Origin of the sequence: Sphingomonas sp. (assembly GCF_025353885.1) — a bacterium.
GTDB lineage: Bacteria > Pseudomonadota > Alphaproteobacteria > Sphingomonadales > Sphingomonadaceae > Sphingomonas_O.
On sequence record NZ_JANXNX010000050.1, the window covers coordinates 1 to 41,955 of the forward strand.

Below are 41,955 nucleotides of genomic sequence, written 5' to 3' on the forward strand. Positions count from 1 at the left end.
CCGGCAATTGATGGGCGAGATTGCGGTGCGCCCGCCGCAGGGCGGGCATCCGCGCATCGCCATCTGGGGATTGCTGGAGGCGCGGCTGCAACAGGCCGACCTGCTGATCCTCGGCGGGCTGAACGAGGGTAATTGGCCCGCCAGCCCCGCGCCCGATCCGTGGCTGGCCCCGCGCGTTCGCATCGAACTGGGGCTGGGCGGGACGGAGCGGCGGGTCGGGCTCGCGGCGCACGACCTGGCGACGGCACTGGGCGGGCGTGAGGTCCTGATTACGCGAGCCAGACGCGACGCCCGGTCGCCGACAATCGCCTCGCGCTTCTGGCTGCGGCTCGACGCGATGACCGGCAGGATTGTCCATGACGACAGAATCGTGGCGCTGGCCGCGGCGATCGATACGCCCGACCGGCGGACGCCGATGCCCCGACGACCCGCGCCAACGCCGCCCGCCGCCCTCCGTCCGCGCCGAATATCTGTGACCGACGTCGATCGGCTGCAGGCCGACCCCTATGCCTTTTACGCCAAGGCCATGCTGAAGCTGCCGAAGCTGGAGGCCATCGACGCTGATCCCGGGCCGGCGTGGCGGGGGACGGCGGTCCATGCGGTGCTCGACAAATGGGCGAGGGACGACGGCTTCGACCCCGCAAAACTGCGTGGACGGGTGACCGAATTGTTGAACGACGCGGGCACGCACCCGTTGCTGCGCGCGCTGTGGCAACCGCGCCTGACCGAGGCCATCGACTGGATCGCGGTGCGGATAGCCGAGGATCGGTCGCAGGGCCGGACAGTGGTCGGCAGCGAGATCGACGGCAAAATCGAATTTGCAGGCGTGACGTTGCAGGGCCGCGCCGACCGCCTGGACCGGATCGACGGGGCGTTGGCAGTGGTCGATTACAAGACCGGCAAGGCCCCGTCGCCAAAGGCCGTTGCCGCCGGGTTTTCGATGCAGCTGGGCCTGTTGGGCCTGATTGCCGAGCGCGGCGGGTTCGACGGGGTTTCGGGCAGGGCGAGCGTGTTCGAATACTGGTCGCTGGCAAGCGACGGCAAGGGCGGTTTCGGCAAGGTGACATCGCCGGTCGGGGGCCGATCGACGATCGCGCCTGCGGATTTCGTCGCCGTTTCGGCGGGGCAGTTCGCCGACGCTGCGGGCAAATGGTTGACGGGGACCGAGGCGTTTACCGCCAAGCTGGTGCCCGAATATGCGGTTTATGACGATTACGACCAGTTGATGCGGCGGGATGAATGGTATGGTCGTGAGGATTGATCCGACTTCGTCACCCTGGCGCAGGCCGGAGCCTATACGGCCGTCTCTAGGAAACGCCGTATGTGCGGACAGCCGTATAGGCCCTGGCCTGCGCCGGGGTGACGGGGAGGGGGTAACGACGTCATGAAAGCCCCGCTGGTCAAACCGCACGCCCCGTTAAAGGGCGAGCAGCGCACCGCGTCCGATCCGCTGGAGCATGTCTGGCTGTCGGCGAGCGCGGGCACGGGCAAGACCTATGTCCTGTCGGCGCGGGTGTTGCGGCTGTTGTTGCGCGGGGTCAGCCCCGAATCGATCCTGTGCCTGACGTTCACCAAGGCGGGCGCGGCGGAGATGGCTAACCGGGTGCACCAGCGGCTGGCGTGGTGGGTGCGGCTGGACGACAAATTGTTGTTTCGCGAACTGGAGGCGCTGGGCGAAGCATCCGGCCCCGCCGAGCGCGAGCATGCCCGCACGCTGTTCGCCAGAGTCCTTGAATCGCGCGGCGGTGGCCTGCGCATCATGACGATCCATGCGTTCTGCCAGACGCTGCTCGCCGGGTTTCCGCTGGAAGCGGGCCTCATCCCCGGCTTTCGCCCGATCGAGGGGCGCGAGGAGTCGGCGCTGGGGCAAAGCGTGCTGGCCGACATGGTCGTCACAGCGGAGCGCGAAGGCGAGCGGAGGTTGCTGGGCGACCTGAGTGCGCTCAGTCGGCGGCTGGGCGAGGACGAGGCGCGGCGGTTTCTGTCACGCGCGGCGCGGGCGGGGGAGGCTTTGGATGCGCTGCCCGAAGGGGCCGAGGGGCTGGAGTCACTGGTGCGGCGGGCGATGGACGTGCCGTCGGACTTTCAGGCTGGCGACATTGCGCTCGCCTGCACCGATGGCGCGTTCGACCAGCCTGCGTTGATCGAGATGGCGCGCATGTATGCCGGTTGGGCGACCAAGACCGGCGAAGAGGCAGCCGACCGGATTGCCGAATGGTTGCTGGGAACGCCCGAACAGCGCGCCGCCGAATTGCCCGGATTGACGCTGATCTGGGCGACCGCAAGCGGCGATTTCCGCAAGAACGGTCCCAAGGACGATGAATTCGCCGCGCTGCGCGAACGGCTGAACGACTGGTGCGGCGCGTTGTGTGCGCGGGCCGCGCGCGCCGAACTGGCGATGGCGATTGCGTCGGCGCTTCATGCCGGGCGACGCTATGCCCGCGATTATGCCGCGGCCAAGCGCGCGCGCGGTCTGGTCGATTTCGACGATCTGATCCGGCTGACCGGGCGGTTGCTGGGCGAACCGGGCATCGGCGACTGGATCCGCTACAAGCTCGACCAGGCGACCGACCATATTCTGGTGGACGAGGCGCAGGACACCAATTTGCGCCAGTGGAAGATCGTTGCCGGGCTGGCGAGCGAGTTTTTCGCAGGCGATGGCGCGCGGGCGGGGGTCGAGCGGACGATCTTTACCGTTGGCGATTTCAAACAGGCGATCTTTGGCTTTCAGGGCACCGACCCCGATCACTACGACGCGGCCCGGATCGGGTTCAATCGCCAGGCGGAAGATGCCGGGCGGGAGATCGTCCAATTGTCGCTGAACGCATCGTTTCGGTCGTCGCAGCCGGTGCTGGATGTGGTCGACAAGCTGTTGGACGAACTGGGTCATGTCGCCCTTGGATTGCCCGAGGCGTCGCAGCCCCACGTCAGTTTCGGCGGTGGCTTTGGCCAGGTGACGCTGTTGCACCCCCTGTCCGGCGACAGCGCTGTTGACGATGACGGCGAGGAAGGCTGGGTCGAGGACCATGTCCGCAAGCTGGCGGGCGCGCTGGCGAAACAGGTGCGGGGCTGGTTGCAGGAAGCCGGTCCCGAACGCCTTTGGCTGGAACGGGACAAGCGCTGGCTTCGGCCCGAGGACGTGATGATCCTGGTCCGCAAGCGCGGCGAACTGGCGGCGTTGCTGGTGGCGCGGTTGCAGGCCGAGGGGGTGCCGGTGGCGGGGGTCGACCGGTTGCGGTTGCAGGCACCGCTGGCGGTGAAGGATCTGCTGGCGGCAATCCGTTTTGCCGTGCAGCGCGGCGACGATCTGACGCTGGCCGCGCTGCTGGTTTCGCCACTGATGGGCTGGGATCAGGAAGCGCTGTTCACCGTCGCGCACGGGCGCAAAGGGACGTTGTGGGCGGCGATGCCCGAGGGCGAAACGCACGACGCGCTGCTGGCGATACTGAACGCCGCCGACCGGGTGACGCCGTTCCAATTCCTGGAAAACCTGTTGTCGGGGCCGTTGCAGGGTCGGCGCAAACTGATCGCACGACTCGGTGAGGAGGCGCGCGATCCGATCGATGAACTGCTGAACACCGCGCTGCAATTCGGGCGCGAGGGGACGCCGTCGTTGCAGGGATTCCTGGACTGGTTCGACCGGGGCGAGGGCGAGATCGTGCGTGACGCCATGGGGGCAGGCGATGCCGTCCGCGTGATGACGGTACATGGCGCAAAAGGACTGGAGGCGCCGCTGGTCGTGTTGGCCGATGCAGCGGGCGATCCCGATGCCAGCGGGGCGCGCGGCTTTGAATGGGTGCTGGACAGCCTCTATCCCGACGAAGTGCCGTTGTTCCGGCCGCGCGCGGCGGAGCGGGCACTGGTCGAATCGCTGGAGGCGGCGGCACACAAGGCCGAGGAAAAGGACCGGCGCGAACACTGGCGGCTGCTGTATGTCGCGATGACGCGGGCCGGGGAACGGCTGGTCGTCGCCGGGTCGCTGGGCACGCGGGCGAAAGGCGTGGTGCCGGTCGAAAGCTGGCACGCGGCGATCGGGCGGGCGCTGGCGCGGCTGGAGGTGGTGGGCGTCGCCGATCCGGTGTGGGGGTCGCGGGCGGATTACGCCGTGGGTGCCGTGGGCGCGCGGGTCGAGGGGATTGCCGCGCGCGCCCTCCCGGACGGCGCGGCGGTTCCGGAATGGCTGCGGTCGGCGGCACCGGTCGAGGCTCGACCGCCCCGGCCACTGGCACCGTCATCGTTGGGCGTCGATCTGGTGACCAGTCCGCCAGGCGGGGCTGGCAAAGCCGATGCGGCCGAGCGCGGGCGGCGGCTGCATGGGCTGTTCGAACGATTGCCGGCGGTCGCCAGCGACCGGCGGCGCGCGGCGGGGATCGCGTGGCTGGGCGACGCCGCGCTGGTCGATACGGCGCTGGCGGTGATCGACGACCCCGCCTTTGCCGACGTGTTTGCTCCAGAGGCGCTTGCCGAAGCGCCGGTTGCGGGGGTGGTCGATGGCGTCGTGGTGTCGGGGGTGGTCGACCGGCTGGTCGTGACCGATACGACCGTGACGATCGTCGATTTCAAGACCGGTCGCGTGGCCCGCGACGCGGGATCGGTGCCGGTCCACCACCTGCGGCAAATGGCGGCCTATGCCGCCGTCGTGGCGCAGATCTTCCCCGATCGCGCGGTCGGGGCGGCGTTGCTGTATAGCGCGGGGCCGGTGTTGCACCGCGTGTCGGCGGCCGACCTGGCGCGCTGGAAGCCGGGCTATCAGGACGCAATCGAGAATTTGGCCGCCGACAGTTGAGAAGCGGCCACGCGGTGCCTAGATACTGTCCAACATTTCAGGAGATTAACGATGGCCACCGTTCAAGTTACCGACGCCAGCTTTGCCACGGACGTCATCGGTGCCAGCGGTCCGGTGCTGGTTGATTTCTGGGCCGAGTGGTGCGGGCCGTGCAAGATGATCGGGCCGAGCCTGGAGGAAATCTCCGAAGAGCTGGGTGAAAAGGTCACCATCGTGAAGCTGAACATCGACGACAATCCAGATGCTCCGGCCAAATATGGCGTGCGCGGCATTCCGACGATGATCCTGTTCAAGGATGGCGCGCCCGCCGCGACCAAAGTCGGCGCGGCACCGAAATCGCAGCTGAAGGGCTGGCTGGAAAGCGAGCTTTAGGACCTGTAGTCGGCGTTGATGCTGATGTAGCCGTGGGTCAGGTCGCACGTCCAGACGGTCGCGCGGCCTTCGCCCAGCCCGATATCGACGCCGATCTCGATCTCGCTGCCCGTCAGGTGCGCGGCGACCGGGGTTTCGTCATACCCCTCGACCGCAACGCCGTTGCGGGCGACCTGCGTGGTGCCGAACCGGATCGACAGCGTGTCGCGGTCGGCGGGTTCACCAGCCTTGCCGACCGCCATGACGACGCGGCCCCAGTTGGCGTCCTGTCCGGCGATGGCGGTTTTGACGAGCGGTGAATTGGCGATGCTGAGCGCGATGCGGTGCGCGCTGGCGTCGGACTTCGCGCCCTCGACGCGGATCTCGATGAACTTGGTCGCGCCCTCACCGTCGCGGACGACAAGGTGCGCCAGCTGGCGGCACAGGTCGTTAAGCGCGGCAGCAAAGGCGTCGGCCCCGGCGTCGTCGGCGGTGGTCAGCGGTTCGTTGCCCGCTGCTCCGGTGGCAAACGCCAGCACGGTGTCGCTGGTCGACGTGTCGCTGTCGACGGTGATACAGCTGAAGGTGGCGCGATTGGCGGCGGTCAGCATCCCCTGAAGCAGATCAGGAGCGATGGCCGCGTCAGTGAAGATGAAGCCCAGCATCGTCGCCATGTCGGGCGCGATCATGCCGCTGCCCTTGATAATGCCGACCAGGGTCACGGTGCGGTCGCCGATCACCGCCTGCGTCTGCGCGCCCTTCGGGAACGTATCGGTGGTGCCGATCGTGTTGGTCGCATCCTCCCACGAACAGGGGCGGGCGGCAAAGGCTGCGGTCAGCCCGGATTCGGCCTTGTCGATGGGCAGCGGCACCCCGATCACGCCGGTCGACGCGACGAAGACATCCGACGGCAGGCAGGAGAGGTGCCCCGCGACACGCGCGGCGATCGCTTCGACCGCGGCGCGGCCACGGCCTCCGGTAAAGGCATTGGCGTTACCGGCGTTGACGACCAGCGCGCGGGCATGGCCAAGCGTCAGCGCGGCGCGGCACCATTCGACTTCGGGGGACGGGCATTTGCTGAGTGTCGTGACCCCAGCAACACTGGTGCCCTCCGCCAGTTCCACAAACGTCAGGTCGCAGCGGCCCCAGTCCTTATACCCGGCGCGGGCGATGCGCGGGGTGGCTCCGGCAATGTCGAAAAGCATTGGGAACGGGCGGGCAAGGGGGGATATGGGGGAGGGCATTCCGGTGCTTTAGCTTTAAAATCGCCGCAAGGAAGGGCGTTGTTCTGGACGCGTTAACACTGTTTGCGTATGGGTGCCGCCGATGCGTTTTCTGTTGCTCCTTTCTGCCATGTTGTCGGCGATGGTCGGATCGGGTGCCTATGCGCGCCCGGCGCTCGCGCAGACGCATCAGGTCGACGGGCGGTGCGGAGTTCAGGCGCCCAAGGTCGCAGACGCAGCACAGGCTCGGCGGCCGGTGACGGGGCTACCCCGGGCGGTCGATATGACACGCCCGGTTGCGCTGATGATCATCGCGGTCCCGGCGGCGCTCGCGCCGATTTATGCGAACCGCCTGCGCGTCTAGCACGCGCTCACGCTTTCTCCGACCAATTCAGGCCAGTCGCGCGACGACCGCCCCCCTTAATCCACAGGAATTCCCTATGCTCGGCGGTATTGCCAAGGCCATTTTCGGGTCGTCGAACGATCGTTACGTCAAGTCGCTGGGTGCGATCGTCACCAAGATCAACGACTTCGAACCCGCCATCTCCGCGATGAGCGACGCCGAACTCGCCAACCAGACGGTGCTGTTCCGCGCGCGGCTCGCCGAGGGGGAGAAACTGGACGCCCTGCTGCCCGAGGCGTTCGCCACGGTGCGCGAGGCCGCCTCGCGGACGCTGGGACAGCGGCATTACGACATGCAGTTGGTCGGCGGCATCGTCCTGCATCGCGGCGAGATCGCCGAGATGCGGACGGGAGAGGGCAAGACGCTGGTCGCAACGCTCGCCTGCTATCTGAACGCGCTGCCCGGGGACGGCGTCCATGTCGTCACGGTCAACGATTATCTGGCGCAGCGCGATGCCGGCTGGATGGGGCAGGTCTATACTTTCCTGGGCCTGACGGTCGGCGTCGTCATTCCCGACATCGGTGAGGACAACCGCCGCGCGGCCTATGCCTGCGACATTACTTACGGCACGAACAACGAACTCGGTTTCGATTATCTGCGCGACAACATGAAATACGACCGCGGCCAGATGGTCCAGCGGCCGTTCAGTTTCGGCATCGTCGATGAAGTCGATTCAATCCTGATCGACGAAGCGCGGACGCCGCTGATCATCTCGGGGCCCACCGACGACAAGTCCGAACTGTACATGCTGGTCGATGCGGTGGTGAAGCAGTTCGTCGCCGAAGACTATGAGATGGACGAAAAGCAGAAGTCGATCATCCTGACCGAGGACGGCACCGAAAAGGCCGAACGGATGCTGGAGGATGCGGGGTTGCTGGAAGGTGACAACCTGTACGACATCGAAAACACCCAAGTCGTCCACCATTTGAACCAGTCGCTGCGGGCCAATGTGATGTTCCGGCGCGACACCGACTATATCGAGAAGGACGGCAAGATCGTCATCATCGACGAATTTACCGGCCGCATGATGGACGGGCGGCGCTGGTCCGACGGCCTGCACCAGGCGGTCGAGGCCAAGGAAGGCGTGGCGATCGAGCCCGAGAACCAGACGATGGCGTCGATCACCTTTCAGAACTTCTTTCGTATGTATCCCAAACTTAGCGGCATGACGGGCACGGCCGCGACCGAAGCGTCAGAATTCTTCGACATTTACAAGATGAACGTGGTGACGATCCCGACGCATGTTCCGGTCCAGCGGATCGACGAGGAAGACGAATTCTACAAGAACACTAACGACAAGTTCGCCGCAATCGCCAAGTCGATCGCCGAAAAGGCGCAGATCGGGCAGCCGGTTCTGGTCGGCACCGTGTCGATTGAAAAGTCCGAATTGCTGAGCGAGTTCCTGACCAAGGAAGGCGTGAAGCACGAAGTTCTGAACGCGCGTTTCCATGAGCGGGAGGCGCATATCGTCGCGCAGGCGGGCAGCCTGGGTGCGGTGACGATCGCCACCAACATGGCCGGGCGCGGGACCGACATCCAGCTGGGCGGCAACGTCGAGTTTCGCGTCGGTGACGAGCTGTCCGAACTGCCCGAAGGTCCAGAACGCGAGGCCGCAATCGCGCAGATCAAGGCCGTGGTTGCCGCTGATAAGGCCAAGGTTCTGGCGGCGGGCGGACTGTTCGTGCTGGGCACCGAACGCCATGAAAGCCGGCGCATCGACAACCAGTTGCGCGGGCGTTCGGGACGCCAGGGTGATCCAGGCCTGTCGCGATTCTATCTGAGCCTCGACGATGATCTACTGCGGATTTTCGGGCCGGATACGATGTTCTCCAAGATGATGAACAACAACATCCCCGATGGCGAGGCGATCGGCTCGAAGTGGCTGTCGAAAGCCATCGAGACCGCGCAGCGCAAGGTCGAGGCACGCAACTATGACGTGCGCAAACAGGTCGTCGAATATGACGACGTCATGAACGACCAGCGCAAGGTCATCTATGAACAGCGTTCGGACATCATGGACGCCGATACGGTCGACGATGTCGTGGTCGACATGCGCGCCGAGACCGTCAACAGCATCGTTGCCGATTCCTGCCCGCCCGACAGCTATCCCGAGCAATGGGATGTCGCGAGCATGCAGACGCGCGTCACCGAAATCCTGGGTCTGGACCTGCCGATTGCCGACTGGGTCGCCGAGGAAGGGGTCGACGCCGAAAAGATGGAAAGCCGGATCCAGGAAGCCGCCGACGCAAACATCGCGACCAAGGCGGCCGAACTGGATGCCGAAACCTGGGTATCGGTCGAAAAGAGCATCATGCTCCAGAATCTGGATCATCACTGGAAGGAGCATCTGGCGACGCTGGACGCGCTGCGGCAAGTCATCCACTTGCGCGCCTATGCCCAGAAGACGCCGATCAACGAGTATAAGCGCGAGGCGTTCGTCCTGTTCGAACGGATGCTGGAATCGATCCGCGAGGACGTGACGAAGGTGTTGGCCCATGCCCAGTTCGCGCTGCCGCCGATGGACATGCCGCAAATGCCCGACATTTTCACAACGCATATCGACGCGCTGACCGGCGACGACGACAGCGCCGATGCGGGTGGCGGCTATGGCTTTGTCACGACGCGGCTGCCGCCGTTGCAGATCGTGCAGCCCGACCCCGAGGAAATGCTGGGCATGGACCCCGCCGACTGGGAAGGCCGCGTCAGCCGCAACGCGCCCTGTCCGTGCGGGTCGGGGCAGAAGTACAAGCATTGCCACGGGGCGCTGTGATTTAGGGGGGTATTTTCTCAGTCAAGTCAGTCAGAAACTGCGTCCTTCTTCTTTTTGTCGGCTATGCTAGACGTTACACCACCGGCGCGATCCGGCTGAAACATTGGAAAGTCGCAACCGATGCTGGCACTGGTAACCGCCTTTTTCGCGACGGCGTTGTTATACGCTTCGGTCGGGTTCGCGGGCGGTTCGACCTATAACGCGCTGCTGGTGCTGGCGGGCGTCGACCAAAAGATTTTCCCGATCATCGCGCTGGCCTGCAACCTGATCGTGGCGACGGGGGGCAGTATCCGGTTCGCCCGGGCGGGGCTGGTGCCATGGCGGCGATTGTGGCCGTTGCTGGCAGTGTCGGTGCCCGCGGCGTGGGTCGGCGGTGCGCTGCCCGTCTCCAAGACCCTGTTTATCCTGCTGCTGGGCATTTCGCTGTTTTGTGCAGGTGTGCTGCTGCTGTTCCAGCGGCCCCTGCGCGAGGATGGGGCGGGGGAAGTCCCGCGCTTTCGCATCATCGGCCCGCTGATCGCGGCACCACTGGGATTGCTGTCGGGGATCGTGGGGATTGGTGGGGGCATTTTCCTGGCGCCGGTGCTGCACCTGATCGGATGGGACAGGACCAAACGCATCTCGGCGAGTGCGTCGGTCTTCATCCTCGCCAACTCGATCGCCGGGCTGGGTGGCCAGTTAAGCAAGATCACGGATGGCGGGATGGCAGTGTTGCAGCCGGTCGTTGCCTATTGGCCGCTCGCGATGGCGGTGCTGATCGGCGGTCAGATCGGTAGCCGGGCGGGGGTCACGATACTGCCGCCGATCGGTGTACGCAGGCTGACTGCGGTGCTGATCCTGTACGTCTCGATCCGGCTGTTGTGGCAGAGTTTTTCGAGTTGAACCCGGGCGTGCATCATGACGTCATAATTGTCGGCGCGGGGCTGTCGGGCATCGGGGCGGCCTGGCATTTGCAAAAGAATTGCCCCAGCAAAAGCTATGCGATCCTCGAGGCGCGGGCGGCCAGTGGTGGGACGTGGGATCTGTTCCGGTACCCCGGCATCCGGTCGGATTCAGACATGTACACGCTCGGTTACCGCTTCAAACCGTGGGTCGACGATAAGTCCATCGCCGACGGTGCGACGATCCTGGACTATATCCGCGAGACCGCGCGGGAAAACGGGATCGACCGGCATATCCAATACGGCTGCCGGGTCGTGCGCGCCGACTGGTCTTCGCAGGACGCGGTGTGGACGGTGCAGGTCACGCGCGATGGCGCGCCAACGACCCTGACCGCCGGGTTCGTGATGATGTGCAGCGGGTATTACAGCTATGCCGACGGACATCGGCCCGATTTTCCCGATGCCGACCGTTTTGCGGGTCGGATCGTTCACCCGCAATTCTGGCCCGACGATCTGGACTGCCGGGACAAGAAGATCGTCGTGATCGGCAGCGGGGCAACGGCGGTGACGCTGGTCCCCGCGCTGTGCGATCTGGGCGCGCAGGTGACGATGCTGCAGCGGTCGCCGTCATACGTCGCGGCGCGCCCGGGGCAGGACAACACCGCGATGCGCCTGCGACGGTGGTTATCCCCGGGATTCGCCTATGCCCTGACCCGCTGGAAGAACGTCCTGCTCGGGTCGTTCTTCTACAGGTTGGCGCGCCGGCGACCGGTGGCTGTAAAGCAGCGCCTGATTGCGATGGTCGGCGATGCGCTGGGCCCCGATTATGACGTCAAGACGCACTTCACGCCGCGCTATGATCCGTGGGACCAGCGCCTGTGCGCGGTTCCCGATGGCGACCTGTTTACCGCGATCCGATCGGGTCGGGCGGAGGTCGTTACCGACACGATCCTCGCTTTCACACCAACCGGCATCGCGCTGAGTTCAGGGGGTCAACTGGCGGCCGACGTAATCGTGACGGCAACCGGCCTGACGATGACTGTGCTGGGCGATCTCTCGCTGGCGGTCGACGGGGTCGCGGTCGATGTCGGCAGGACAATGAGCTACAAGGGCATGATGTTCAGCGACGTGCCGAACCTGGCCTATGTGTTCGGCTATACCAATGCGTCGTGGACGCTGAAGGCCGATCTGACGTCGGACTATGTGTGCCGGGTCATGAACTATATGGACCGGCGCGGGCTGGCGGTGGCGACGCCAAGGCGGAATGATCCGGCGGTCACCGAAATGCCCTTCCTCGACTTTTCGAGCAGCTATATCACCCGCGCTCTGGAAAAATTGCCCAAACAGGGGTCGCGCAAGCCGTGGAAACTGAACCAGAATTACCTGCTTGACCTGATCGCGCTGAAGTTTGGCAGAATCGATGACGGAACGCTGCAGTTTTCCCGTGCCGACCCGTCAAAGGCGGCTTGACAGAGTGTGTTAGCGGATTAGCACACAGGGCAATTCTATCGGAGAAAATCCCATGCGTTTGCGTTTCCTGATCCTTGCCACTGCCTCGGCGGTCCTGTTGAACCCGGCGGTCGTCGGCGCGCAAAAGGCAGCCACCGCTGCTGCTGTTCCGGCTCAGAGCCAGGCGCTACGCAAAATATTCGAGGACAGCGACGAGGGGCAGTTGAAGCGCAGCCCGCTGTTTGCGCTGTTTCGCGGGGACGCACGGTTTGGCGGGCAGTTCGGCGACTTCATCACGAACGACTTCATGGCGCGCGAGAAGGCGGCGGCCGAGCAGAGCCTGACCGCACTGAAGGCGATCGCCCGGGCCAGGCTCAATGCCGACGACCAGATTTCCTACGATGTCTTCAAATACCAGACCGAGATGAGCCTGCGCGGGTTCGAACCCGGATTGCTACGGACTGCGACCGACCGGCCCATCGACCATTTCTCCGGGTTCCAGACGATGATGCCCGATGTGTCGTCGGGGGATGGTGCCGCGCCGTTCAAGACCGTGGCCGATTACGACAATAACCTGGTTCGGCTCGAAGGCTATATCACGTTCCTCGACCGCTCGGTCGGACGGATGCGCGAGGGGCTGGCCGATGGCGTGACCAATCCTAAGCTGGTGATGGTCAATGTCGTCGGACAACTCGACGCGCTGATCGGGCAGGGGGTTGAGGGGTCGACCTTCTACAAACCCGTGACCAAATTTCCCGAGGGCATTCCGGCGGCGGATCAGGCGCGCCTGAAGACCGCCTATGCGGCGTTCATCCGCGACCGGCTGAACCCGGCGCACGCACGGCTGCGCGATTTCATCAAGAACGATTACCTGCCGAAAGCGCGTGAGAGCGTCGGGTTGGGGCAGATGCCGGGCGGGGCGGCCTATTACCGCTATCTGGTTGCTCAGACGACGACGACCGACATGACCCCAGAGGCGATCCACGCGCTCGGCCTGTCGGAGGTGGCGCGTATCCATGGCGAGATGGAGAAGGTCAAGACGCAGGTGGCGTTCAAGGGGACGCTGGCGCAGTTCTTTGAATATATGCGGACCGACAAGAAGTTCGCGCCCGTGTCCGCCGCCGCGATGCGCGATTCGTACCTGTCCATCGACAAGCGCCTGTCGGTGACGATCCCCCGCGAGTTCGACACCATCCCCAAGTCGCCGCTCGAGATCCGCGCGGTGCCGTCCTATAAAGAGAAAACCGACGCGGCAGGATCATATCAGGGGGGCACGCCCGACGGTTCGCGACCGGGGATTTTCTTTTACAATAGTTACGATCTGCCATCGCGATTCACCTGGGGTGACGAGACGCTGTTCCTACACGAGGGACGGCCCGGGCATCATTTCCAGATCAGCCTGGCGCAGGAAAATACGTCACTGCCCGCGTTCCAGCGGTTCGGCGGTAATACTGCCTATGTCGAGGGCTGGGCGCTCTATTCCGAAAGCCTCGGGCGCGAGCTGGGCCTGTTTACCGACCCGTACCAATATTACGGCCATTTGAACGACGAAATCCTGCGCGCCATGCGGCTGGTGGTCGATACCGGCATTCATGCACAGGGATGGAGTCGGGACAAGGCGATTGCCTATATGCTCGACAATTCAGCAATGGGCCGGACCGACGCGACGGCCGAGGTCGAGCGTTATATCGCCATTCCAAGCCAGGCGCTGGCTTACAAGATCGGGGCGCTGACCATCCAGCGCTTGCGGGCCAAGGCGCAAACGGCGCTCGGCCCGAAATTCGATGTGCGGGAGTTCCATGCGCAGGTCCTGATGTCGGGCGCGCTGCCGATGGGTGTGCTGGAAGCAAAGATCGACCGCTGGATCGCCGCGAAAAAGGCGGGGTAACGGCTAGGGCGGCCGAGCGGCGGTGAGGTGATCGTATTCAGGCGATCAGGCGCACCGGCTCGGCCCGATGGTTCACCAATTGGGTCAGCGCATCGAATGGCATAGGCTTGCCGATGAAATATCCCTGCGCATAATCGCACCCGAACGTGCGCAACAGGTCGATTGTCGCCTGGTCCTCAATCCCTTCGGCGACCACCTGAAGCCCGAGGTCGTGAGCGAGATTGATGGTCGAACGCACCATGATCGTGTCGCTATCGCTGTTTTTTTGACAAAGCGACGTCACAAAGGACTTGTCGATCTTCAGTTCATGGACCGGAAGTTGCTTCAAATAGGACAACGTGGACAGGCCCGTCCCGTAATCGTCGATCGAGAGGCGCACGCCAAATTCGCGCAAGGACTTCAGCACGAAGATGGCAACGTCGGGCGAACGGATCAGCGCGCTTTCGGTGATCTCGATGGCGATGGCCGAGGGCGGCAGGCCAAAATCATGCAGCAGCGATTTGATCTTGTCGGCGAAATGGGCGTTGGCGATATCGCCGGCCGACGCATTTATCGCGACCCGCATCGGCGTGCCCATCCCCTGCCACCGCGCACAGTCGTTCAGCGCAGTCCGCAGCACATAGTCAGTAACCTCCGAAATCACGCCCGTCGTTTCGGCGAGCGGAATAAATTCGTCGGGAGAAATATTGCCCTGGGTCGGATGATACCAGCGTACCAGCGCTTCTGCATCGGCAATCAGGTTGCGGCGCAGATCCAGTTTTGGCTGGTAAAACACGGTGACATCACCGGCAGCCAGTCCGTTGCGCAGTTCACCCATCAGCGAAACCTTGCGACGGACCGTGGGGTCGGCACCCTGATACCAGTGGCAAAGGTCGCCCGCCGCCCGCGCTGTGCCGATCGCGGCCAGGGCATGTTCGATCCGCAGCACCACCAGACCCGCCCCGCCATCCCGGTCCAGCCCTACCGTCAGTCCAACGTCGACCAGCCCGGCGCTGGTCGACACCGGCTGGCGAAAACCCTGGGTGATGGCGACGACGCGCGCGGCAATGGCGGCATCCTCTTCGGCGGGCTGGCACCATGCCACCACGTCGGGGGCAATGCGATAGACCGGGCCATCGATGGCGGCTTCGATACGGGCGGCAATCTCCTTCACCATGTCGGTGACCGCCGCCATGCCGAGGGCGTCGCGGATCAATTCGAAGCGCTCGAGCCCCGCCGCTGCCAGCACGCAGGGGTCCTTGACCGACGCCGCGAGGGCGATCTCCAGGCTTTGGCGGTTGGGCAGCTTGGTTTCGCTATCCAGAAGCGCCCGCAAAACGAGCTGGCGGCGTAGTTCAAACGCAACGCGCGCGGCAGTCACGACCAGCGCCACGAACAAGACCGGCGCGGAATCGATCGAGACCGGCCACCGCGATTGCAGGGCAATGGGGAGCGCCAGCGTTACGCTGACGACCGCGAGCGCAGCGGCGCTGAAAGAATATCGAAAGCGCCGATACACGCCCAGCCCCAGGACCAGCGCGACCAATGCAGCGGCGACCAACGTGGGCAGCCAGCCGGTGCGCATGAGCGCGCGACCCTGGATCAACGAATCTGCTGCAAGCGCCTGGATGACGACGCCGGGGATGCTGCCAAAGCGTGGCACGACGTAATGGTCGCCCAGTTCGATCGCCGTTGCCCCGATGATGATCCGCTTTCCAGCAAGGTCCCTCGCCGGGATGCGCCCCGCCAGGACGTCGACGAATGAAAAGCGGGGGATTTTGCGGACGTCTATGGCCCAGTCAGGCTGGAACACGCGGTCTCCCAGCGTATCGTTTTCGGCCAGCAATGCCGAGATCGACGGCCTGATATGGCCGGCGATCATTGTCGCTGCGGGATAGTCGCGGACGACGCCATCGATCCCGGGAAAAATATTGACGCCCCCGACCCAGGCCGTTTCAAACACGGTGGCGGGCTTGCTTTCGATGGCCGAGCTTGCTGTCGCCTGATCTGAGGCGCGTTGCTGGAAAATCGGCAGGATAACGGGTTGCGCCTGACGGATGGCGTTGGCGAACGCGGCGTCGCCGGAAGCTTCCGAAGGGGCGCTGAAATCGACATCGAAGGCGATCAGATTGGCACCCGCGGCGTGCAACCGTTCCACGACACCCGCATGATAGTGACGGGACCAGGGCCAGTGATGAAGACGGGCGAGGCTGCGGGCGTCGATTTCCACGACCGCGACCTGCCCTGTCGGAGCGCTGTCGAGCAGACTGGCGCGGGCCGCGGTCAGCCGATCCTCGATGGGTTCGAACCAGCCGAAAGAGAACATTGCAACCGTTGTCACAAGCGCGCCAGCCACCAGCGCGACGCGTGCGCGCAATGATAGCGATCGCACTGTGGTCATCGGGCGATTGCTTTCGATAACGTCAGAGACCCGTCAATCCGGCGCACTGGCGGTCAGTCGTCCTTGCCCTTGGGCGGCTTGGGCAGCTTCGGCAGCTTGATCTTGTCGTTGTCGAAATGTTTGCCGTTGTCACCACCCTCACCACCGCCGGGCGGTATCATGACCACGGGTGGGGTCGTCACCGGGGGCAATGTCACTGGCACGGTCACCGGCGGCGTCGTGATTGGGGGTAACGTTACCGGCGGCACGGTGACCGGTGGCAATGTCACGGGCGGCGTGACGACTGGAACTGTGGTTGGTGGCAGCGTCACTGGTGGCAAAATGACCGGCGCTGTGACGACCGGAGGCGTGACAACCGGCACTGTTGCGACGGGGACCGTCACGACTGGCGCGGTCACGACTGGCACCGTGACCGGGGTAACGGCGACTGGAGGTGTCGTTACCGGTACGATCACCGGGTCACTGGGCGTACTAGAAGCGGGCGCCTGCGCCGACGGTTTTTCGAGCAGAGCGATCTGAGCGGGCCGTGTAACCGCCGCCTGCATCGTCTTTACCGGCACCGGATCGACACTCATCAGGCCACCCGACAGCTGCGCGACCGTCGACAGCGATACATCCTCCGACGCAGCAACAACAACGGTACGTTCAGATCCCTTTTCAGCCTCGCCGATGCTCGCGACGTTGGCGAGCACAAGCGACTTCGGATTCGAATGCTTGACGAACACAGTGTCGCCGTTGGTGACCAGGCGATGCATCCCGCCTGTAATCGCCGAAACCTCGACTGCGCCGTCGATCACCTGGATGGCGCTACGATCCTTGTCGACGATGATCGTGAAAGTAGTACCCTTCACGACGGCGGCCAGCATCGGCGTTTCCACCTGGAAATGCGGGATCGCCATGTGCCTGATCTTGTACAGCAATGTTCCAGCCTGCTGGACGATATGGGTAAAGCCACTCACCTGTTCGGCCTGTGGGACCTGCAACCGGCTGCCGGGGGAGACAACGATATAGTCGGCCCCGCGCGTCAGGGTCGCGCGACCGCCGGGTCCGGTGACAACGACGTCGCCGGGCGCCAGCGCCGCATTTGTCTGAAGCACGACTGACTGGAAGCCAGTGCGCAGAACATGGGCATCGCCGCTCCGCTGGCTGACTTTCCAGGGTCCCTCGGGCGCACCCGCAGCGATGGCCGAAGTCGACGCTCCAAGCAGCATCGCCGCGATGATTTTTGTCGTTCTGCCCACGATAATCCCTATCATTATTGCTGCGCGTAGGCGGAAGCACGGCGTCATGCGTTGCCCGCGCGGCAGGCTTTCATAGGATGGGTCTAAGCCCCTGAGCGATAAGGCTTTGTAAGCTAAAATGGTTATTGAAAGGTTTAATGGCGGGCGTCGCGGCCTTTGTGATAAATTAACGGCCTCGACATAAGATGCGAACCAGCCAAGTGCTTCGTTTCGCAACAGAAATAATCAGGTGTCGTATCGCTACTTACTTTTTAACACCGGCCCTGATGGCTTTGGCGATCGCTGCTGCCAGCCTCGGATTTGCACCTGATGCTGCGGCGCAGGTGGCGAACGATCCGGGTGCCATCGAACGAACGATACCCCAGCCTGCCCCCTCGCCGGTGGCAGCCCCGCGGGTGAGTCTACCACGCACGCCCGCCGGCGTTGGCGCTGGCGTCAACACTCAGTTTGTCCTGGGCTCGGTTCATATCGAAGGCGCAACGGTCTTCACGCCAACCCAGCTGTCCAACGAATTCGAGCCCTATCTTGCAACCACAGTGGACACCGACACGCTGAAGGAAATCGTCGCGAGGATCACGCGGCGCTATCGCAGCGCCGGGTATATTCTGTCCTATGCGGTTTTACCCGCCCAGAATGTGGCGGGCGGCATCGTCCGGATCGCCGTCGTTGAGGGTTGCGTCGACAAGGTTGTGGTTCAGGGTGGAGGTCCCCGCACGCGTGCGGTCGAAGCGATGGTGGCGCGGCTGGTGAAGGAACAACCGCTTAATTCGCAAACCCTGGAACGGGTAATCGGCCTGATCCGCGACATGCCGGGAATGGCCGTGTCCGACGTCCGTCTCAGCCGCTCTCCGGGTAACGCCGCAAACCACCAGCTTACAATCATCGTGACGCACGACGGCGCTGAAGCGCTGGTCTATGCCGACAATCGCGGCACCGACCAGGCCGGTCGCGAGCGGCTCTACACGGCGGCGACCGTCAATTCAGTGGTCATCGCTGGCGACGAAGCAAACATCGCCGTCTTCGCGATACCCGGCCGTCGCTATCATTATCTGTATGGGCAGGCCGCCGCCAGCGTGCCGGTCGGTCCCGACGGCTGGCGGATCGGTGTGTCGGCGTCACGCGGCGACCAGTATCAGCTCTACTCATTCGGCAGACTCGATGGGGCGTCGTACAGCTTTGCCGCCCAACTGTCCTATCCACTGGTGCGAAGCCGGGCCCTGACCGCCGTCGCCCGGCTGTCGGTATCCGACTGGCGCAGCGTTAACGACCTCGACCGCGTGCGCATCCAGCGCGACCGTCTGCGCGTGGCACGGGTCGCTCTCGACGTTACCAGCGGTGGCAAGACGCGCTTCGAAGGACAATTTGCCTTCGCGCGCGGGCTGGGGTTCGACGGCGTCACCCGGCGCGACGACCCACTGGCCTCACGGATTGATGGCAGCGGCATTTTTTCCAAGGCGAGCGCAAACGTCCAGCTTGCCCACCCGCTGAGCAAGACTATGACCTTGCGGGCAAACTTTGCGGGCCAGTATGTGAGCCGCCCGGTGTTGTCGCCAGAAGAGTTCTCGCTGGGTGGCAGCGCAATCGGCCGGGCCTATGACTTCAACGCCCTGACGGGCGACCATGGTATCGCGGGCGGAATCGAAATCGGCTACCGGATCCGGGATCGCAGGAGCGGACCACGGCAGGCGGAGCTATTCTCGTTCGCCGATGGCGGTGCGGTGTTCCAGTCGGGGCGGCAGAGCAGCCAGCCCCGCAGCGAAAGCCTGTCGTCGGTGGGCGTCGGGACGCGTTTCGTAATGGCGGGACTGTCGTTTTCGGCTGAGCTAGGCGTACCGTTGCAACGCGTATCGGGGTTGCGATCGGCACGCGCCTTCTTCTCGATCGCCAAAGGCTTTTAAGCCGACCGAAGCGGACGGTCAGTGGCTCCCCGGGCCTGATTCGAACAGGCGGCCATTCGATTAACAGTCGAATGCTCTACCGCTGAGCTACCGGGGAACACTAACGAAGGCGCGCTCCTAGCACCGGTTTTCCGAAGGATGCAAGGGTCAGACGACGAATTGTTCCATCGCGATGCGATCATCAAGTGCGTGTTCTGGATCGAAGAGTAATTTCAGCGTCGAAGTGCGATCGATCGACACGGTGATCGTCGCTACGTCACGAACCTCGCGCTGATCGGCAACCGCAGATACGGGCCGTTTTACCGGATCGAGCACGCGAAACTTGATGACTGCGGTTTCTGGCAGGATCGCCCCGCGCCAGCGTCGCGGGCGAAACGGGCTGATGGGCGTCAGGGCCAGCAGCGCCGACCCGAGCGGCAGGATTGGGCCATGGGCCGACAGATTATAGGCGGTCGAACCCGCTGGTGTTGCGACCAGGACACCGTCGCAAACCAGCTCGGGCAGGACGACGCGACCGTTGACTTCGACCTCCAGCTTGGCGGTCTGACGGGTTTCGCGCAACAGCGATACTTCATTGATGGCGGGCAGCGAAATCTTTTGCCCGTCGATCGTCTCGGCCTCCATGCGCAACGGCGTCACGTTGAACAGCTTGGCGTTGTCGATCCGCTCATCGAGCCGCTTTTCACGCCATTCATTCATCAGGAAACCGACGGTGCCAAGATTCATGCCGAACACCGGCAGAATGCGGCGTTCCTCCAGCATCGCGTGCAATGTCTGGAGCAGGAATCCGTCGCCACCCAGCGCCACGATCATATCTGCGTCGCGGACGCTGACCCAATCGCGCCGCGCGCGCAGCGACACAGCGGCTTCTTCGGCGGCATCGGTGGGGGAAACGAGCAGTGCGCGTTTGGGTTCGGCGATCATCCGCCGGTCACGCTCATGTGACGCGACGTCGCGGGTGTTCCGATCAGGAAATCATGCGCCTTCGGCTTGGCGCCGAGCGCGCGATCGATCGCATCATCGAGCAATGCGGGATCGTCAGACCGCAGCGCCTCCCGCAAATCGACGCGGTCTTCGTGGCCGAGGCACATGAAGAGCTGGCCCGAAGCCGAAACGCGAATACGATTGCAGCCCTCGCAAAAATTGCGGGTCAGCGGCGAAATGAGGCCGAGCGTCGCGCCAAGCGCAGGAACCGACCAGTAGCGCGCAGGCCCGCCGGTTCGTTTTGCACTGGGCACGAGCGTGTAGCGTGCCTCAAGCTGTTCCTTGACCACGGCTAACGACAGGAAACGATCGGTCCTATCATCCTCGATCACGCCGAGCGGCATGGTCTCGATCAACGAGAGGCCAAACCCCTGTTCGCCGCACCATGCCAGCATCGGCTCGATTTCATCCTGATTGACGCCCTTCAACGCGACCATGTTGATTTTGACACCCATGCCCGCCTCCTTGGCGGCCTGGATACCGTCGAGCACTTGGGCGACATCACCGTGGCGCGTGATATGGCGAAACTTGTCAGGATCGCGGGTGTCGAGGCTGACATTGATGCGGGCGAGCCCCGCCGCGCGCAACGCAGGCGCATGTTCGCGCAGCCGCGTCGCATTGGTGGTCATGGTCACTTCGTCGAGGCCGCGGCCGATCAGTTGACCGATCGCTTGCGTAACCTGGACCGCGCCGCGCCGGGCCAGCGGTTCGCCCCCGGTCAGCCGGATGCGCTTAACCCCGCGGGCGACGAACCGCCGCGCCAGCACGGCAATCTCCTCTAGCGTCAGGATTTCGGAGCGGGGCAGGAAGATCATATCCTCGGCCATGCAATAACGGCAGCGCAGATCACACCGATCGGTTAGTGACAGGCGGACATAGTCGATATTCCGGCCAAAGCCGTCGCGCAGAGTTTTCGCTGGATTAACGCTTTGCACCATTATCGACAGGTAAGGGTCCTATCGAGTTATGGCAATTGGCGGCGGGGGAAACACCCGTTAGCAACGCCCGGCAAGGGGATGATTTTGCGCGAGAAGGAAAAATCGGGTGAAGTCGAGCGCGCGGCGAACCCTGTGGGGTTTGCGCTTGCGCCGCTGCCCGACGACCCGCGTGTTGCCGCGCTCAGGCAATTGGGCTGGCGGGTCGCGACGGAACCGGAAGAGCCCGGAGCGGACACATCAAGGGTCGTGCTGGTCGATTTGCGCCGAGGGCCGCCTGTCGGACTGGCGGCAATGGGTCCGGCGATCGCGACCATGCGGGGTGCCCTGGTAGCGCTGCTTCCCGACCAGACCGCTTTCGAAGCCGCGTTCGAGGCGGGCGCTACGCACGTTGTCGCCGAACCGTTTACCGTCGAGTTGCTGGACGCCGCGCTGCTGCTGGCGGCGCGGCACGTCGAGCGGCTGGCACTGGCGGGGGGCAGGCGACGCGCCGAACGCACCGTGATTGCGCCAAACGACCCCGGGTCCGAAATCCGATCGGTCGCGGGCAGTGTGCAGGAACAGTTACTGGCAGGGCCGACGGCGCTGATGCTGGTCGGATTGAAACGGTTCGACGCTATCAATGCCGCGTTCGGACGGGTCACCGGCGATGCCTTGCTGGTGGCGGTGGAACGGCGGATCGCGGCGGCGGCCAGGGAGGTTTCCGCAGGAACCGCAATCGTCGCGCGATCAGACGGCACGGACTTCATCGTGGTGCCGGGGCAGATGGGTATTACCGGTCGATTGGCGTTGGCGGATCGCATCGTTACCCAGATCGAACGCCCGTTCATGGCGGGGGATCATTTTGTGGCGCTGGGCGCCTGTGTCGGCATCGTCGATACCCGCACTGGTGACCGGGAATCCGACGTGCTGCGCCGGGCCCAGGTCGCGCTAGCGGCGGCGCGCGACGACGATGTTCCCGTGCGGGTGTTGAGCGAAAAGGATGAGGGCACCGCATTGTTCGATGCCGGTCTGGAAACCGATCTTCGCCGTGCGCTGCACAACGATGAGATCGACATTCTGTTTCAGCCTCAGGTTTCAGTGACGACAGGGCGCATTATCGGGGTCGAGGCACTGGCCCGCTGGCGGCACCCCCAACATGGCGAGCTGGGTGCGGAGACCCTGTTTTCGGTCGCGAAACGGTCCGACTATCTGACGGCACTTTCGACCCATGTGCAGCGCCGGGCCGCAACCAGGGCGGCAGCGTGGCCGATCGTGCTGGAGAAATTGCGCCTGTCGGTGAACGTCACGGCGGAAGACATCGGCCGCCCCGGCTTCGTCGAGACGTTCTTGGCGATGATCGATGAAACCGGCTTTCCCCGCGCGCGGCTGACCGTGGAAATTACCGAAAACGGCCTGATCGAAGACCTGAACGCGGCGGCGACGCTGCTCGCGACCTTGCGTGCCGAGGGGTGCCGGGTCGCCATCGATGACTTCGGAACCGGATATTCCAGCCTGGCTTATTTGAAGGCGCTGCCCCTCGATTATCTGAAGATCGACAAACATCTGGCGCAGGATATCGCCGGCACCCCGCGCGATCGGATCGTCGTGCGTGGCGTGATCAACATGGCGCGATCGCTGGGGCTGGCGGTGATCGCCGAGGGTGTCGAAACCGAAGAGCAACTGACCCTGCTGGCGCAGGAAGGTTGCAATTACTACCAGGGGTTCCTGTGCGCGGCCCCGCTGACGGTGGAGGCGCTGGCGGAATTGGTTACGCAGCGATCTTTGCCAGCCCCTTCGATATCTGGAGCGCGCCGTTGAGGCGCGACTTCGGGTCGCCCCATTCACGAGCGATGACCAGCTTGCTGTCGGGACGCAGTTTGGCGACACCCTTTAAACGCTCGACATAGTTAAGCAGGCCGGGGACGTTCGAGAATCCTTCCTGCCAGAAACTGACCAAGGCACCGCGTGGTCCGACATCGATCTTGGCAATCCCCGCACTACGGGCGTTGAGCTTGATCGCCATCAGGGTGAGAAGGTTTTCGGTGGCATCGGGCAGGGGGCCGAAGCGGTCGATGATCTCTGCTCCGAAGGCCTCGATCGCAAGTTGGTTGTCTATCTCGTTGACACGTCTGTAGAGGCTCATGCGGAGGTCGAGGTCGGGGACGTAGTCGTCGGGAATCAGGATCGGGGCGTCGACGGTGATTTGCGGTGACAAATCGGCCTTGCGGGCGGCTACGATTCCGCCCGCTTTTGCATCAATTATCGCGTCTTCGAGCATGGATTGATACAATTCGAAGCCAACTTCGCGAATATGGCCCGACTGTTCGTCACCCAAAAGATTGCCCGCGCCGCGAATATCCAGATCGTGACTGGCAAGCTGGAAACCGGCACCCAGGGTATCGAGATCGCTCAATACCTTCAGGCGTTTTTCCGCGCCCTCGGTCATCGAACGGTCCTTGCCCGTCGTCATATAGGCATAGGCGCGGGTCTTTGACCGTCCGACGCGGCCACGAAGCTGATAAAGCTGGGCCAGGCCGAAGCGGTCGGCGTGGTGGATGATCATCGTGTTGGCGCTCGGGATATCGAGGCCCGATTCGACGATCGTGGTCGACAGCAGCACATCGTATTTGCGGTCATAGAAAGCCGACATTCGCTCCTCGACTTGGGTGGGCGACATCTGACCGTGCGCGGTGACGGCGCGGATTTCGGGGATTTCCTTCAGCAAAAATGCCTCGATGTCGGGCAGGTCGGAAATGCGCGGGGTGACAAAGAAACTCTGGCCCCCGCGATAATGTTCGCGAAGCAGGGCTTCACGCAACACCACCGGATCCCATGGCATGACATAAGTGCGGACGGCGAGGCGATCGACCGGCGGGGTCTGAATGACCGACAGTTCGCGCAGGCCCGACATGGCCATTTGCAAGGTCCGGGGGATCGGCGTCGCGGTCAGGGTCAGCATATGGACGTCAGTCTTTAGGGCCTTCAGTCGCTCTTTGTGGGTGACGCCGAAACGCTGCTCCTCGTCGACGATCACCAACCCGAGGCGCTTGAACTCCACGGTCTTGGCAAGGATGGCATGGGTGCCGATGACGATGTCGAGCGTGCCGTCCGCCATACCCGCCTTGGTGGCGGTGGCCTCGGTGCCGGGGACCAGCCGCGACAGGCGACCAACTTTCAGTGGAAAGCCTTGAAAGCGTTCGAGGAAAGTCTTGTGATGCTGGCGGGCGAGCAGCGTCGTTGGGCAGACCAGCGCGACCTGCTGGCCGCTCATCGCCGCGATAAATGCCGCGCGCAAGGCGACTTCGGTCTTGCCGAAACCGACATCGCCGCAGACGAGGCGATCCATCGGCTTGCCCGCGCCAAGGTCTTCGATGACATCGGCGATCGCACGGTCCTGGTCGTCGGTTTCCTGATAGGGAAAACGGTCGACGAACTCATTATAGGCCGCATCGGGCACCATGACGTCAGCCGCCTTTAGCGCGCGTTCGGCGGCGACGAGGATGAGGTCGCCCGCGATTGCGCGGATACGCTCCTTCATGGTCGCCTTGCGGCGCTGCCATGCCTCGCCGCCGAGGCGGTCGAGCTGGGCCACGTCGCTCGCCGAGCCGTAACGTGACAGGATGTCGATGTTCTCGACCGGCACGAACAGCTTGTCGCCGCCCGCATAGGTCAGCGCGACGCAATCATGGGGACTTTTGCCCACGGGAATCGAGGTCAGCCCCTCGTAACGCCCGATACCGTGGTCGCGGTGGACCATGAGGTCGCCGGGGGACATGGCGGCGAGTTCGGACAGAAAGGCATCGGTGCTCTTCTTGCGTTTGGCGCGACGGACGAGCCGGTCGCCAAGCAAATCCTGTTCTGTAACAACCGCAACCGAGGGTGCGACAAAGCCGTGGTCGAGGGGGACGACGGCAAGCGCGACCTGACCCTTTGCGGCGATGCCCTGCGCATTTTGCCACGAGTCGGCCAGCGCCTGATTGCCGAGGCCGTGTTCGGCGAGAAGTCCCGAAAGACGGTCGCGGGAACCGTTCGAGTAGCTGGCGATGATGAGGCCGGTTTTGCCGATTGCTTTCCGGTAATCGGCAAGCGCCTCGTAGACGTTTTCGGATCGGCTGCGCTCGGGTCCGAAATCGCGCGCGCCCTCTATGCCGAAGTCGATGACCGTGGCCGAGGGCGGTTCGCGGAACTGGGTGGCGAGATGGACCCGGCGACTGTCGAGCGCGGCGGTCCATTCGGCGGCGGTAAGATACAAAGATTCGGGCTTCAGCGGGCGATAGCTGCCAGGGTCGGACGACGCCGCACGGACGCGATTGGAATGATAGTCGGTGATGGCCTCGAAACGCGCCTCGGCGGCGCCTCCACTACCGGCGTCGCGGACGATGATGTCGTCGGTCCCCAGGTGATCGAACAGCGTGCCCAGCTTTTCCTCGATCAGCGGCAGCCAGTGGTCCATGCCCGCGAGCCGGCGGCCATCGCTGATCGCCTGATAAAGCGGGTCGCCGGTCGCCGTCGCGCCAAAGGTTTCACGGTAGCGGCTGCGAAACCGCTTGATCGAGTCCTCGTCGAGCAGCGATTCGGAAGCGGGCAGGAGCGTGAAGCCGTCGATGCGTTCGATGGTGCGCTGGTCGGCCGGGTCGAACGTACGGACGCTTTCGATTTCATCGCCGAAGAAGTCGAGGCGCAGGGCATGGGCCAGGCCGCTGGGGAACAGGTCGACGAGCGAACCGCGCACCGCAAAGTCGCCGGAGTCGGCCACGGTTTCGCTGCGGATATAGCCATTGGCTTGCAGCAGTTGAGCAAGCGAGTCGCGGTCGATGCGTTCGCCGGGCGCCAGCGTTGCGACCAGCGATCGGAGGCGAAAGGGCGTGAGCGTGCGCTGGGTGGCGGCGTTGACCGTGGTCAGCAGCAATTGGGGGCCGGTGGGTTTGGCCTGAAGCGCAGACAGTGCGGCCAGGCGTTCGGCGGTGACCCGCAGCGACGGGGATGCGCGGTCGTAGGGCAGGCAGTCCCATGCGGGATAGTTGAGGACCTGAATCTCGGGCGCGAACCACTGTGCGGCATCGGCCAGCCCGCGCATTTCGGCTTCATCGGCGGCGATGAATACGGCGCGTTTCGGGGCGGCGCGAGCAAGGTCGGTGAGCAACCAAGGCAGGAACCCGTTGGGGGCTCCCGCCAGCGTCAGCGGGGATTTTGCGGCCGTTATGCGGGAGATTTCGGTCAATTTATGAGCGTCCATCGGCGACAAATCGCGCCGCTTGTATCGAGCGAAGTTGAGACACGGTCTGTAAGGGTTGCGCCGGTGGCCCGTCTTTCGACTGCGCTTTCGATCGAGAGGGCGGGTCTTTCTGACATCCGTATAGGCCCCGGCCTGCGCCGGGGTGACGGAGGAAGAATATGATCCTCGATCTCATGCGAACGCGTCACTTTTCCACCGCGATATAATCCAGTTTCTGCATGGCAATCATCATCGGCCCCGAAGCTCGTTCGGGCACTGGCATGGTGCCGATCGCCCAGGCCATGATTTCGACGTCTTCCTCGTGCATTAGCGCTTCGAACCAAGTGATCTCTTCATCGTTCCAGCCCGCCGAATATCGGTCGTAGAAGCCGCCAACCAGCAGGTCCGCCTCTTTGGTCCCGCGATGCCAGCTACGAAAGCGAAGGCGTTTCAGGCGGATCTCACGGTCTGGAATCTCAAGCTCCAATAGCAAAAGGCCGACGGGCATTCATTTGCCCCCCGACTGTGTGTAGGCACTCCTGTAGCCATGCGACCCGAACTCCTCAATCCGCTATTCGCCGAAGTCGAGGCACTGAAGGGCGTTGGCGCGGGCATTGCCAAGCCGCTGGCGCGCCTGGGCCTGGAGCGGGTGGTCGATGTGCTGTTCCACTTGTCAACAGGGACGGTGACGCGGACGCGGTTGGACAGGCTCGACGATGGGGTGCCGGGCGACCATGTCGCTATCGTCGTAACGCCAATCGAATATCGGCAAAACGGGTCGCGCGGGCCGTTGCGGGTTCAGGCCGTCGATCTGGCGGGCGACTACCTTAGTCTGACGTATTTCGGCGCGCGCACCGGCTATGCTCGCAAGCTGCTGCCGCTGGGTGAGCCGAAGCTGATTTCGGGGAAGCTGGAGCTGTATGGGCAGGAGCGGCAAATCGTTCATCCCGACCAGATCCTGGCCCCCGACGACCAGATTGCGCTGAGAGAGGCGATCTACCCCCTGTCGGAAGGACTGACCGCGCGGCGGTTGGGACAGTTGGCCGAACAGGCAATCGGACGCGCGCCCGAACTGCCCGAATGGATCGAGCCAGGACTGCTGGCCGCCAAAGGATGGCCGGGCTGGCGCGTGGGGATTGCAACGGCGCACCATACGCCCGACGACGCTCTGGCGCGCGAGCGGATCGCCTATGACGAGGTTTTCGCCAATCAACTGGCATTGATGCTGGTGCGGGCCTCCTCGCGGAAACGGCGGGGCACACCGCTGACCGGTGATGGGCGGCACCGTGACGCCTTGCGCCTGCCCTATGCACCAACGGGCGCCCAGCGGCGGGTCATGGCCGAGATCGAGGGCGACATGGCGCAGCCGACGCCGATGGTCCGGCTGCTCCAGGGCGATGTCGGCTCGGGCAAGACACTGGTCGCGCTGGAGGCGATGCTGATTGCGGTCGAAGCGGGCGCGCAGGCCGCCTTGCTAGCGCCGACCGAAATCCTGGCGCGGCAACATTTCGCCAATTTGCAGGCAATGATGTCGGGCCTGCCAGTACGAATCGCAATCCTGACGGGGCGCGACAAGGGGCGCGTTCGGGAGGCGACGCTGATGGGGCTGGCCGATGGGTCGATCGACATGCTGATCGGCACGCACGCGATATTTCAGGAGGCTGTCGCCTATAAAAAGCTGGGTCTGGCGGTCGTCGATGAGCAACATCGCTTCGGTGTGGCGCAGCGGATGCTGCTGACCGCCAAGGCCGAACGCCCACCGCACCTGCTGGTGATGACCGCGACACCGATCCCGCGAACTTTGACCCTCACCAATTACGGCGAGATGGACGTCAGCCGAATCGACGAAATGCCCCCGGGGCGAACGCCGGTTGAAACGAGCGTTGTGGCAGGCGACCGGCTGGACGAGGTGATCGCCGGGCTAGGACGCCATATCGAGGGGGGCGGGCAGGCGTTCTGGGTTTGCCCCTTGGTCGAGGAGTCCGAGATCGCAGACCGCAGCGCAGCAGAGGCGCGCGCGGCGGCCCTGAGGTCGCGGTTTGGGGACCGGATCGGGCTGGTGCATGGCCGAATGAAGGGACCGGACAAGGACGCGGTCATGTTGGCGTTCCAGCAAGGCGCGTTGAGCGTGCTGGTTGCGACGACGGTTATCGAGGTTGGCGTCGACGTGCCGAATGCCTCGCTGATCGTGATCGAGGATGCCGAACGCTTTGGGCTCGCGCAGCTGCATCAACTGCGCGGGCGGGTCGGGCGAGGGGCGGAGCGGTCGGTTTGCCTGCTGCTCCGGGGGAATTCATTGAGCGAGACCGCGCGCGCCCGGCTGGCGACGATGAAGAACTCGACCGATGGGTTTTTCATCGCCGAAGAGGATTTGCGGTTGCGCGGGGCCGGCGAATTGCTGGGGACGCGGCAGTCGGGGGAGGCGCGGTTTCGGCTGGCGACGGCCGAACAGATTGTGGCGCTGACGCCGACGGCCCATGACGATGCGCGATTACTGGTGGATCGTGACGGCGGGCTGGACGGCGACCGTGGCCGGGCGGCGCGGCTGGCGCTGTATCTGTTCGAGCGGGATGCCGGGGTGGCATTGTTGCGGTCGGGGTGACGACTAACCGCACCCCCTAGCCCCGGGGATGCTCGCCGAAAACCTTGACGAATGTCGCGAATGCTTCGGCTTCGACGGTTTCGCGGAAGCTGCCGCCGAGACGGTCCCCCAGCACCCAGACGATGTCGGCACGCAGCCATCCGATCGTGGGAATATCGACCCGGACGGGTGCGCGTTCGCACAGCAGCCAGTCGGATTGCCCCATAAAACCGACTTCGGAAAGGTTCAGGATACGCACCGCAAAAGTGCGGCTTTCGCGGTCGGCCATCAGCGTATCGAGCGCGACCGTGCGCCGTTCAGCGCGCCGACGTTCAGCGGCGGCGACCTGTTCGATGAGATTGTACGAGGCACTTGCCATGCCGTTCCCGTAGGCCAGTCTGGCTAGCGTGTCATGAACCGACAGGGTTAACCGCTTGCTTACCGGATAATCAGGCCATGAAGTTTCTTGCCCGCCGATACGCGCACAGGTTCTGGCCCCGGTGCAATCAGCGCGGCTTCGTCGGTGACCTTCTCGCCATCGATGCGCGCGCCGCCGCCCGCGATCAGGCGGCGGGCCTCCCCCTTCGACGCGACGAGGTTCAGCGCCAGCAGGGCATCGACAATCGAAATAACATGGGTCGTGACGGCATGTTGGGGCAGTCCGGCATCGCTCGCGCCCTCGTCGAAAGTCTTGCGCGCGGTCTGCGCGGCGGCGGCGGCGGCCTCGGCCCCATGGGCCAGCGTGGTGGCGGAATCGGCAAGGATACTCTTGGCGGCATTGATCTCTGCGCCCTCCAATGCCTCCAGCCGAGCAATTTCGTCGAGCGGCACATCGGTAAACAGGCGCAGGAAGCGTCCGACGTCGCCGTCCTGCGTATTGCGCCAGAACTGCCAATAATCATACGGGCTGAGGGCGTCGGCATTCAGCCAGACGGCCCCGTTGGCGGTCTTGCCCATCTTCGACCCGTCGGCCATCGTGATCAGCGGCGTCGTCAGTCCGAACAGCGGCGTCCCGTCGACCCGGCGCGTCAGGTCCACGCCGTTGACGATGTTGCCCCATTGATCCGAACCACCCATCTGCAATCGCAAGCCCGCCCGGCGCGAAAGTTCCAGGAAGTCATAGGCTTGCAGGATCATGTAGTTAAATTCGAGGAAAGTCAGTGGCTGTTCGCGCTCAAGCCGCAGCTTTACCGAGTCAAACGTCAGCATGCGGTTGATCGTGAAATGTTTGCCGATGTCGCGTAGAAACGGGACATATTCGAGCGCGTCGAGCCAATCGGCGTTGTTGACCATCACGGCATCGGTCGGGCCTTCGCCAAAGGTCAGGAAGCGTTCGAACACGCGCCGGATGCTGGCAATATTCTGGTTGATTGTGTCATCGGTCAGGATCCGTCGCGATTCATCCTTGCCCGACGGGTCACCTACCTTGGTCGTGCCGCCACCCATCAGGACGATGGGTTTGTGCCCCGCCTGCTGCATCCGGCGCAGCATCATGATCTGGACCAGGCTGCCGACGTGCAGCGAAGGCGCGGTCGCGTCGAAGCCGATATAACCGGGAACGACCTGTCGCGTGGCGAGGTCGTCGAGACCCACGGGATCGGTGATCTGGTGGACATAGCCGCGGCTATCGAGCAGGCGGAGAAGATCGGATTTATAGTCTGTCATGGCGCGCGGGCGCTTAGCATGGGGGTCGGCACATGGGTAGCATGCTGAGTATCGGATTGATGTCGGGCACGTCGCTGGACGGGATCGACGCGGCGCTCATCGAAACCGATGGCATTGGCCTGGTCTGGCCGATGGCGTTCCGGTGCGAGCAATGGAGTGACGAGGCGCGGGCGCAGCTTGCCGAAGCATCGCGACAGGCCCTGACATTCGCACGACCGCGCGCCAGTCCCGACCTGGTCAAGGCAGGCGCATTGGTCGATCGAATGCATGTCATGGCGGTGCGCAAACTGCTGGTTGAAACAGGGGTGACTGCCGACCGCATCGGTGTGGTCGGGTATCACGGCCAGACCGTCGCGCATCGGCCCGACCGCGGATGGACGTGGCAGGTAGGCGACGGCGCGGTGCTGGCGCAATCGCTAAAGATCACGACCGTCTCCGATTTCCGCAGTAACGACGTTGCGCACGGCGGGCAGGGCGCCCCGCTCTTGCCGGTTTACCACCGCGCGCTGATAGCGGATTTGGAGAAACCGGTTGCGGTCCTGAACCTTGGCGGCGTCGGCAACATTACCTGGATCGGGGAGGGCGACGCCATTGTCGCATTCGATACCGGCCCCGCCAACAGCCTGATCGACGATTGGGTGGCGCAGGAAACCGGGGGGCGGTTCGACGAGGGCGGAACGCTGGCAGGTTCGGGACGCGTCGATGAGGGCACGCTGACCGCCATGCTGGACAATCCGTTCTTCGATGAAGCGCCGCCAAAGTCGCTCGATCGCAGCGATTTCTCAATACAGCCGGCACGCGGGTTGTCCGCTGCCGATGGTGCCGCGACCCTGACCGCGTTTACTGCCGAAACCGTGGCGCTGGCGTTACGCCTGTTGCCGTCGCGACCGAAGCGCATCATCGTTGCCGGCGGCGGACGGCACAATCCCGCATTGATGGCGATGCTGAGCGCCCGCTGTAATCTGGGCGTCGAACCGGTGGAGGCGCTGGGCGCGAACGGCGATGCCACAGAGGCAGAAGGCTTTGCTTATATGGCGGTAAGGGTGCTTAACGGGCAGCCTGTCAGTTTTCCGGGAACGACCGGCGTTGCGGAACCAATGACGGGCGGGGTCGTTCATCGTCCGTTGTAAGCATTGATCCGTCGCATTTTGCGCGCAGGTGGCCGACAGTAACTGTTCATTAACCATCGTCGGTGTAACAAAACTCTACCGAGTCGTTTGGGGATGGTTTGTGACATCTGACCTGCTTTTTTATTCGCGTCGCGCTGCTGAGGAAACCGCAGCAGCCGCCCGCGCGGTTACGGAGGCGGCCCGCGAGCGTCGACTGCACCTGGCCGCGACATATTTCCAGAAAGCCCAGGAATTGCGCGCCTAGCGCAATCACTCGCGATCTAGCTTTTACGGGTGAGGCCGCGCATTGCGTCGTCCAGCCCACCAAGCGTGAGGGGATACATCCGCTGCCCCATGAGTTCGCGGATCATCTTCACCGATTGAGAATAACCCCAGTGCGCCTCTGGAACCGGGTTCAGCCAAGCCGCCGCCGGGTAGGTATTAGTGAGCCGCTGCATCCAGCTTATACCCGATTCCTCGTTGAAGTGTTCCACCGAGCCGCCGGGGTGGCTGATTTCATAGGGTGACATTGACGCGTCGCCGATGAAGATCAGCTTATAATCATGCCCGTATTTATGCAGCACGTCCCAGGTCGGAGTGCGTTCGGTAAAGCGGCGGTGATTGTCTTTCCACAATCCTTCATACGGGCAGTTGTGGAAATAAAAGAATTCGAGGTTCTTGAACTCGCTGGTCGCCGCGCTGAACAACTCCTCGCATAGCTTGATATGCGGATCCATCGAACCACCCACGTCCAGAAACAGCAGCAGCTTCACAGCATTGTGGCGTTCGGGGCGCATCCGTATGTCGAGCCAGCCCTGCCGCGCGGTGCCGTCGATCGTGCCGTTGATGTCGAGTTCCTCGGCAGCGCCCTCACGCGCAAACCGGCGCAGGCGACGCAGCGCGATCTTGATGTTGCGCGTGCCCAGTTCCCGGGTCGAATCGAGATTCCTGAACTCACGCTTGTCCCAGACTTTCAACGCCCGGCCATGCTTGCTTTCGCCGCCGATCCGCACGCCTTCGGGATTATAGCCGCCGTTGCCATAAGGGGAGGTGCCGCCGGTGCCGATCCATTTGCTGCCGCCCTGATGACGTTCATGCTGCTCGTCGAGGCGCTTTTGCAGCGTCTCCATGATTTCTTCCCATGACCCAAGGCTCTTGATTGTCTCCATCTCCTCGGGCGTCAGAAACTTTTCGGCGATGGCTTTCAGCCAGTCCTCGGGAACTTCGCCATTCTGGTCTCCAAAGCTTGATTCGATGCCCTTGAAGACTTTGGCGAAGACCTGATCGAAACGGTCGATCAGTCCTTCGTCCTTCACATAGCAAGCGCGCGCCAGGTAATAGAATTCCTCAGGTGTGCGGCCGATGACTTCGCTGTCGAGCGCCTCAAGCAACATCAGATGTTCCCTGATACTGGCCGGGATACCTGCGGCGCGCAGTTCGTCGAGGAAGTTGAAAAACATTATCCCACTATGCCGCCACCTTACGTTTGCGGCAAGCATCGGCTGGTTAACGGCCTGTCAAAACATTTGCGTTATTTCAGCCGGAAATCGCAATCTCCTGGAATTGACAATGATCGAATCGCGCATCGAAGTGGCCGACCCGCAGATGGTCGACAAGGCTGCGCGAGAGATGGGTGGGCTGGCCATCGGGTGCACTGACGCCGCTGGCCATGTAAAGGCAGTCACCGACAGCATCACGCGCCAGATCAGCGTGCTCGACGAGTTGCAGAACGTCATGGCGTCGCTCGAGATCGACCAGCGACAGGCGACAGATGCCACCGACGAAGCACGCACTTTGTCGGAAAGCGTCCGCAGTCGGCTTGCTGAAGGTGGTGTGACCATTACCCAATCGGTTGCCGAGTTCGGCGAACTGACGGCGCTGGTGAAGCGACTGGGCTTGCAACTAACCGGCTTTGCGACCGCGATGCAGCAAGTGAAACGGACGACGGACACCATCGACCGCATCGCGCGGACCACGAACATGCTGGCGCTCAACGCCGCCATCGAGGCCGAAAAGGCCGGCGTAGCAGGCCGCACATTTGCGGTTGTCGCCGCCGAAGTGAAGAAGCTGGCGCTTGATACGCGAATCGCGACCGTCGAGATCGGCCTGACGATGGAATCGCTGGGTCGCGAAGGCGAAGGGTTCATGCGCGATGTCATGGACGGGGTCGCCAGGGCCAGCGAAGCCGAAAAAGGGTTCACGCGCGTCAACGAAACCGTTTCGGAAGTTATCGCGCTGGTAGAGCAGGTGGACGCGCAGGCCGAGGGCATTGCGCGCGCCACCAGCATGATTCATCAGCGGGTCTGCCGCGTGGGCGACGAACTCAACGGTTTTTCGACCGACGCGCGGGCCAACGACCTCCGCCTTGGCGTCGCGCATGCCCGAATGGGCGCGCTCGAGACTCGCGCCAACGAGATGCTCGACCTGATCGTTCATTCCGGCTTCGCGCTGGACGACCGACGCTTCGTCGATCTTGCGATCGATGGCAGCGAGGAGGTCCGCAAAAGCGTCGAGGCAGCGATCGCGGCGCAAGAAATCAGTGTCAGCGACGTTTTCGATACCGCCTATCGCCCGGTGCCGGGATCGAATCCGCAGCAGTATGACAATAACTTCAACCTCACGGCGGATCGGTTGCTCCAGCCGATCATCGACCGCGTGTCGCAGTCAGATCCTCGTATCATCGGTGCTGCCGTCACCGACATCAACGGCTATCTTCCCACTCATTTGTCGTCCAAGTCGCACCAGCAACGACCCGACGATCCGGCATGGAATGCCCTGAATTGCCGGAACAAGTGCAACTTCATGGACGATGCCACCGCGCGCGGGATCGCGTCGACCGCGGATTTCATGATGACGACCTACCGCCAGGACCTTGGCGTCAACGGGTATCGTGCGGTCAAGAATTGCTTCGTGCCCCTAATCTTCAACGGTCGACGGTGGGGCAATTTCGAGATCGCCTATATCGACTGATCAACCTTTGGCGCCCTGCCTGCGCGACAGGAAGGCGAGGCGTTCGAACAGCATGATGTCCTGCTCGTTCTTCAACAGCGCTCCGTGCAGGGGCGGGATCGCCTCGGTCGGGTCGCGGTTCTTAAGCACCTCGAGCGGCATGTCTTCGTTCAGCAACAGCTTTAGCCAGTCGAGCAACTCGCTGGTGCTGGGCTTTTTCTTCAGGCCCGGGACCTCCCTGATCTCGTAGAAGATGTCCATCGCGCGGCTGACCAGGATTTTCTGGATGCCGGGAAAATGGACATCGACGATCGACTGCATCGTCTCGCGATCAGGAAACTTGATATAGTGAAAGAAACAGCGGCGCAGGAACGCGTCGGGTAGTTCCTTTTCATTGTTCGACGTGATGACGACGATCGGGCGCTCCTTCGCCGCAATCGTCTCGTGCGTTTCGTAGACATCGAAGCTCATCCGGTCGAGTTCCTGCAACAGGTCGTTGGGAAATTCGATGTCGGCCTTGTCGATTTCATCGATGAGCAGGACGGGCAGCACAGGTGACGTAAAGGCTTCCCACAGCTTGCCCTTGCGAATGTAGTTCTTGATGTCGTGGACCCGCTCGTCCCCCAACTGGCCGTCGCGAAGGCGGGCGACCGCGTCATATTCGTAAAGCCCCTGATGCGCCTTGGTCGTAGACTTTACATGCCATTCGATCAGCGGGGCGTTGGCCGCCTTGGCGATCTCGTGCGCGAGGACGGTCTTCCCGGTGCCGGGCTCACCCTTGATGAGCAGCGGGCGGCGGAGCATCACCGCGGCATTGACCGCAACCTTCAGGTCGTCGGTTGCGATATAGTCGCCAGTACCTTCGAAACGCATCACCACAATCCTTGACGTTAACGTCAATCGTTAGGCGAGGGTGTGTGGCAAGGGCAAGCGCTTTGTCGCGCTGTTTTCAGAATGCATGTTCGCGAGCAATGCTGCGCGCTTCGAGCAAATCCCACAAACCGCGGTGCTGCGCGACGATCTGCTGGCCGCCGAACACCAGCGCCCGTTCCATGCCCGGCGTCATCGTCAGATCCGCTATCAGCGCCCGCATGGCACCGGTACTCGGGATTCTCGGCGCTGGCGGGTCCACCGACAGCCGTTCGGCCGCATGATCCAGCACAACCCGAATCGCCAGCCAGTCAATAAGGACAGCAACGGCGGCACCCAGTGCACATCCGGCGCGTTCCGACTGGGCAAGCATGCCGATGGCATGATGCTGGGCAAGGACGGCGGTTTCGGTGTTGGCTTGCCCCGGCGTGCTTGGCAAGGGCCCGACAGCCACCACCAGCCTGGTCAGGAATTGCCGTTCTTCGGCAAATTCTGCTGCGAGCATGGTGAGCAACTCACCGTGAGCAATGTCATGCGCACGAACCAGGGCATGATCGACAACGCCCGGATGGCGGCCGTGCAGCAGCGAGAAATGGTGCACGGCATCGGCAACATTGCGCGCCGCCTCAGGCCCGCGAACCATGACCTCCGATACCGGATATCTATGCGCAAGCGTTCCTTCAGCCTGGACGAGCGACAGCAATGTCTCGACCGGGGACGCGCGGGAAATATCCGGGCGGCCTTGCGATAAAGCAGGCGATGAAAATTCGGCCAATTGCAGTTCCCCGTTGCACTGAAAAAACGCTGTGCAACACGCTTCTATACCGAAGGGCGTAAAGACAGGGTTTAGGCGGTGTTAGGGATAGGGGAAGGTTTGCGGTTTAAGGTCTTGGCTATTGGTCGAGGAAGCTGCGCATCTTGCGGCTGCGGCTCGGGTGCTTCAGCTTGCGAAGTGCCTTTGCCTCGATCTGGCGAATGCGCTCACGCGTTACGCTGAACTGCTGCCCAACTTCCTCGAGCGTGTGGTCGGTATTCATGCCGATGCCGAAGCGCATCCGCAGAACACGCTCCTCACGGGGAGTAAGCGAGGCCAGGACTCGGGTGACCGTTTCCTTCAGGTTCGCCTGGATCGCTGCATCGACGGGGATGACGGCATTCTTGTCTTCGATAAAGTCGCCCAGATGCGAATCTTCCTCGTCACCGATTGGCGTTTCGAGTGATATCGGTTCCTTGGCGATCTTCATCACCTTACGGACCTTCTCAAGCGGCATCGACAAGCGCTCGGCCATCTCCTCGGGCGTTGGCTCGCGGCCCTGCTCATGCAGGAACTGCCGACTGGTGCGGACCAGCTTGTTGATCGTCTCGATCATATGCACCGGGATACGAATGGTACGCGCCTGGTCGGCAATCGACCGGGTAATCGCCTGGCGAATCCACCAGGTCGCATAGGTGCTGAACTTGTAGCCGCGGCGATATTCGAACTTGTCGACCGCCTTCATTAGGCCGATATTGCCTTCCTGGATCAGATCCAGGAACTGCAGCCCGCGGTTGGTATATTTCTTGGCGATGGAAATGACGAGGCGCAGGTTGGCCTCGACCATCTCCTTCTTGGCCATGCGAGCCTCGCGCTCAGCCTTCTGCACGGTGTTGACGATGCGGCGGAATTCGCTCAGCGACATCCCCGTCGCCTGCGAGATTTCACCGATCTCAACGCGAATGCGATCGACGGCATCGCCTTCTTCGGCAGCAAACGCCGCCCATTTCTTGTCGGTAGCGCGCGCGCGCTCAAGCCAGGTCTCATCGAGCTCATGGTCGATGTAACTGTCCAGGAACGACTTGCGCGGCACTTTGTGCCGTTCGGCCAGCCGTAGCATCTGCCCGCCAAGCGCGGTCAGGCGACGGTTATAGGCATACAGCTGGTCGACCAGATATTCGATCTTGCCACTGTGGAACTGGACGCTTTCAACTTCGGCGGTCAGCTCTTCGCGCAGCTTGTGATATTTGCGCTCGTCCGCAGCCGGGAAGTCGTTGCCGACCCCCAGCGCCTCGATCCGCGCCTGCTGAACCTTTGCGAACTTCTTGTAGAGCGCGGTGATCGTCGCGAACTTTTCGAGAGCGGCAGGCTTTAGCTGCTCCTCCATCTGCGCTAGGCTGAGAGTATTATCCTCCTCCTCGTCGTCCGACTGGCGGGGCGTGCGACGCTCGGTCAGCGCCTCCTCGTCTTCGTCGACGGCGGCGGCTTCCTCAGGCTCCTCTTCTTCCTTGAAGGATGGGCCAGCGGTCTTTTCGCTGATTTCGCCCGAACCATCTTCGCCATCTTCTGCCATGGCTTCGGGAGCGGGATCCTTCGACAGCATCGCGTCGAGATCGATGATCTCACGCAACTGCATCGTCCCTTCGTTCAACGCGTTCGACCAGTCGATAATTGCGTGGAACGTGATCGGGCTTTCGCACAATCCCAGAATCATCGTGTCGCGACCGGCTTCGATCCGCTTCGCGATAGCAATTTCGCCCTCGCGGCTGAGCAACTCAACCGCGCCCATCTCGCGCAAGTACATACGCACCGGGTCATCAGTGCGGTCGGTGACCTTGACCACTTTTTCCGCGACGTGACCGCTGCCATCATCGGCATCGACCGACTGAACCTCGTCCTCGTCTTTTTCGGCTTCGTCGCCGTCTTCGCCAGCTTCGTCATTCTCGACGATGTTGACGCCCATCTCGTTCAACGCGGACATTACGTCCTCGAGTTGGTCGGAGGACATCTGATCCTGCGGCAGGGCCTCGTTCAGCTGGTCGTATGTGATGTAGCCACGCTTCTTGGCGCGCGCGATAAGCTTTTTCAGCTCGGCGTCGTTCAAGTCGATCAGGGGTGCATCACTGGCATCAGGTGTCTCGGGCAGCTCGGTCGTTTTCACCATCTGGTCTTCGTATCCCGTCTAATCGTCGTCATATCCCATCAGGGACATCAAGGTTTCTTTTGCCTCGCTGAACGCGCGGTTAAGGCGCGCCTGTTCGGCAAAACTCTCTTCATCGCCACCAGCCGCAACCCTGGCAGTCGCTGCTGCCAGCGCCTCTGCCAGTTCGGGTCGAGCCGTCGCCGCCTCAATCAACATCGCCAGATCGCGACGCGCACGTTCCGGTTCGGCATTGCTTCGCAAGAACGAAAAGGCAAGGCGATTGTGACTATTCGAAGAACGCAACTCCTCCAACACATCGGAAAGCCCCGCAGATTGGCATATGGTGTCGACGCGACCGATTTCAACGAGATCGCCTTCATATGCCCCTTCGAGCAGAACATTTCGCAGGATATCGAGGGTCAGATCGCTCATCACGATCGATGACAATGTCTCGCCGCAGGTCAGGACGATCGACGGATGAAGCACCAAACCAGCCATGATCGGTCGTTCATACATGGGGTCGATCCCCCGGCTCTGCATGGCCCTGACGCTGTCAAGGGGGGGGATTTGTCGATCACGCGACTTGACCCCTTTCTGGAAGGGCTTGCCCTTGACGAAGGGTCTGCGTTCACGCGCTGCAAAAAAGGCGGCATCGAACCGTTCGCGCATTTCACGGGCGTAATGGCGACGGACATCGGGATCGGCGATGGTCGCAATATGGGCATCGATCCGCTGCTTCAGACCGGCCTTGGCTTCCGGAGTGCGAAGCGGGGCGGCGTCGTATTCGGTCTGCCAAAGATGCTCCACAAGCGGCCGGGCGGCGGCAAGGACCCCCTCGATCGCCTTTCGCCCGCCACTACGGACCAGATCGTCTGGGTCCTGGCCGGTCGGTAACAGGACGAAACCGAGCGATTTTCCAGGAGCAAGCATCGGCAGCGCGCGGATGGCAGCGCGCATGGCGGCTTTCTGTCCGGCGCCGTCACCGTCGAAGCACAGCAGGGGGACATCGACCAGCCGCCATAGCCGTTCAAGCTGAAACTCGGTCAGCGCGGTGCCCAGGGGAGCCACGACTTCTTCCACGCCCGCCTGCGCGAGGGCAATCGCATCCATATACCCTTCGACGACAATCAGGCGATCGGCTTTGCGCGCGGGGCCACCCGCGCGATCGAGGTTGTAGAGGGTTCGCCCCTTGTCGAACAAAGGTGTGTCGGGGGAGTTCAAATATTTTGGTTCACCCGGTCCCAGAATTCGACCACCGAAAGCAATCACCCGAGCGCGGGGGTCCCGGATCGGGATCATCAGGCGGCCACGAAAGCGGTCGTAGGGCTCTTTTTCCTCGACCGAGATCAGCAGGCCCGTCTCCACCAGCCTTTCGTTCCCGAACGATGCCAGCGCGGTCTTCAGCTTGCCCCGGCTGTCCGGCGCAAAGCCGATGCCAAAGGCGATTGCGGTGGCCGGGTCGATCCCACGCCTGGATAGGTAGGCGCGGGCATCGGAGCCGGCGAGGCCCGCCAGTTGTTCGACGAACCACGTCTGTGCAGCGGTCATGACGTCATAGAGCGAATTGGCGACCTCTGCCCGTTCGGCGCTGCGCGGGTCGGGGGCGGGGACGTCCATCCCAGCTGCGGCAGCGAGTTCCTTGACCGCGTCCATGAACGGCAGCCCCTTGGCCTCGGTCAGCCAGCGGATCGCATCGCCATGTGCCGAGCAACCGAAGCAGTGGTAAAACCCCTTGTCGTCGTTGACATAAAAGCTCGGTGATTTCTCGTTGTGGAAGGGGCAGCACGCCTTAAACTCCCGCCCGGCGCGCTGCAGCTTGAGCGAGCGGCCGACCAGTGCGGAAAGCATGGTGCGTGCGCGAAGTTCGTCGAGGAATTGGGGGGAGATCATGCCCCCTGCGCTACGCCAGCGACGCCTTCACCAGCGCGCTTGCCTTGCTCATGTCCAACTGGCTGGCATGACGTTCTTTCAGCGTGGCCATGACCCGACCCATGTCCTTGACGCCCGTCGCGCCGAGTTCCACCTTGATCGCCTCGATCGTCAGGCGGGTGTCGGCCTCGCTCATCTGGGCGGGCAGGAAGCGTTCGATGACCGCAATCTCTGCGGCTTCCTTGTCGGCCAGTTCCTGACGGCCACCATTGGTGAACATCTCGATCGATTCGCGGCGCTGTTTAACCATCTTCTGCAGCACTTCGACCACCATCGTATCATCGTCTGCGGGCGCCTTGCCGGTCCGCGCCTCGATATCGCGGTTTTTCACGGCGGACTGGATCAGGCGGACGGTGGCCAACGTCTCGGCGTCGCGCGCCTTCATCGACGTGATCTGCGCCGCCTGAATATCGTCTCGAATCATTGGTTCTCTTTCGGAAACTTCATGTCTTAACCGCATTGCAGTTTCGTTACCAGAATTGACCCGGAAGCTTGTGGCGCTTAACGGCCCAATCTTAGCGACATCGCCGTTTAACCCCAAAGGAGTGCCCGCCCGCATGGCCGACGCCCAATCTTCGCGCGCCACCGATATCGCGACCGGGATTCTCGTGCTGGCAGACGGCACCGTCATTCATGGTCGCGGCTTCGGCGCAGAGGGCAGCGCGGTCGGCGAGGTTTGTTTCAATACAGCGATGACCGGTTATCAGGAGGTCATGACCGACCCGTCCTATGCGGGCCAAATGGTCACTTTCACCTTTCCGCACATCGGCAATGTCGGGTCGAACCCGGAAGATCTGGAGGCGACCAACCCGCACGCGCTGGGCTGCATCGTCCGCGAAGACGTGACTGCGCCGTCGAATTTCCGCAGCACCTCGCATTTCGACCAATGGATGAAGATCAATGGGCGGATCGGGCTGGCTGGCGTCGATACGCGCGCCTTGACGCGGCGCATCCGCGAGGCTGGTGCCCCGAACGCCGTCATCGCGCATTCGGCGAAGGGCGATTTCGACGTTCCAGCCTTGCTGGCACAGGCACGGGCATGGTCGGGGCTTGAGGGAATAGACCTGGCGAAACAGGTGTCCACCCTGCAAACATATGCGTGGGACGAGGGGCTTTGGACGCTGGGGCAGGGGTATGCGACGGGCCACGCATCCGAGGGTAAACCCCATGTCGTCGCCGTCGATTACGGCTTAAAGCGCAACATCCTCCGCAACCTGGTAGCGGCAGGCGCGCGCGTTACCGTTGTGCCAGCCACCGCCACGTATGACGACATTGCCGCGCACAAGCCCGACGGCGTGTTCTTGTCCAACGGTCCCGGCGATCCAGCGGCAACCGGCGGCTATGCGGTCCCGGTCATCCAGCAACTGATTGCTGCCGACACGCCGATCTTCGGCATTTGCCTTGGCCACCAGCTCCTCGGGCTGGCAGCGGGGGCGAAGACGGTGAAGATGTTCCAGGGGCACCGCGGCGCGAACCATCCGGTCAAGCGACTGGAAGATGGCCGGGTCGAGATTACCAGCATGAACCATGGCTTTGCAGTCGATGCCGACACGCTGCCCGCCAATGCGA

Annotated in this window: 30 protein-coding genes and 1 tRNA gene; 15 read left to right on the top strand and 16 right to left on the bottom strand. The window is 63.1% G+C overall.

The window, feature by feature from the left end; translation table 11 throughout:
* The 3 genes from Q0R02_RS05255 to trxA form a co-directional block, all read left to right on the top strand.
* Nucleotides 1-1,261 (top strand): PD-(D/E)XK nuclease family protein (locus tag Q0R02_RS05255; protein ID WP_293881433.1); only part of this gene is annotated, 1,261 nt, incomplete at its 5' end.
* A gap of 123 nt (nt 1,262-1,384) precedes the next feature.
* On the top strand, nt 1,385-4,786 hold the full coding sequence (gene addA / locus Q0R02_RS05260) for a double-strand break repair helicase AddA (protein ID WP_293881435.1): 3,402 nt from the start codon (nt 1,385-1,387) through the stop codon (nt 4,784-4,786).
* Nucleotides 4,787-4,837: 51 nt separating this feature from the next.
* Complete coding sequence (trxA, locus tag Q0R02_RS05265) at nt 4,838-5,158, top strand: thioredoxin TrxA (RefSeq protein WP_293881437.1); 321 nt, start codon at nt 4,838-4,840, stop codon at nt 5,156-5,158.
* On the opposite strand, the gene argJ is transcribed toward trxA, so the two are convergent.
* Nucleotides 5,155-6,381, bottom strand: a complete 1,227-nt coding sequence (gene argJ, locus Q0R02_RS05270; RefSeq protein WP_293881439.1) for a bifunctional glutamate N-acetyltransferase/amino-acid acetyltransferase ArgJ — start codon at nt 6,379-6,381, stop codon at nt 5,155-5,157. The genes trxA and argJ overlap by 4 nt on opposite strands.
* A gap of 82 nt (nt 6,382-6,463) precedes the next feature.
* Here argJ and Q0R02_RS05275 point away from each other — a divergent pair, with 82 nt between their 5' ends.
* The 5 genes from Q0R02_RS05275 to Q0R02_RS05295 all read left to right on the top strand — a co-directional run bounded on the left by Q0R02_RS05275 (nt 6,464) and on the right by Q0R02_RS05295 (nt 13,751).
* A complete protein-coding gene (locus Q0R02_RS05275) occupies nt 6,464-6,724 on the top strand; it encodes a hypothetical protein (protein WP_293881440.1) in 261 nt (86 codons plus the stop codon).
* A gap of 76 nt (nt 6,725-6,800) precedes the next feature.
* A complete protein-coding gene (gene secA, locus Q0R02_RS05280; RefSeq protein ID WP_293881442.1) occupies nt 6,801-9,533 on the top strand; it encodes a preprotein translocase subunit SecA in 2,733 nt (910 codons plus the stop codon).
* 120 nt (nt 9,534-9,653) lie between these two features.
* Nucleotides 9,654-10,415, top strand: coding sequence for a sulfite exporter TauE/SafE family protein (locus tag Q0R02_RS05285; RefSeq protein ID WP_293881444.1), 762 nt, complete (start codon nt 9,654-9,656; stop codon nt 10,413-10,415).
* A complete protein-coding gene (locus Q0R02_RS05290; RefSeq protein WP_293881446.1) occupies nt 10,394-11,884 on the top strand; it encodes an NAD(P)/FAD-dependent oxidoreductase in 1,491 nt (496 codons plus the stop codon). Before Q0R02_RS05285 ends, Q0R02_RS05290 begins: the two co-directional genes overlap by 22 nt.
* 52 nt (nt 11,885-11,936) lie before the next feature.
* Nucleotides 11,937-13,751 carry a DUF885 family protein gene (locus Q0R02_RS05295; RefSeq protein WP_293881448.1) on the top strand — a complete coding sequence of 605 codons (1,815 nt, stop codon included), beginning with the start codon at nt 11,937-11,939 and terminating at the stop codon, nt 13,749-13,751.
* Between the two features lie 37 nt (nt 13,752-13,788).
* Here Q0R02_RS05295 and Q0R02_RS05300 read toward each other — a convergent pair whose 3' ends face one another.
* Both Q0R02_RS05300 and Q0R02_RS05305 read right to left on the bottom strand, forming a co-directional pair.
* Complete coding sequence (locus Q0R02_RS05300) at nt 13,789-16,131, bottom strand: EAL domain-containing protein (RefSeq protein ID WP_293881450.1); 2,343 nt, start codon at nt 16,129-16,131, stop codon at nt 13,789-13,791.
* Nucleotides 16,132-16,184: 53 nt separating this feature from the next.
* On the bottom strand, nt 16,185-17,372 hold the full coding sequence (locus Q0R02_RS05305) for a FecR domain-containing protein (protein ID WP_293881452.1): 1,188 nt from the start codon (nt 17,370-17,372) through the stop codon (nt 16,185-16,187).
* Nucleotides 17,373-17,638: 266 nt separating this feature from the next.
* Between Q0R02_RS05305 and Q0R02_RS05310 the strand changes: the two genes are divergently transcribed.
* Complete coding sequence (locus tag Q0R02_RS05310) at nt 17,639-19,270, top strand: ShlB/FhaC/HecB family hemolysin secretion/activation protein (RefSeq protein WP_293881454.1); 1,632 nt, start codon at nt 17,639-17,641, stop codon at nt 19,268-19,270.
* Nucleotides 19,271-19,292: 22 nt separating this feature from the next.
* On the opposite strand, the gene Q0R02_RS05315 is transcribed toward Q0R02_RS05310, so the two are convergent.
* From Q0R02_RS05315 to moaA, 3 genes are all read right to left on the bottom strand, one after another.
* Nucleotides 19,293-19,367, bottom strand: a tRNA-Asn gene (locus Q0R02_RS05315).
* A gap of 50 nt (nt 19,368-19,417) precedes the next feature.
* On the bottom strand, nt 19,418-20,194 hold the full coding sequence (locus Q0R02_RS05320; RefSeq protein ID WP_293881456.1) for an NAD kinase: 777 nt from the start codon (nt 20,192-20,194) through the stop codon (nt 19,418-19,420).
* On the bottom strand, nt 20,191-21,192 hold the full coding sequence (moaA, locus tag Q0R02_RS05325) for a GTP 3',8-cyclase MoaA (protein WP_293881458.1): 1,002 nt from the start codon (nt 21,190-21,192) through the stop codon (nt 20,191-20,193). Before moaA ends, Q0R02_RS05320 begins: the two co-directional genes overlap by 4 nt.
* An 84-nt stretch (nt 21,193-21,276) precedes the next feature.
* Between moaA and Q0R02_RS05330 the strand changes: the two genes are divergently transcribed.
* Complete coding sequence (locus Q0R02_RS05330) at nt 21,277-22,989, top strand: bifunctional diguanylate cyclase/phosphodiesterase (RefSeq protein ID WP_293881460.1); 1,713 nt, start codon at nt 21,277-21,279, stop codon at nt 22,987-22,989.
* Here the strand turns inward: Q0R02_RS05330 and mfd are convergent.
* Nucleotides 22,940-26,392 (bottom strand): transcription-repair coupling factor, encoded by a 3,453-nt coding sequence (gene mfd, locus Q0R02_RS05335; protein ID WP_293881462.1) that lies wholly within the window; start codon nt 26,390-26,392, stop codon nt 22,940-22,942. The two genes, Q0R02_RS05330 and mfd, sit on opposite strands and share 50 nt — an antisense overlap.
* Nucleotides 26,393-26,591: 199 nt before the next feature.
* Nucleotides 26,592-26,894, bottom strand: coding sequence for a succinate dehydrogenase assembly factor 2 (locus tag Q0R02_RS05340; RefSeq protein ID WP_293881463.1), 303 nt, complete (start codon nt 26,892-26,894; stop codon nt 26,592-26,594).
* Between the two features lie 39 nt (nt 26,895-26,933).
* On the opposite strand from Q0R02_RS05340, the gene recG reads away from it, so the two are divergent.
* Nucleotides 26,934-28,988 (top strand): ATP-dependent DNA helicase RecG, encoded by a 2,055-nt coding sequence (recG, locus tag Q0R02_RS05345; protein ID WP_293881464.1) that lies wholly within the window; start codon nt 26,934-26,936, stop codon nt 28,986-28,988.
* Nucleotides 28,989-29,004: 16 nt separating this feature from the next.
* Here the strand turns inward: recG and Q0R02_RS05350 are convergent, their stop codons facing one another.
* Together Q0R02_RS05350 and tyrS are read right to left on the bottom strand one after the other, a co-directional pair.
* Entirely contained in the window at nt 29,005-29,346 is a 342-nt protein-coding gene (locus tag Q0R02_RS05350; protein ID WP_293881466.1) for a hypothetical protein, read from the bottom strand.
* Between the two features lie 59 nt (nt 29,347-29,405).
* Nucleotides 29,406-30,632: a tyrosine--tRNA ligase gene (tyrS, locus tag Q0R02_RS05355; RefSeq protein ID WP_293881467.1), complete on the bottom strand. Its 1,227-nt coding sequence runs from the start codon at nt 30,630-30,632 to the stop codon at nt 29,406-29,408.
* A 32-nt stretch (nt 30,633-30,664) separates the two neighbouring features.
* Between tyrS and Q0R02_RS05360 the strand changes: the two genes are divergently transcribed.
* Together Q0R02_RS05360 and Q0R02_RS05365 are read left to right on the top strand one after the other, a co-directional pair.
* Nucleotides 30,665-31,762 (top strand): anhydro-N-acetylmuramic acid kinase, encoded by a 1,098-nt coding sequence (locus Q0R02_RS05360; RefSeq protein ID WP_293881468.1) that lies wholly within the window; start codon nt 30,665-30,667, stop codon nt 31,760-31,762.
* Nucleotides 31,763-31,862: 100 nt separating this feature from the next.
* The gene (locus Q0R02_RS05365) at nt 31,863-32,006 is read left to right on the top strand and encodes a hypothetical protein (RefSeq protein ID WP_293881470.1); all 144 of its coding nucleotides are present in this window, start codon (nt 31,863-31,865) and stop codon (nt 32,004-32,006) included.
* Nucleotides 32,007-32,022: 16 nt separating this feature from the next.
* Here Q0R02_RS05365 and Q0R02_RS05370 read toward each other — a convergent pair whose 3' ends face one another.
* Nucleotides 32,023-33,201 (bottom strand): VWA domain-containing protein, encoded by a 1,179-nt coding sequence (locus Q0R02_RS05370; RefSeq protein ID WP_293881471.1) that lies wholly within the window; start codon nt 33,199-33,201, stop codon nt 32,023-32,025.
* A gap of 109 nt (nt 33,202-33,310) precedes the next feature.
* Here Q0R02_RS05370 and Q0R02_RS05375 point away from each other — a divergent pair, with 109 nt between their 5' ends.
* Nucleotides 33,311-34,711 carry a methyl-accepting chemotaxis protein gene (locus tag Q0R02_RS05375; protein WP_293881472.1) on the top strand — a complete coding sequence of 467 codons (1,401 nt, stop codon included), beginning with the start codon at nt 33,311-33,313 and terminating at the stop codon, nt 34,709-34,711.
* Here Q0R02_RS05375 and Q0R02_RS05380 read toward each other — a convergent pair whose 3' ends face one another.
* From Q0R02_RS05380 to Q0R02_RS05400, 5 genes are all read right to left on the bottom strand, one after another.
* Nucleotides 34,712-35,563, bottom strand: a complete 852-nt coding sequence (locus Q0R02_RS05380) for a MoxR family ATPase (protein ID WP_293881473.1) — start codon at nt 35,561-35,563, stop codon at nt 34,712-34,714.
* 76 nt (nt 35,564-35,639) lie between these two features.
* Nucleotides 35,640-36,335, bottom strand: coding sequence for a hypothetical protein (locus tag Q0R02_RS05385; protein WP_293881474.1), 696 nt, complete (start codon nt 36,333-36,335; stop codon nt 35,640-35,642).
* Between the two features lie 118 nt (nt 36,336-36,453).
* Nucleotides 36,454-38,478: an RNA polymerase sigma factor RpoD gene (gene rpoD / locus Q0R02_RS05390; protein ID WP_293881475.1), complete on the bottom strand. Its 2,025-nt coding sequence runs from the start codon at nt 38,476-38,478 to the stop codon at nt 36,454-36,456.
* A gap of 18 nt (nt 38,479-38,496) precedes the next feature.
* Nucleotides 38,497-40,347 (bottom strand): DNA primase, encoded by a 1,851-nt coding sequence (dnaG, locus tag Q0R02_RS05395; protein ID WP_293881476.1) that lies wholly within the window; start codon nt 40,345-40,347, stop codon nt 38,497-38,499.
* A 10-nt stretch (nt 40,348-40,357) separates the two neighbouring features.
* A complete protein-coding gene (locus Q0R02_RS05400) occupies nt 40,358-40,810 on the bottom strand; it encodes a GatB/YqeY domain-containing protein (protein WP_293881496.1) in 453 nt (150 codons plus the stop codon).
* Between the two features lie 133 nt (nt 40,811-40,943).
* Between Q0R02_RS05400 and carA the strand changes: the two genes are divergently transcribed.
* Nucleotides 40,944-41,955: glutamine-hydrolyzing carbamoyl-phosphate synthase small subunit (gene carA / locus Q0R02_RS05405; RefSeq protein ID WP_293881497.1), on the top strand; the 1,012-nt coding region annotated here is incomplete at its 3' end.

Excerpts from the sequence above, each read along its gene's own strand:
- Q0R02_RS05275 (WP_293881440.1), top strand. The coding sequence starts at position 6,464 with ATGCGTTTTCTGTTGCTCCTTTCTGCCATGTTGTCGGCGATGGTCGGA.
- dnaG (WP_293881476.1), bottom strand. The coding sequence starts at position 40,347 with ATGATCTCCCCCCAATTCCTCGACGAACTTCGCGCACGCACCATGCTT.
- moaA (WP_293881458.1), bottom strand. The coding sequence starts at position 21,192 with ATGGTGCAAAGCGTTAATCCAGCGAAAACTCTGCGCGACGGCTTTGGC.
- tyrS (WP_293881467.1), bottom strand. The coding sequence starts at position 30,632 with ATGACAGACTATAAATCCGATCTTCTCCGCCTGCTCGATAGCCGCGGC.
- Q0R02_RS05310 (WP_293881454.1), top strand. The coding sequence starts at position 17,639 with ATGGCTTTGGCGATCGCTGCTGCCAGCCTCGGATTTGCACCTGATGCT.
- secA (WP_293881442.1), top strand. The coding sequence starts at position 6,801 with ATGCTCGGCGGTATTGCCAAGGCCATTTTCGGGTCGTCGAACGATCGT.
- trxA (WP_293881437.1), top strand. The coding sequence starts at position 4,838 with ATGGCCACCGTTCAAGTTACCGACGCCAGCTTTGCCACGGACGTCATC.
- Q0R02_RS05375 (WP_293881472.1), top strand. The coding sequence starts at position 33,311 with ATGATCGAATCGCGCATCGAAGTGGCCGACCCGCAGATGGTCGACAAG.
- Q0R02_RS05380 (WP_293881473.1), bottom strand. The coding sequence starts at position 35,563 with ATGCGTTTCGAAGGTACTGGCGACTATATCGCAACCGACGACCTGAAG.
- Q0R02_RS05340 (WP_293881463.1), bottom strand. The coding sequence starts at position 26,894 with ATGCCCGTCGGCCTTTTGCTATTGGAGCTTGAGATTCCAGACCGTGAG.
- argJ (WP_293881439.1), bottom strand. The coding sequence starts at position 6,381 with ATGCCCTCCCCCATATCCCCCCTTGCCCGCCCGTTCCCAATGCTTTTC.
- Q0R02_RS05300 (WP_293881450.1), bottom strand. The coding sequence starts at position 16,131 with ATGACCACAGTGCGATCGCTATCATTGCGCGCACGCGTCGCGCTGGTG.
- Q0R02_RS05320 (WP_293881456.1), bottom strand. The coding sequence starts at position 20,194 with ATGATCGCCGAACCCAAACGCGCACTGCTCGTTTCCCCCACCGATGCC.
- Q0R02_RS05370 (WP_293881471.1), bottom strand. The coding sequence starts at position 33,201 with ATGTTTTTCAACTTCCTCGACGAACTGCGCGCCGCAGGTATCCCGGCC.
- Q0R02_RS05400 (WP_293881496.1), bottom strand. The coding sequence starts at position 40,810 with ATGATTCGAGACGATATTCAGGCGGCGCAGATCACGTCGATGAAGGCG.
- addA (WP_293881435.1), top strand. The coding sequence starts at position 1,385 with ATGAAAGCCCCGCTGGTCAAACCGCACGCCCCGTTAAAGGGCGAGCAG.
- Q0R02_RS05295 (WP_293881448.1), top strand. The coding sequence starts at position 11,937 with ATGCGTTTGCGTTTCCTGATCCTTGCCACTGCCTCGGCGGTCCTGTTG.
- Q0R02_RS05360 (WP_293881468.1), top strand. The coding sequence starts at position 30,665 with ATGGGTAGCATGCTGAGTATCGGATTGATGTCGGGCACGTCGCTGGAC.
- recG (WP_293881464.1), top strand. The coding sequence starts at position 26,934 with ATGCGACCCGAACTCCTCAATCCGCTATTCGCCGAAGTCGAGGCACTG.
- rpoD (WP_293881475.1), bottom strand. The coding sequence starts at position 38,478 with ATGGTGAAAACGACCGAGCTGCCCGAGACACCTGATGCCAGTGATGCA.
- Q0R02_RS05350 (WP_293881466.1), bottom strand. The coding sequence starts at position 29,346 with ATGGCAAGTGCCTCGTACAATCTCATCGAACAGGTCGCCGCCGCTGAA.
- Q0R02_RS05285 (WP_293881444.1), top strand. The coding sequence starts at position 9,654 with ATGCTGGCACTGGTAACCGCCTTTTTCGCGACGGCGTTGTTATACGCT.